Origin of the sequence: Neoaquamicrobium sediminum (assembly GCF_013240295.1) — a bacterium.
GTDB lineage: Bacteria > Pseudomonadota > Alphaproteobacteria > Rhizobiales > Rhizobiaceae > Aerobium > Aerobium sediminum.
The window spans coordinates 282,823-340,493 of the sequence record NZ_JABETK010000002.1; the positions used below are offsets into that span (position 1 = coordinate 282,823).

Annotated in this window: 47 protein-coding genes and 11 pseudogenes (2 of these 58 only partly in view); 26 read left to right on the forward strand and 32 right to left on the reverse strand. The window is 63.6% G+C overall.

Annotated elements, in window-relative coordinates:
• The 6 genes and pseudogenes from HK436_RS13145 to rarD form a co-directional block, all read left to right on the forward strand.
• A protein-coding gene (locus HK436_RS13145; protein ID WP_173190430.1) for a GFA family protein crosses the window boundary here: on the forward strand, positions 1–189 show its end. 303 nt of this gene lie to the left of the window's left edge; only the last 189 of its 492 coding nucleotides appear in the window; the start codon falls outside the window, past its left edge; the stop codon is at positions 187–189.
• Positions 186–650, forward strand: a pseudogene (locus tag HK436_RS13150) (GFA family protein); the annotation flags it as partial. The gene HK436_RS13145 and the pseudogene HK436_RS13150, both read left to right, overlap by 4 nt.
• Positions 651–711: 61 nt before the next feature.
• Positions 712–1,611 (forward strand): prolyl aminopeptidase, encoded by a 900-nt coding sequence (gene pip, locus HK436_RS13155; RefSeq protein WP_244648941.1) that lies wholly within the window; start codon positions 712–714, stop codon positions 1,609–1,611.
• A gap of 218 nt (positions 1,612–1,829) precedes the next feature.
• Entirely contained in the window at positions 1,830–3,443 is a 1,614-nt protein-coding gene (gene cimA, locus HK436_RS13160) for a citramalate synthase (RefSeq protein WP_173190434.1), read from the forward strand.
• 6 nt (positions 3,444–3,449) lie between these two features.
• A complete protein-coding gene (locus HK436_RS13165; protein ID WP_173190435.1) occupies positions 3,450–4,115 on the forward strand; it encodes a hypothetical protein in 666 nt (221 codons plus the stop codon).
• A gap of 105 nt (positions 4,116–4,220) precedes the next feature.
• A complete protein-coding gene (gene rarD / locus HK436_RS13170) occupies positions 4,221–5,159 on the forward strand; it encodes an EamA family transporter RarD (protein ID WP_173190437.1) in 939 nt (312 codons plus the stop codon).
• On the opposite strand, the gene HK436_RS13175 is transcribed toward rarD, so the two are convergent.
• The gene (locus HK436_RS13175) at positions 5,156–5,767 is read right to left on the reverse strand and encodes an LOG family protein (protein ID WP_173190439.1); all 612 of its coding nucleotides are present in this window, start codon (positions 5,765–5,767) and stop codon (positions 5,156–5,158) included. The two genes, rarD and HK436_RS13175, sit on opposite strands and share 4 nt — an antisense overlap.
• 114 nt (positions 5,768–5,881) lie before the next feature.
• Between HK436_RS13175 and HK436_RS13180 the strand changes: the two genes are divergently transcribed.
• The 5 genes and pseudogenes from HK436_RS13180 (at position 5,882) to HK436_RS13200 (ending at position 11,657) form a co-directional block, all read left to right on the forward strand.
• Entirely contained in the window at positions 5,882–7,663 is a 1,782-nt protein-coding gene (locus tag HK436_RS13180; protein ID WP_244648943.1) for a LysM peptidoglycan-binding domain-containing protein, read from the forward strand.
• A 70-nt stretch (positions 7,664–7,733) separates the two neighbouring features.
• Positions 7,734–8,084: an ArsR/SmtB family transcription factor gene (locus HK436_RS13185; RefSeq protein WP_173190441.1), complete on the forward strand. Its 351-nt coding sequence runs from the start codon at positions 7,734–7,736 to the stop codon at positions 8,082–8,084.
• A 24-nt stretch (positions 8,085–8,108) separates the two neighbouring features.
• Entirely contained in the window at positions 8,109–9,992 is a 1,884-nt protein-coding gene (locus HK436_RS13190) for an ABCB family ABC transporter ATP-binding protein/permease (protein ID WP_173190442.1), read from the forward strand.
• A 144-nt stretch (positions 9,993–10,136) separates the two neighbouring features.
• Entirely contained in the window at positions 10,137–10,835 is a 699-nt protein-coding gene (locus HK436_RS13195; RefSeq protein WP_173190444.1) for a phosphatidylserine decarboxylase, read from the forward strand.
• A gap of 7 nt (positions 10,836–10,842) precedes the next feature.
• Positions 10,843–11,657, forward strand: a pseudogene (locus HK436_RS13200) (CDP-alcohol phosphatidyltransferase family protein).
• Between the two features lie 7 nt (positions 11,658–11,664).
• On the opposite strand, the gene HK436_RS13205 reads toward HK436_RS13200, so the two are convergent.
• On the reverse strand, positions 11,665–12,333 hold the full coding sequence (locus HK436_RS13205; protein WP_244648946.1) for a 1-acyl-sn-glycerol-3-phosphate acyltransferase: 669 nt from the start codon (positions 12,331–12,333) through the stop codon (positions 11,665–11,667).
• Between the two features lie 223 nt (positions 12,334–12,556).
• On the opposite strand from HK436_RS13205, the gene HK436_RS13210 reads away from it, so the two are divergent.
• Complete coding sequence (locus HK436_RS13210; protein ID WP_173190446.1) at positions 12,557–13,078, forward strand: OsmC family protein; 522 nt, start codon at positions 12,557–12,559, stop codon at positions 13,076–13,078.
• Between the two features lie 81 nt (positions 13,079–13,159).
• On the opposite strand, the gene HK436_RS13215 is transcribed toward HK436_RS13210, so the two are convergent.
• From HK436_RS13215 to HK436_RS13280, 14 genes and pseudogenes are all read right to left on the reverse strand, one after another.
• Positions 13,160–13,381 (reverse strand): hypothetical protein, encoded by a 222-nt coding sequence (locus tag HK436_RS13215; RefSeq protein ID WP_173190448.1) that lies wholly within the window; start codon positions 13,379–13,381, stop codon positions 13,160–13,162.
• 226 nt (positions 13,382–13,607) lie between these two features.
• A pseudogene (locus tag HK436_RS13220) lies at positions 13,608–14,368 on the reverse strand (SDR family NAD(P)-dependent oxidoreductase).
• Between the two features lie 19 nt (positions 14,369–14,387).
• Positions 14,388–15,860, reverse strand: coding sequence for an amidophosphoribosyltransferase (gene purF, locus HK436_RS13225; protein ID WP_173190450.1), 1,473 nt, complete (start codon positions 15,858–15,860; stop codon positions 14,388–14,390).
• A 58-nt stretch (positions 15,861–15,918) separates the two neighbouring features.
• Positions 15,919–16,464 (reverse strand): CvpA family protein, encoded by a 546-nt coding sequence (locus HK436_RS13230; protein WP_173190452.1) that lies wholly within the window; start codon positions 16,462–16,464, stop codon positions 15,919–15,921.
• A 52-nt stretch (positions 16,465–16,516) separates the two neighbouring features.
• Positions 16,517–17,914 carry a DNA repair protein RadA gene (radA, locus tag HK436_RS13235; RefSeq protein ID WP_173190454.1) on the reverse strand — a complete coding sequence of 466 codons (1,398 nt, stop codon included), beginning with the start codon at positions 17,912–17,914 and terminating at the stop codon, positions 16,517–16,519.
• Positions 17,907–19,030, reverse strand: a pseudogene (gene alr, locus HK436_RS13240) (alanine racemase). Before alr ends, radA begins: the two are co-directional and overlap by 8 nt.
• Positions 19,031–19,090: 60 nt before the next feature.
• Positions 19,091–20,581 (reverse strand): replicative DNA helicase, encoded by a 1,491-nt coding sequence (locus HK436_RS13245; protein ID WP_173190456.1) that lies wholly within the window; start codon positions 20,579–20,581, stop codon positions 19,091–19,093.
• A gap of 232 nt (positions 20,582–20,813) precedes the next feature.
• Positions 20,814–21,781: pseudogene (locus HK436_RS13250) on the reverse strand (small ribosomal subunit Rsm22 family protein).
• Between the two features lie 4 nt (positions 21,782–21,785).
• On the reverse strand, positions 21,786–22,109 hold the full coding sequence (locus tag HK436_RS13255) for a YnfA family protein (RefSeq protein ID WP_173190458.1): 324 nt from the start codon (positions 22,107–22,109) through the stop codon (positions 21,786–21,788).
• Positions 22,110–22,191: 82 nt separating this feature from the next.
• Positions 22,192–23,484 (reverse strand): cyclopropane fatty acid synthase, encoded by a 1,293-nt coding sequence (locus HK436_RS13260; RefSeq protein WP_173190460.1) that lies wholly within the window; start codon positions 23,482–23,484, stop codon positions 22,192–22,194.
• A 158-nt stretch (positions 23,485–23,642) separates the two neighbouring features.
• Entirely contained in the window at positions 23,643–24,230 is a 588-nt protein-coding gene (gene rplI / locus HK436_RS13265) for a 50S ribosomal protein L9 (protein WP_173190462.1), read from the reverse strand.
• A gap of 197 nt (positions 24,231–24,427) precedes the next feature.
• Positions 24,428–24,676, reverse strand: coding sequence for a 30S ribosomal protein S18 (gene rpsR, locus HK436_RS13270; protein ID WP_173190471.1), 249 nt, complete (start codon positions 24,674–24,676; stop codon positions 24,428–24,430).
• Entirely contained in the window at positions 24,676–25,137 is a 462-nt protein-coding gene (gene rpsF / locus HK436_RS13275) for a 30S ribosomal protein S6 (protein ID WP_173190473.1), read from the reverse strand. The genes rpsR and rpsF overlap by 1 nt, the downstream gene beginning before the upstream one ends.
• Before the next feature lie 300 nt (positions 25,138–25,437).
• A complete protein-coding gene (locus HK436_RS13280; RefSeq protein ID WP_173190474.1) occupies positions 25,438–27,357 on the reverse strand; it encodes an LTA synthase family protein in 1,920 nt (639 codons plus the stop codon).
• Positions 27,358–27,529: 172 nt separating this feature from the next.
• On the opposite strand from HK436_RS13280, the gene fabD reads away from it, so the two are divergent.
• The 8 genes and pseudogenes from fabD to HK436_RS13320 all read left to right on the forward strand — a co-directional run bounded on the left by fabD (position 27,530) and on the right by HK436_RS13320 (position 34,500).
• Entirely contained in the window at positions 27,530–28,477 is a 948-nt protein-coding gene (gene fabD / locus HK436_RS13285) for an ACP S-malonyltransferase (protein WP_173190476.1), read from the forward strand.
• Between the two features lie 14 nt (positions 28,478–28,491).
• Positions 28,492–29,229 (forward strand): 3-oxoacyl-[acyl-carrier-protein] reductase, encoded by a 738-nt coding sequence (fabG, locus tag HK436_RS13290; protein ID WP_173190478.1) that lies wholly within the window; start codon positions 28,492–28,494, stop codon positions 29,227–29,229.
• A gap of 236 nt (positions 29,230–29,465) precedes the next feature.
• Positions 29,466–29,702, forward strand: coding sequence for an acyl carrier protein (locus HK436_RS13295; RefSeq protein ID WP_047143752.1), 237 nt, complete (start codon positions 29,466–29,468; stop codon positions 29,700–29,702).
• A gap of 45 nt (positions 29,703–29,747) precedes the next feature.
• Entirely contained in the window at positions 29,748–31,007 is a 1,260-nt protein-coding gene (gene fabF / locus HK436_RS13300; RefSeq protein ID WP_173190480.1) for a beta-ketoacyl-ACP synthase II, read from the forward strand.
• Between the two features lie 100 nt (positions 31,008–31,107).
• Positions 31,108–32,283, forward strand: coding sequence for an endolytic transglycosylase MltG (gene mltG / locus HK436_RS13305; protein WP_173190482.1), 1,176 nt, complete (start codon positions 31,108–31,110; stop codon positions 32,281–32,283).
• A gap of 27 nt (positions 32,284–32,310) precedes the next feature.
• Positions 32,311–33,197, forward strand: a pseudogene (locus HK436_RS13310) (YicC/YloC family endoribonuclease).
• Between the two features lie 3 nt (positions 33,198–33,200).
• Positions 33,201–33,857: a guanylate kinase gene (gene gmk / locus HK436_RS13315; RefSeq protein ID WP_244648948.1), complete on the forward strand. Its 657-nt coding sequence runs from the start codon at positions 33,201–33,203 to the stop codon at positions 33,855–33,857.
• A gap of 112 nt (positions 33,858–33,969) precedes the next feature.
• Complete coding sequence (locus HK436_RS13320) at positions 33,970–34,500, forward strand: hypothetical protein (RefSeq protein WP_173190484.1); 531 nt, start codon at positions 33,970–33,972, stop codon at positions 34,498–34,500.
• Positions 34,501–34,524: 24 nt separating this feature from the next.
• Here the strand turns inward: HK436_RS13320 and rsmA are convergent, their stop codons facing one another.
• The 6 genes and pseudogenes from rsmA to HK436_RS13350 all read right to left on the reverse strand — a co-directional run bounded on the left by rsmA (position 34,525) and on the right by HK436_RS13350 (position 42,134).
• Complete coding sequence (gene rsmA, locus HK436_RS13325) at positions 34,525–35,352, reverse strand: 16S rRNA (adenine(1518)-N(6)/adenine(1519)-N(6))-dimethyltransferase RsmA (RefSeq protein ID WP_173190486.1); 828 nt, start codon at positions 35,350–35,352, stop codon at positions 34,525–34,527.
• Entirely contained in the window at positions 35,349–36,359 is a 1,011-nt protein-coding gene (gene pdxA, locus HK436_RS13330) for a 4-hydroxythreonine-4-phosphate dehydrogenase PdxA (RefSeq protein ID WP_173190488.1), read from the reverse strand. Before pdxA ends, rsmA begins: the two co-directional genes overlap by 4 nt.
• A gap of 35 nt (positions 36,360–36,394) precedes the next feature.
• Entirely contained in the window at positions 36,395–37,327 is a 933-nt protein-coding gene (locus HK436_RS13335) for a SurA N-terminal domain-containing protein (RefSeq protein ID WP_173190490.1), read from the reverse strand.
• Positions 37,328–37,429: 102 nt separating this feature from the next.
• Entirely contained in the window at positions 37,430–39,847 is a 2,418-nt protein-coding gene (locus tag HK436_RS13340; protein WP_312860597.1) for an LPS-assembly protein LptD, read from the reverse strand.
• The gene (lptG, locus tag HK436_RS13345) at positions 39,848–40,936 is read right to left on the reverse strand and encodes an LPS export ABC transporter permease LptG (RefSeq protein ID WP_173190491.1); all 1,089 of its coding nucleotides are present in this window, start codon (positions 40,934–40,936) and stop codon (positions 39,848–39,850) included.
• Positions 40,933–42,134 (reverse strand): annotated as a pseudogene (locus HK436_RS13350) (LptF/LptG family permease). Before HK436_RS13350 ends, lptG begins: the two are co-directional and overlap by 4 nt.
• A gap of 317 nt (positions 42,135–42,451) precedes the next feature.
• On the opposite strand from HK436_RS13350, the gene HK436_RS13355 reads away from it, so the two are divergent.
• Positions 42,452–43,942: a leucyl aminopeptidase gene (locus tag HK436_RS13355; protein WP_173190493.1), complete on the forward strand. Its 1,491-nt coding sequence runs from the start codon at positions 42,452–42,454 to the stop codon at positions 43,940–43,942.
• Positions 43,943–43,950: 8 nt separating this feature from the next.
• Positions 43,951–44,399 (forward strand): annotated as a pseudogene (locus tag HK436_RS13360) (DNA polymerase III subunit chi).
• 669 nt (positions 44,400–45,068) lie between these two features.
• Here HK436_RS13360 and HK436_RS13365 read toward each other — a convergent pair.
• From HK436_RS13365 to HK436_RS13385, 4 genes are all read right to left on the reverse strand, one after another.
• Positions 45,069–45,875, reverse strand: coding sequence for a crotonase/enoyl-CoA hydratase family protein (locus HK436_RS13365; RefSeq protein WP_173190495.1), 807 nt, complete (start codon positions 45,873–45,875; stop codon positions 45,069–45,071).
• Positions 45,872–47,749, reverse strand: a complete 1,878-nt coding sequence (locus HK436_RS13370; protein WP_173190497.1) for an ABC-F family ATP-binding cassette domain-containing protein — start codon at positions 47,747–47,749, stop codon at positions 45,872–45,874. The genes HK436_RS13365 and HK436_RS13370 overlap by 4 nt, the downstream gene beginning before the upstream one ends.
• An 83-nt stretch (positions 47,750–47,832) precedes the next feature.
• The gene (locus tag HK436_RS30415; protein ID WP_194248533.1) at positions 47,833–48,540 is read right to left on the reverse strand and encodes a hypothetical protein; all 708 of its coding nucleotides are present in this window, start codon (positions 48,538–48,540) and stop codon (positions 47,833–47,835) included.
• A 158-nt stretch (positions 48,541–48,698) separates the two neighbouring features.
• On the reverse strand, positions 48,699–49,166 hold the full coding sequence (locus HK436_RS13385; protein ID WP_173190501.1) for a MarR family winged helix-turn-helix transcriptional regulator: 468 nt from the start codon (positions 49,164–49,166) through the stop codon (positions 48,699–48,701).
• Positions 49,167–49,243: 77 nt separating this feature from the next.
• On the opposite strand from HK436_RS13385, the pseudogene HK436_RS34100 reads away from it, so the two are divergent.
• Positions 49,244–50,325 (forward strand): annotated as a pseudogene (locus HK436_RS34100) (exo-alpha-sialidase).
• 6 nt (positions 50,326–50,331) lie between these two features.
• Positions 50,332–50,625 (forward strand): ubiquitin family protein, encoded by a 294-nt coding sequence (locus tag HK436_RS13395; RefSeq protein ID WP_173190503.1) that lies wholly within the window; start codon positions 50,332–50,334, stop codon positions 50,623–50,625.
• 26 nt (positions 50,626–50,651) lie between these two features.
• Here HK436_RS13395 and HK436_RS13400 read toward each other — a convergent pair whose 3' ends face one another.
• The gene (locus HK436_RS13400; RefSeq protein WP_173190505.1) at positions 50,652–51,164 is read right to left on the reverse strand and encodes a DinB family protein; all 513 of its coding nucleotides are present in this window, start codon (positions 51,162–51,164) and stop codon (positions 50,652–50,654) included.
• Between the two features lie 67 nt (positions 51,165–51,231).
• On the opposite strand from HK436_RS13400, the pseudogene HK436_RS13405 reads away from it, so the two are divergent.
• Together HK436_RS13405 and ndk are read left to right on the forward strand one after the other, a co-directional pair.
• Positions 51,232–51,923, forward strand: a pseudogene (locus HK436_RS13405) (glutathione S-transferase family protein).
• A gap of 87 nt (positions 51,924–52,010) precedes the next feature.
• A complete protein-coding gene (gene ndk / locus HK436_RS13410; RefSeq protein WP_173193435.1) occupies positions 52,011–52,433 on the forward strand; it encodes a nucleoside-diphosphate kinase in 423 nt (140 codons plus the stop codon).
• An 89-nt stretch (positions 52,434–52,522) separates the two neighbouring features.
• On the opposite strand, the gene HK436_RS13415 is transcribed toward ndk, so the two are convergent.
• The 5 genes and pseudogenes from HK436_RS13415 to uvrC form a co-directional block, all read right to left on the reverse strand.
• Positions 52,523–54,769: a putative bifunctional diguanylate cyclase/phosphodiesterase gene (locus HK436_RS13415; RefSeq protein WP_173190507.1), complete on the reverse strand. Its 2,247-nt coding sequence runs from the start codon at positions 54,767–54,769 to the stop codon at positions 52,523–52,525.
• A gap of 102 nt (positions 54,770–54,871) precedes the next feature.
• Positions 54,872–55,339 (reverse strand): molybdenum cofactor biosynthesis protein MoaE, encoded by a 468-nt coding sequence (locus HK436_RS13420; protein WP_173190509.1) that lies wholly within the window; start codon positions 55,337–55,339, stop codon positions 54,872–54,874.
• A gap of 4 nt (positions 55,340–55,343) precedes the next feature.
• Positions 55,344–55,595 (reverse strand): molybdopterin converting factor subunit 1, encoded by a 252-nt coding sequence (gene moaD, locus HK436_RS13425; RefSeq protein ID WP_173193437.1) that lies wholly within the window; start codon positions 55,593–55,595, stop codon positions 55,344–55,346.
• Between the two features lie 11 nt (positions 55,596–55,606).
• Entirely contained in the window at positions 55,607–56,191 is a 585-nt protein-coding gene (gene pgsA, locus HK436_RS13430; RefSeq protein WP_173190511.1) for a CDP-diacylglycerol--glycerol-3-phosphate 3-phosphatidyltransferase, read from the reverse strand.
• Between the two features lie 95 nt (positions 56,192–56,286).
• Positions 56,287–57,671, reverse strand: a pseudogene (gene uvrC, locus HK436_RS13435) (excinuclease ABC subunit UvrC) (it continues 683 nt past the right edge of the window).

Genomic DNA, 57,671 nt, shown 5'->3' on the forward strand with positions numbered 1-57,671 from the left:
CCCGAAGAGATCGCTCCGGTGATCCAGTGGGGCGTCGAGGCGAAGCTGCCTTATGTCGATGCTGTCCCCTCATTGCCGGGTGAGGCGACGGAAGCCGACATGGAATCCGCCCCGTATCTTGCGGAGCTCGACAGTTACCAGCATCCCGATCACGACACCGAAACCTGGCCGCCGGAGGAAAGACGATGAACGACACAGTGAGAACCGGCGGGTGCCAGTGCGGCGCGGTGCGCTTCCGCATCCACGGCGAGCTCGGCCGGCCTTCCATCTGCCACTGCCGCATGTGCCAGAAGCAGTTCGGCTCGTTCTTTTCCGCGCTGGTGACCGTGCCGAAGGACGGCGTCGAATGGACACGCGAGGAGCCCGGCTACTTCCAGTCTTCGGTCAACATTGACCGTGGCTTCTGCCCGCGCTGCGGCACGCCGCTGACCTATCGCCATCCGGGCGGGCTCGAGATCGCCATCGGAGCCTTCGACGATCGTTCCGATCTTGCGCCGCAGATACAGGTCAACCATGCCGCGCGCTTGCCTTGGGTAGAAAAGATCTTCGACGCGCCGGTTCATGAAGACCCTGGCTATTATTCGCGACAGGAGGCCGTCATTTCTTTCCAGCATCCAGACCACGAAACCGAAGCCTGGCCCGCACGGGGTTGCAGCTGTGAGCGACCTCCGCACGCTTTACCCCGAGATCGAACCGTTCGAGACCGGCTTCATGGACGTCGGCGACGGCCACACCATCTACTGGGAACGTGTCGGCACGCGCGGGGCGAAGCCGGCCGTATTCCTGCATGGCGGGCCGGGCGGCGGCTTCTCGCCGGCTCACCGCCGACAGTTCGACCCGGCGCTCTACGATGTGCTTTTGTTCGACCAGCGCGGCTGCGGGAAGTCGACACCCCATGCAGGGCTCGAGGCCAACACCACATGGCATCTCGTTGCCGACATCGAGCGGCTGCGCGAGATGGTGGGCGCTGAGAAGTGGCTGGTTTTCGGCGGCTCCTGGGGCTCGACGCTGGCGCTCGCTTATTCGCAAACGCATCCCGAGCGCGTCAGCGAGCTCGTCGTGCGCGGCGTCTATACGCTGACGAAGGCGGAACTCGACTGGTACTATCAGTTCGGCGTCTCCGAAATGTTCCCCGACAAATGGGAGCGCTTCATCGCGCCAATCCCGAAAGCCGAGCGCGGCGATCTGATGGCAGCCTATCGCAGACGGCTAACCGGTGACGACAAGGCTGCGCGCATCGAGGCGGCCAAGGCCTGGAGCCTGTGGGAGGGCGAAACGATCACGCTGCTGCCTCAGCCGGAAACGAGCGACAAGTTCGGCGAGGACGACTTCGCGCTCGCTTTCGCCCGCATCGAGAACCACTATTTCGTCCATGGCGGCTGGCTGGATGAAGGCCAGTTGCTGCGCGACGCGCACAAGCTGCGCGGCATTCCAGGCCTCATCGTGCATGGTCGCTACGACATGCCGTGTCCGGCCCGTTATGCGTGGCAGCTTCACAAGGGATGGCCCGACGCCGAGTTCTTTCTGATCGAGGGTGCCGGCCACGCCTATTCCGAGCCCGGCATACTCGACCGGCTCATCTACGCGACCGACAAGTTCGCGGGGAAATGATGATGGGTCCTTTCAGCTTGCACGGTGCTTTGTCACGCCCCCTCTGTCCTGCCGGACATCTCCCCCACGAGGGGGAGATCGGCAGCTTTGCGTTCAACGCTTCTTTTTCAACGCTGGCGATCGGCGAAAGCCGGACGGCCAGCTGATCTCCCCTCGTGGGGGAGATGTCCGGCAGGACAGAGGGGGCAACGTAGAGTGCGCACGAGGAAAGTGCTGGCATGACCAAGGAGCGCATCTACCTCTTCGACACCACGTTGCGCGACGGCCAGCAGACGCCCGGTATCGACTTCTCGGTCGAGGACAAGATCGTCATCGCAGGCATGCTGGATGCGTTCGGCTTCGACTATGTCGAGGGCGGCTATCCGGGCGCGAACCCTACGGACACTGCCTTCTTCAGCGAGAAGCGCACCAGGCGGTCGGCCTTCGTCGCCTTCGGCATGACCAAGCGTGCAGGCGTCTCGGCCTCGAACGATCCGGGCATCGCAGCACTCGTCCAGTCGAAGGCCGATGCCATCTGTTATGTCGCCAAGAGCTGGGACTATCATGTACGCGTCGCACTCGGCTGCTCGAACGAGGACAATCTCGAATCCATCGGGGCTTCCGTCGAAGCGGCCCGCGCGGCCGGCAAGGAGGCGCTGGTCGATTGCGAGCACTTCTTCGACGGCTTCAAGGCCAATCCCGACTACGCGCTGGTCTGCGCGCGCACTGCATATGACGCCGGTGCGCGCTGGGTCGTGCTGTGCGATACCAATGGCGGCACGCAGCCTGCGGAGGTGCGCGAGATCGTCGGCCGGGTGATCGACGCAGGCATTCCCGGCGCCAATCTCGGCATCCACGCGCACGATGACACGGGTCAGGCCGTCGCCAATTCGCTTGCCGCGGTAGAGGCGGGCGTGCGTCAGGTGCAGGGCACGCTCAACGGCATCGGCGAGCGCTGCGGCAATGCCAATCTGGTGACGATACTGCCGACGCTCATGCTCAAGCCGCGCTTTGCGGAGCGTTTCGAGACCGGCATCTCTGCCGAGGCGCTGACCGACATTTCGCGCCTGTCTCACGGCTTCGACGAACTGCTGAACCGCGCGCCCGATCCGCAGGCGCCCTATGTCGGCGGGTCCGCATTCGCCACCAAGGCGGGCATTCACGCCTCCGCGCTGCTCAAGGAGCCGCAGACATACGAACATGTCGCGCCAGAGTCGGTGGGCAACACCCGCCGCGTGATGGTTTCCGACCAGGGCGGCAAGTCCAACTTCATTACCGAGCTCAAGCGGCGCGGCATAGCGGTTGCCAAGGACGATCCGCGCCTCGATACGCTGATTGCGCTCGTCAAGGAACGCGAGGCGCAGGGTTATGCCTATGAGGGCGCGGATGCGAGCTTTGAACTGCTGGCGCGGCGCACGCTGGGCGGCGTGCCGGTTTTCTTCCACGTCGATTCCTTCCGCTGCATGGTCGAGCGGCGCTACGACGCCAATGGCAGCCTCAAGACAGTCTCCGAAGCGATCGTGAGAGTGACTGTCGACGGCGAGGAGAAGATGTCGGTGGCGGAGGGCGACGGCCCGGTGAACGCGCTCGACATCGCCCTGCGCAAGGACCTCGGCAAATACCAGGACGAGATTTCCGACCTGACCCTGACCGACTTCAAGGTGCGTATCCTCAACGGCGGCACAGAGGCGATCACCCGCGTGCTGATAGAATCGCACGATTCCACCGGCGCGCGCTGGTGGACGGTCGGCGTCTCCGAAAACATCATCGACGCTTCCTTCCAGGCCCTGATGGACTCAATCGTCTACAAGCTGGTCAAGAATCGCGAGAACGTGGCCCGGGCGGCGGAGTGAAGCCAGATGGAGTTCGTAGGCGTTTGGAAGCTAGTGCTTTTGTCTGGAATTCTTGTCGCGACAATTGCCTTTGCCGTTCCTCGCCTCATTCGGGAAACCGACTATTCGCGCTTTACTACTGCAGAGATCGGAATTGAGTTTCTAGCTCTCCCAACCGCTACGGTGTTGGGGTTCTATGTGGCCGATTGGCAAGGTGCCCTTATCGTCTTCATCCTGGGTCGGATTGTCTGGCGACGGCTGCAACGGAACACAATTAAGGCCCGTTTCACGGACGTTTCCGCAGCGCAAAACGCCAAAGGGCGCGTATTCATGCGTTATGTAGCTCTCGCCATGTGCGCGCTTCTCATCCTATCGGGGAACCCAGAATATTTGAGGATTTATCCAGTCGTTATGCTGATAGGAGTTGTGGCGACCGCCACGACCGGAATGATACCCGCGCGCTCCGGAAAAGCCGGAAGCGGCGTCAAAAGGATGGCGCTCCGGCTTGGCGCGCCGCTGCTGTGGGTGTGCTTTGTTCTGACAAGCGAGTTGGTCTGGAGGCACGGCACGCTGGAAATGTGGATGTGGATTTTTAGCTATCGGGCACTTATTTTGGCGTCTTTCTCGGTCGCAGTTGTCGGGCCGATGGTCTTGTGGGCGCGTGCGGGCGAACCTGGTTTGCGCGATCCCTGAGCTCCCAATCATCAACCGTTATCGATCGTTGGATCAGCATAATGCGTTGGTCTGGCGGTCGCCGACGCGTTAGGACGCCGGTCTGAAACGTTGAAGGCTCGATTTATGCAGGAAAGGGTACAGCCGGCCGCCGCGCAGGCGGAAGCGCCGGCGCAGTCCGAGGCGACGCGCGGTTTCGTGTTCGCGCTGTCGGCCTATCTGCTGTGGGGCTTCCTCCCGCTCTACATGAAGATGGTGGCGCATATCCCGCCGGTGGAGGTGGTGGCGCATCGCATCCTCTGGTCGGTCCCCGTCGCCGGCATCGTGCTGCTTGCGCTGGGCCGCACCGCCGACATCAAGACGGCCCTGCGCCAGCCACGTACGCTGCTGATGGCGGCGCTTACGGCCGCGATCATCACCGTCAACTGGGGCATCTATGTCTGGGCGATCGCGGTCGACCGCACGGTCGAGACCGCGCTCGGCTACTACATCAATCCGCTGGTGACGGTGCTGCTGGGTGCCGCGCTGCTGGGCGAGCGGCTCAACCGCTATCAGCTCGTGGCCGTGGCGCTGGCAATCGCAGCAGTCGGCGTCCTTACGGTGGATGCCGGCGGGCTGCCGTGGGTGTCGCTGGCCCTCGCGCTGTCGTTTGCCGCCTACGGCTATCTGCGCAAGACGCTGCCGATAGGCCCGAGCCAGGGCTTTTTCCTCGAAGTGCTGATCTTGTCGGTGCCGTGCCTGGCCTATGTGATCTGGATCGAGGCCACGGGGCAGGGGCACTTCACCGACAGCACGCAGAATATCGGCCTGCTGATGTTTGCCGGGCCGGTGACGGCGATCCCGCTGATCCTCTATGCGTTCGGCGCCAAGCTGCTGCGCATCTCGACCATCGGCATCATGCAGTACATTGCGCCGACGATGATTGCGGTCATTGCCGTCTTCGTGTTCGGGGAACCGTTCGGCACGGCGCGTATCGTGGCATTCGCGCTGATCTGGACCGCGCTTGCGCTCTACACCTGGTCGATGTTCTTCGGCGCCAGGCAGGCGAAGGCAACCAGACCCTAAAGCCGGTCGATCAGCTTCGGGTCGCCCTCGGCGGGAATGCCGGTAGCGGCGGCTTCCGACAGCACGGCCGGCACGATCGCTTTCGCGTCATCGACGACGATCGGCTGCACGAGGTGGCCGGTATGCACGAAGCCCTCGTTGCGCATGTGGTCGAGGAGGGTGAGCATCGGATCCCAGAAGCCGCCGATATTGGCGAAGACGATCGGCTTGCGGTGCCGCCCGAGTTGCGCCCAGGTCATGATCTCGACGATCTCTTCAAGCGTTCCGATGCCGCCCGGCAGCGCCACGAAGGCGTCCGATTTCTCGAACATCTTGTGCTTGCGGGTGTGCATGTCCTCGGTGACGATCAGGTCGTCGAGCTTGCCAAGCGCGGCTTCAGTCGCTTCCTTGTTCATCAGAAAACGCGGGATGATGCCGGTCACCTTGCCGCCGCCCTCGATTGTGCCTTTGGCGACTGCGCCCATGATGCCTTTGGTGCCGCCGCCATAAACCAGGCTCAGGCCGGCATCCGCGATGGAGCGGCCGAGCGCGTATCCGGTCTCCATGTAGATTTCGGAACGGCCCGTAGACGAGCCGCAATAAACGCAGATGGATCGAATCAGGTTCATGGCCGGAATTGGTGTATGCATCTCTGGGAGCGGTCAAGCCGCATGGGGCTTTTTGTTGTAGCTGTTCATAAAACACGCTAGACGCTGTTGGAAAGCCGTCAAAGGAACGGAATCATGGTTGTTTGGCTCAAGGCGCTTCTGTTCGTGGTCGGCGGGGTGACAGCCGCTGCGGGAACCGCCTATGTGACGGGAATGCTCGACCCATGGCTCGGTCGCGAGCCGGTGTCGATCGCAGCGCTTCCGGAGACGACAACCCCGCAGGAGCAAGATCAGGAACAGCCGCCGGCTGTCGATGGCGACGATGCCTTGCCGCTTCCCGATGAGGCGACATCGATGGACAAGGGCGACCGGCTCGTCGCCCCGACTTTCAGCCTGCTGCGCGTCGAGCCTGATGGCTCTGTTGTCGTGGCCGGCAATGCGGCCGGAGAATCCACCGTCGAAATTCTGAACGGCGACACCGTGATCGGCACTGCTGAGGCGGGCGCCAGCGGCGACTTCGTCATCGTGCTCGACGAGCCGCTTTCACCCGGCGACTATCAGCTTTCCCTTCGCTCGATGGCCGGAGACGTCGTTTCCCAGTCGCAGGAAACGGCTGTCGTTTCTGTGCCTGAAACACCCGATGGGCAGGTGCTGGCGCTTGTCGACAAGCCCGGCGCACCTGCCGAGCTGGTGACGGTGCCGGAGGCAGGCGATGAAGCCTCCTCTCAGCAGCCCGCCGGTGACGTGGTTGCGCAGGCACCCGAAGATGCGGCGGATGACGTGGCGGCCGGCGCTGACGCTTCGCAGCCCGACGACAATGTGCAGTCAGAAGCGCCGCAGGTTGCCGCAAGCGACGAAGATGCTCCGGCACCCGATGAAGCAGCCGCGCCCGCAGCGGACATGTCTGCTGGGCAACAGGACGAACAGGTCGCGGCAGACGCGAGCACGCCTGCTGCCGATGCGGCAACGCAGGGCGACGTGACCGAACCGACCGCAGCGGAAGCACCGGCCGATGCGGAGGAGCAAGTGGCTTCCGCCCCTGAAGCCCGCCAAAAGCCGGAACCGTCGACCGAACCCGCCCTCACGGCCGCGTCTCAGGTCGTTGTGGAAGCCGTCGAGATCGAGGGCGGCACGGTCTTCGTCGCGGGGTCGGCAAATCCGGGCAGCATCATCCGGGTTTATGCCAACGACATTCTTCTTGGCGATGCCCGCACGTCGGAGGCGGGGCGTTTCCTGGTCGAGGCAAATCGTGAATTGCCGGTCGGCAACTACCTGATCCGCGCCGATGTGCTCGACGCGAGCGGGGCGGTGCTCGCGCGGGCCGCTGTTCCGTTCGAACGCGAGCCGGGTGAGGCGATTGCTGCCGTGGCGCCGTCAGCAACCGCTCCGGCAACGCAGCAGGACAGTACACAGGACGAAGTGGCGGTTGCGGAAGCACCCGCGGCCATGCAGGAGCCTGAGACACAGCCAGCCGGGCAGGAGCCCGCCTCACAGCAGGCGCCATCCTCGGCGTCGAGCGAGCAGGCGGCAGCCAACAATGCCCTGACTACGGCAGACAACGCCCAGCCTGCGAACGAAACGGTTGCGGCAGCCGATAGCGGCGAAGCTTCCAGTGCCGGTGGCGCCGATACGAATGCGGGAGCCACAGCGCCGGCGCTTCAGAAGGCGGATGGCTCCGTCATCATCCGGCGGGGCGATTCCCTGTGGCGCATTTCCCGGCGCGTCTATGGTCGCGGCGTTCGCTACTCGACCATCTATCTCGCCAATCAGGAACAGATTCGCGATCCGGACATGATCTGGCCGGGACAGGTCTTCGCCGTTCCGCGGGAAACGCCCGAAGGCGACACGGCCGACATGGAGGCCATCGGCGACCAGGCTGTCGCGCCCGGTGCGGAAACACCGACCGCCGATCAGTAAGCCTTTATCGCCGTAATTTTCATCGACCGCTTGATCGTGGCGGGTATTCATCGTAAATCGCCGATCTACGATGAATATCGATCTTGCCTCACCTGATTCAGCCCCTCCCTGCGGCGACCGCGTTGCCGTGGCAGCCAAGCTCGCTGCGCTGTCGCATCCGGCGCGGATCGAAATCCTGTTGCATCTTGCGGGGTCGGAGGCCTGCTGCTGCAAGGACGTCGTTCAAAGGCTGGATCTCGCGCAGTCGACCGTGTCGCAGCATCTGAAGGTGCTGGTCGATGCAGGGCTGGTGCGTTTGACGCCGGAGCGTCCGCGCTCCCGTTACGAAGTTGATCGCGAAGCGCTGGCTGCACTTTCAGGTGCCGTCAGCGGACTTCTTCTTTCCTGCTGCGCCGGGCCGCATTCCGGTCCGGCGCGCTAACAGAATTTTTCAGGACCTTTTACCTTGGCAGACAAGACCGTTTCAGCCGAATCCGGCTCGACCCTGCGAACACTGGCCAATCTGTGGCCCTATATGTGGCCTGCCGACCGTGCCGACCTGAAGGTTCGTGTCGCCTGGGCGACCCTATTCCTTGTGCTTGCCAAGCTGATCCTCGTGCTCGTGCCCTATTTCTTCAAATGGGCAACCGATGCGCTCGTGGGCGAGCTCCAGCCGGCCGACTACATTCCGGCCGTTCTCGTGGCGCCCGTCATGCTGGTGCTCGCTTACAACGTCGTGCGAATTGTCCAGCTCGGTTTCAATCAGCTGCGCGATGCGCTGTTCGCCCGTGTGGGTCAGCACGCCGTACGCCAGCTCGGCTACCGGACCTTCGTGCACATGCACAAGCTGTCGCTGCGGTTCCATCTGGAGCGGCGCACGGGCGGCCTCTCGCGCATCATCGAACGCGGCGTGAAGGGCATCGAGACCATCGTACGCTTCACAATCCTCAACACCGCACCCACGGTACTCGAATTCGCGCTGACTGCGATCATATTCTGGGTAACCTATGGCTGGGTCTATGTCGCGATCATCGCCGCGACCGTCTGGCTCTACACCTGGTTCACCGTGCGCGCGAGCGACTGGCGCATCGCAATTCGTCGCGAAATGAACGACAGCGATACGGAAGCCAACACGAAGGCGATCGATTCGCTGCTCAACTACGAGACGGTGAAGTATTTCAACAACGAGAAGATGGAGGCCGAGCGCTTCGACCGCTCGATGGCGCGATACGAGGATGCAGCCACCCGCACATGGACATCGCTCGGTTGGCTGAATTTCGGCCAGGGCGTCATTTTCGGCGTCGGCATGGCGGCGGTGATGGGCCTTTCGGCATGGGAGGTGACGCGGGGCACGCACACCATCGGCGACTTCGTCTTCGTCAACGCGATGCTGATGCAGCTTTCGATCCCGCTCAATTTCATCGGCTTCATCTATCGCGAGATCAGGCAGGCGATGACCGACATCGAGCAGATGTTCGACCTGCTCGACGTCAAGGAAGAGGTGACCGACCGCGAGGGCGCGTCGGCGCTGGTCGTCAGTGACGGCAAGGTTACTTTCGACGACGTGCATTTTTCCTACGACGCCAACCGGCCGATCCTCAAGGGTATCTCCTTCGAGGTGCCGGCCGGCAAGACCGTCGCCATCGTCGGGCCGTCGGGTGCCGGCAAGTCGACCATCTCGCGGCTTCTCTTCCGCTTCTACGATGTCCAGCAAGGTTCGATCCGCATCGACGGGCAGGACATCCGCGACGTGACGCAGGAGAGCCTTCGTGCCGCGATCGGCATGGTCCCGCAGGATACGGTGCTGTTCAACGACACGATCGCCTACAATGTCCGCTACGGACGGCCCTCGGCCAGCGAGGATGAGGTGGCGCAGGCAGCCGACCTCGCCCAGATCGGTACATTCATCGCTGCGCTGCCGGATGGCTACAGGACCATGGTCGGCGAGCGCGGGCTAAAGCTCTCCGGTGGCGAAAAGCAGCGCGTCGCGATTGCCCGCACCATCCTGAAGGCACCGCCTGTGCTGATGCTGGACGAGGCGACCTCGGCGCTGGACACGCAGACCGAGCAGGAAATCCAGGCCGCGCTGGACCTTGTCAGTCGCGGGCGCACGACGCTTGTCATCGCACATCGGCTTTCGACGGTCATTTCGGCCGACGAGATCATCGTGCTGCAGGATGGCCGCATCGCCGAACGCGGCCGCCACGCCGAGTTGCTGGCAGCGCGGGGCCTCTACGCATCGATGTGGGATCGCCAGCGCGAGGCGACCGAGGCCGAGGAGAAGCTGCGCCGTGCCCGCGAGACCGACGAGATGGGTGTCGTCGTCCGCCGCCGCACATCCGAGGTCTAGCTGGCCCGGGGGGCATCCGTGCTTTGGTATGCGGCTCTGTAGCCACTTTGTACCGCTTGCCTTGTGAGGATGGAGACGCTGTGCATTGCGGCGGAGGGCGGATTTCTGTAATCAGACGCCTCACCACCGGGAGCCTTGGCCGCGATGAGCCTCGTCGACAGCATCAAAAACGCATTCGTGCCGATCAACCGCGAAGGCTATCCCTTCATCGCCGGTTTTGGCGCGGTTGCGGTTGTTCTGGGCTTCTTTTCCACCAGCCTCTTCTGGATTGGCGCGATCCTGACCGCCTGGTGTGCCTACTTCTTCCGCGATCCGGAGCGCGTGACGCCGGTCGATGACCGTCTTGTGGTCAGTCCGGCGGATGGCATCGTGTCCGCCGTAGGGCCGGCGATCCCGCCGCGGGAGCTCGGCCTTGATGGCGGCGAGATGACCCGCATCTCCGTATTCATGAACGTCTTTTCCTGCCACGTGAACCGGGCGCCGGCCCGTGGCCGCATCACTGCCGTCGAGCATCGTCCGGGCAAGTTCCTGAACGCGGAACTCGACAAGGCGAGCGCGGAGAACGAGCGCAACGGCATCGTCATCGACAGCCCTAACGGCCGCATCGCCGCCGTGCAGATTGCCGGGCTCGTCGCGCGCCGCATCGTCTGCTGGGTCGACAGCGGCAACGACATCGCCATCGGCGAGCGCATCGGTCTCATTCGTTTCGGCTCGCGGGTCGACGTCTACCTGCCTGCCGGCGCGGTCGCGAAGGTTGCCGTCGGCCAGACGGCGGTTGCGGGCGAGACCATCATTGCCGAGTTCGGCGCCCACGCGGCTTCACCGCTCGTGCGCGTTTCCTGAGCGGCCGATGGCGCCGTTTCCTCCCTTCGAACCTCATGGCGCCCGCCGCGCCAGCGCCTGCGCGAGATTCCGCTGCGGCTGGTGCTGCCGAACCTGATCACGGTGATGGCCGTCTGCGCCGGCCTGTCGGGGGTGCGGCTTGCTTTCGAGCAGCGGTATGAGCTCGCGGTTGCCATGGTGCTGATCGCCGCGCTGCTAGACGCGGTGGATGGGCGCATAGCCCGCATGCTCAAGGCGACCTCGAAATTCGGCGCACAGATGGATTCGCTCGCCGACATCGTCAATTTCGGCGTCGCACCCGCGTTGGTGCTCTACGTCTATCTGCTCGACCGAGCCGGCGCGTTTGGCTGGATCGCCGCGCTACTGTTCGCCATTGCGTGCTGCCTCAGACTGGCGCGGTTCAACGTCATGCTGGAAGATCCCAACCGCCCCGCCTGGCAGGGCGACTATTTCGTCGGCGTGCCGGCACCAGCCGGTGCGCTGCTTGTTCTGTTGCCTGTCTATATGGGCTTTCTCGGCATGCCGCTGGTCGTGTCCACCGCCTTCGGTGCAAGCGCCTTCGCGGTTGTGGTTGCGTTGCTGATGGTGAGCAGGCTGCCGGTCTACTCGGGCAAGACAAGCGGAACCCGCATCCGACGCGATGCCGTCATGCCGATGATGCTGGGCATGGTTTTGTATGTGGCGCTGTTGTTCAGCTACACTTGGCACACGATGGCGGCCACGGCGCTCGCTTATCTGGCCTTCCTGCCGTTCAGTTGGCGCGCCTATGCCCGCCGCGTGGCCAAAGAAGAAGTGGCTGCTTCCGACGAGGGCGAGCAATAATGCCGCTTCAGGCTGCTTCCCTGTCGATTTCCGTCGTCCGGCTGACTTCCGTCATGCGTCCGTACAGCGCTCCCGAAGAGGTGCCCGGCTGAGGATCGTTGCGCGCGACGAGCTCGGCAATGGTTGCAGGCGCCAGCGCCCGCACCGTCAGCGACGGTAGTAGCCGGCGCCGGGTGGCGTCGCGCGGGAGCAGCGAGAAGGGCAGGTCGCGGGCGCCGGCAACGTAGATGGGCACCACCTTGGCTTCCGCGCGCAATGCGATGCGCGCCACGGCGCGATAGAGGCGGAAGCCGCGGGTTTCCGGCGCGACATCGGCCGGCATATAGACGCACAGCTTGCCGCCGCCGCGCAGCACCCGGACGAGCCGCCTGCTGATGAACAAGTGCTCCGGATTGAAGGCGATCGTACGCGCCAGCGAGCGCCATGGATCGAGCCACGCGGCGTTTGCCGAGTATTCGTCGAGGATGTGCAGCGTGTCGTCCGGCAGCAGCCCCAGCATCAATGCCGGGTCGAGGCGCGACTGGTGCGAAACGACGTAGATCACCGACGACGGAGCCTTGATGTCGCGCAACGCATGAGCGTCGACGCGCCAGATCAGCGCCAGCGGTGCATGCAGCACCGCCTGCCGAAAGGTAATCTTCTGCTCGTAAACCAGCCAGGCGCGGCTGCGAGCCACAACGCTGCAATGCCGGCGATGATGATTCCGGCCAGTATCATGTGCCCCTCACAGCAAATGCCAAGCTTGCGGCTCCTGCCGGTCGCTGAGGCGCAAACGTAGCGGATTGCGTGGGCGCGTCAATCGCGACTAACCTGATGGCGGCGGAAGGCCGCCACGTGTTCTCACGCCTGTTCGCGTGGCGAGGGGCTTGGTATGATGGCAGCCAGCCAGGGAGGAACCCATGGACGCTGCCGCACTCAAGGCCATGCAGGCGCCGATCAAGGAAACCTATCGCGACGATGCCGGCAAGGCGCTGGTCACTTTGCGGGCCCGAGGTGCCATCGACGATCAGTCCATTGCATGCAAGGTCGAGACGGGCCGTGCGATCGCTATCGCAGGTCTCCACCCAGCGACGGGTGGATCGGGATTGGAACTCTGTTCGGGCGATATGCTTCTGGAGGCACTCGTTGCCTGTGCGGGCGTCACGTTGAAGGCGGTGGCGACGGCGCTCGAGTTCAACCTCCGCGATGCGACCGTAGTGGCCGAGGGCGACCTGGATTTCCGAGGCACGCTTGGGGTGGACCGCGATGCGCCGGTGGGTTTCCGGGCGATCAGGCTGGCTTTCGAGCTGGACACGGATGAGCCGCAGGACCGCATCGACGCGTTGCTGAAGCTCACCGAGCGCTATTGCGTCGTGTTTCAGACGATCAGCGTGAAGCCGGAGTTGACCGTCAACGCCACCCTCAGTGGCGCGGCAGCGTAGAACGCCGAGCAGCGTCCGGCGCGACGACCGATCGGTTATGGCTTTGTCGAATTGTCGTTGCCGTGAAGACGGCGGAGCCCCTTACGGACGCCAGCCCTCGGCCCAGGGCGGCGGGTTGCCACCGTAGGTCGTGTCATAGAGATGATTGCCGCCCGTGCCGGTGGTGGTCAGCGAGAAATTGCCGAACTTGCAGGTCGTGCCCTTGCGGCTCTCGAATGTGTCGCGCGGGGAATAGGCCGGCACTTCCACCTCTTCGCAATTGCCGACGCTGACACCGAAACCCGGCGCGGCATCAAGGTTCACGCCGGGCAGGTTGTTTGCGGTGGCGGTGTCGCCGCTGAAATCCTGCGAACTGAAGACGTCGGCTTGAGCGGCAGAAGCTGCGAACAGGGCGCCTGCGGCAAAAGCGGAAGGAGAAGGTTTCTCATAAGGCGAGCCTTGCGAATGCGATACGGTCCGTCGCGACCGGTTTCCACACATCTAGCATGCAACGCCGATCTGGTCGATAGTTTGACCGTCGCTGCGTTCCCTACTCGGGCAGACGATAGCGCAGGAAGCGCTCGGTCGGCGCATCGAAGATGAGACCTGTTTCGGTCAGTTCCGGACTTGCCAGCGGTACGATTTTCCGCGCGATCTCGGAGGGGTGCGGCAAAATCTTCGGGTCCTCGCCGGGCACCGCCTGCGCGCGCATGGCCGTGCGTGTCGCGCCGGGGTTCACGGCGTTGATGCGCAGTGGCAGGTTCTTGGTTTCGTCGGCCCACGACCGAACCATCGCTTCGACCGCTGCCTTGGACGCTGCGTATGGACCCCAGAAGGCCTTTGCCGAATGGGCCGCGCCGGAGGACATGACGATGGCGCGCCCGGCGTCGGAAAGCCGCAGCAGCGGGTCCACGGAGCGGATCAGCCGCCAGGTGGAGTTGACGTTCACCGCCATCACCTTCTCGAACACCTTTGCCTCGACGTGGCCGAGCGGCGAGATGACGCCCAGAACACCGGCATTGGCAACGAGGATGTCCAGCTTGCCCCAGCGCTCATGGATCGCGCCGCCGAGCCTGTCGACGCCCGCTCCGTCGGCAAGGTCGGCGGCACCAGCGTCGCTTCGCCCTTGCCGGAGATCGCCTTCTCCGCCTTGATCTCGTCGTCAAGCTCTTCCAGCCCACCAATGGTGCGGGCCACGGCAACGACGTGGGCACCGGCTGCTGCGAGCTCTTTCGCGATAAAATAGCCGATACCGCGCGACGCGCCGGTGACGACGGCCACCCGGCCGGAAAGGTTCAGGGAGGAGGTCATGCTGGTCCTTATGGCTTACCTATTGTCCGCCCGTCGCCAGCAGCGACAGCGTGCGTACGTTGTCCGTGCCCTCTAGGTCGAGCAGGCGGGTCGGATATTCGCCAGTGAAGCAGGCATCGCAGAATTGCGGCTGTTCGGTATCGCGATTTGCTTCGCCGACAGCCCGGTAGAGCCCGTCGATGGACAGGAAGCCCAGCGAATCGACGCGGATGAAATCTGCCATCTCCCGGATGGACATGCGCGAGGCGAGCAGCTTGGACTTTTCCGGCGTGTCGACGCCGTAGAAGCATGAGGCACGCGTCGGCGGGGAGGCGATGCGCATGTGCACTTCCTTCGCGCCGGCATCGCGCACCATCTGCACGATCTTCTGGCTCGTCGTGCCGCGCACGATCGAATCGTCGACCAGCACCACGCGCTTGCCCTCGATCATCTTGCGGTTGGCGTTGTGCTTCAGCTTCACGCCCATATGGCGAATCGAATCACCGGGCTGGATGAAGGTCCGCCCCACATAGTGGTTGCGGATGATGCCGAGCTCGAACGGCAGTGCCGCCTGCTGCGCGAAGCCGATGGCCGCCGGCGTGCCCGAATCCGGCACCGGCACGACGATGTCGGCCTCGACCGGGTTCTCGATCGCCAGTTCGCGCCCGATATGCTTGCGCACGTCGTAGACGTTCCTGCCTTCGACGGAGGAGTCTGGACGGGCGAAATAGACATATTCGAAGATGCAGAAACGCGATTTCTGCGCTTCGAACGGGAAGAAACTCTCTATGCCCTTGGTGGTGATCACCACCATCTCGCCGGGCTTCAGGTCGCGGACGAAACGGGCGCCGATGATATCCAGGGCGCAGGTTTCGGACGCGAGGATCCACGCGCCGTCGAGATCGCCGAGCACGAGCGGGCGTATTCCCATAGGATCACGGCAGCCGATCATCTTCTTGGCCGTCAGCCCGACGAGCGAAAACGCACCCTCTAGCTGCCGCACGGCCTCGATGAAGCGGGAATTGATGTCTTTCTCGCGGCTGGTCGCAACGAGATGGAGGATCGTTTCCGTGTCCGAGGTGGACGTGAAGATCGAGCCCTGCTTCTGCAGCGCGCGCTGCACGGTCATCGCGTTGGTCAGGTTGCCGTTGTGAGCGACCGCGATGCCGCCTTCGGCAAGCTCCGCGAACAGCGGCTGCACGTTGCGCAGGCCAGCGCCGCCCGTAGTGGCGTAGCGCGTGTGGCCGATGGCCCGGGTGCCGGAAAGCCGGTCGATCACGGACTGCTTGGTGAAGGTGTCGCCGATCAGGCCCACATGGCGCTCGACGTGGAACTGCGACCCGTCATAGGAGACGATGCCGGCCGCTTCCTGCCCGCGATGCTGCAAGGCGTGCAGCCCGAGCGTGACGATCGCGGCGGCATCCTGCCTGCCAAAAATGCCGAAGACGCCGCATTCGTCATGAAAGCGGTCGTCGGCACCTGATGAAAACGGAGTATCGTCTGCGTCTGCCATAAGGCACCGCCTCTCGATTGTTTTCTGTTTGCGTATCCCGCGCCAGTATGGCGCAGCCTCAGTTTTCCGGCTGTTCGGTGCCGGGCGTATCCTCGCCGGGCGATATGCGGTTCAGTATCGAGTTTTCCGGATCGTCCGGCAGGATACCTTCCAGCCAGTTTCCGATACTTTCCAGCAGTGGCAGCGACTTGGCTTCCGAAATCCATGCGGGCGGGTTGGTTCCCACCAGCCACGAGAAGAACAGAAGGCCGACGGCCACGACGAGTATGCCGCGCGCGGCTCCATAGAGGAAGCCCAGCGTCCGGTCCAGCGCGCCGATGCGGCTGTCGATGATGAAGTCGGCGATCTTCATGGTGATGACCGTCACGACGATCAGCGCGATAAAGAACACGATGGCTGCGGCCACCGCTATGCGGAGCTGCGGGTGATCCACATAGGATTCGATATAGGGGACGATCGCTGGGTAGAAGAAATATGCCGCAACCGCTGCAGCGCCCCACGATGCGATCGACAGGATCTCGCGCGAAAAGCCGCGCACCATGGCCAGCATTGCGGAAACGAGGGTGAAGCCGACGAGGATTCCGTCCAGCAGGGTAATGGGCATTCAGGCTCCACTCCAGTCGCGCAAGCGAAGACCGCTCGCCACTTGCATCCCTTCAGTCATCCGCGTCGCGTCGCTTCGAACCGGCGATGCGCACGACCAGATCGGAAAGCGTAGCCGGCTGAAACGCCCGCTGGCCGCTCCCGCCATTCTGCTCGTCACCCGCACTAGGCATGACCGCCTGGGCGAAACCCAGCTTTTCCGCCTCTTTCAGGCGTTGCTGGGCGTGTGCGACGGGCCGTATAGCCCCCGAAAGACTGATTTCGCCGAAATAGACGCAATCGGCCGGAAGGGCAAGACCGGTAAGCGAGGAAACCAGCGCGGCTGCAACCGCGAGGTCGGCCGCAGGCTCCGTGATGCGATAGCCGCCGGCAACGTTCAGATAGACGTCGTGCTGCGCGAAGCGGACGCCACAATGGGCTTCCAGCACCGCGAGCACCATCGACAGCCGCGCTGAATCCCATCCCACCACCGCCCGGCGCGGCGTGCCGAGCGGGGAGGGGGCGACCAGCGCCTGGATTTCGACGAGCACCGGCCGCGTGCCTTCCATGCCGGCGAACACCGCAGCGCCCGGCGCCTTGGCGCTGCGCTCGCCGAGGAAGAGTTCGGACGGGTTGGCCACCTCGCGCAGCCCCTTGTCCGACATCTCGAACACACCGATCTCGTCCGTCGGCCCGAAGCGGTTCTTGACTGTGCGCAGGATGCGGTAATGGTGCCCGCCTTCGCCTTCGAAATAGAGCACGCCGTCGACCATGTGCTCGACCACGCGCGGCCCGGCGATCTGGCCTTCCTTGGTCACGTGGCCGACAAGCACGACCGCCGCGCCAGTCGACTTCGCATAGCGGATCATCGCCTGCGCGGCCGCGCGCACCTGCGTCACCGTGCCCGGTGCGCTGTCTGCCATGTCTGTCCACAGCGTCTGGATCGAATCGAGGATGACGAGGTCGGGCCGCTTGCCTTCCGCGATGGTGGCGAGGATATCCTCGACATTGGTCTCGGCAGCCAGTTCGACAGGCGTGTCGGCGGCACCCAGGCGCTGTGCGCGCAGGCGTATCTGCGCCACCGCCTCCTCGCCAGACACATAGACGATGCGATGACCGCGCGAGGCGAGTGCGGCAGCCGCCTGGGTCAGGAGGGTCGACTTGCCGATGCCCGGATCGCCGCCGACCAGCAGCGCCGACCCACGCACGAACCCGCCGCCGGTCGCCCGGTCGAGTTCGCCGATACCGGAGATGATGCGCGGTGCTTCCTCGATCTCGCCGGAGAGCGTGGTGAGCGTGACCGGCCGCCCCTTGCGGCTGCTTCGCAGGCCGGCCGGCCCACTGCCGATGCCGCCGGACGTGCCTTCCTCGACCAGCGTGTTCCACTCCCCGCAAGCGTCGCACTTGCCGGCCCAGCGCGCATGCGCCGTACCGCAGTTCTGGCAGATGAACTGAACGCGGGGCTTAGCCATGTGGGCTCACATAATGCCGGTGGTATCGCTTCCCCAGCGAGGTCAGCAGTTCGTAGGAAATCGTGCCCGCGGCCGCTGCCGCGTCGTCCACGGCGATGTTGGGACCGAACAGTTCCACCCAGTCGCCGACGCTCACCGTGTCCGCGCCGAGATCGGTGACGTCGAACATGGTCAGGTCCATCGTCACGCGCCCCAGCACCGGCACTTTCCTGCCATGCACGAAACCGTGGCCCCCGCCTGCGACCTGTCGCAAAGGCACGCCGCTGCCCGAACTCGCCCGATGGTAGCCGTCCGCGTATCCCGCCGAGACCACCGCGATGGTCGTGTCCCGCGCAAGCGTGTGCGTCGCGCCGTAACTCACCGTTCCCCCGCTTTCGCCTGCCGGACCTGCATGACGCGCGCTTCCGCCGTGACGACGGTCTTCATCGGGTTCGCGGCACCGTTGACCGGCCGGCCGCCGTAGAGCGCGATGCCCGGACGGACGAGGTCGAAGGCGAAATCGGCGCACAGAAACGTTCCCGACGAATTCGCCAGGCTTGAATCGATCCCCGAGAAAGCCTGCCTAACCGCCTGAAACGATTCGAGTTGCCGCCTGCTGAGCGGATGATCGGGATCGCCGGCGCAGGCGAGATGGCTCATCAGCAGGCGCGGCGTGATCGCACCCGTCAGCGCGTTTTCCTCGGCAAAGGCGACCGCCTCTTCGGGCGTGAGCCCCAGCCGGTTCATGCCGGTGTCGACATGGATCGCGCAGGGGCGTGGCGCGTCGTCGTCCCAGCCGAAGGCCTCCCAGCAGGAAAGATCGGTTGGCGAGCCGAGAACCGGCAGCAGGCGATATTCGCCGTAGGCGGGGGCGGCTTCGGGGCCGAAGAGCCCGTTCAGCACGAAGATGTCCGCCTCCGGCAGTATCGCACGCAAGGCGATGCCTTCTTCCGGCAGCGCGACGAAGAATGTGCGGCAGCCAGCGTCCCACAGCACCGGCGCGACATGGCCGGCACCCAGGCCGTAGGCATCCGCCTTGACCACGCCGGCTACCGCCGCGGGTGCCGCCTGACGGGCAAGCAGGCGATAGTTCGCGGCCAGCGCCGCGAGATCGATCGTCAGCCGGCCGCCGGCCAGCCGAGGGTCGGCGCCCTCGTGGAGCGCGTCGGGTTCGAAGGGAAGCCAGCCGGACAATGTCTATTCGAACCGCTCTGGCAGGCGGTCTTCCTCGGCAAGGTCCGAGAAGCGCGTGAACTGGCCCTCGAAAGCGAGCTCCACCGTGCCGGTAGGGCCGTGGCGCTGCTTGGCGATGATCAGTTCGGCCTTGCCTTTCACGCGCTCGAATTTCAGCCGCCAGTCTTCATATTCCGGCGTGCCTTCCTCCGGCTGCTTGTTCTGCATGTAGTATTCGTCGCGATAGACGAACAGCACCACGTCCGCGTCCTGCTCGATCGAGCCCGATTCGCGCAGATCGGCGAGTTGCGGCCGCTTGTCGTCGCGGCTCTCGACCTGGCGCGAGAGCTGGGAAAGCGCGATGATCGGCACGTTCAGCTCCTTGGCAAGCGCCTTCAGGCCGGTCGTGATCTCGGTGATTTCCTGAACGCGGTTCTGGCTGGATTTGGCCGATGAGCCCTGCATGAGCTGAACGTAGTCGATCACGATCACGTCGAGCCCGCGCTGCCGCTTGAGGCGTCGCGCGCGGGCAGCGAGCTGCGCGATGGAGATGCCGCCGGTCTGGTCGATGAACAGCGGCGTCTTCTGCATCATCTGCGAGCACGCAACCAGCTTCTCGAAATCGGCTTCGGTGATCTCGCCGCGCCTGATCTTCGAGGACGAGATTTCCGTCTGCTCGGAGATGATACGTGTTGCGAGCTGTTCCGACGACATTTCGAGCGAGAAGAAGCCGACCACCCCGCCATTCGCAGCCTTGAAGGAGCCGTCGGCCTGCTGCGCCGGCGTATAGGCGCTGGCGATATTGAAGGCGATATTGGTGGCAAGCGAGGTCTTGCCCATGGCGGGACGCCCGGCAAGGATTATGAGATCGGAAGACTGGAGCCCGCCGAGCTTGCGGTCGACGTCGCGCAAGCCGGTCGAGATGCCGGAAAGGTGACCATCACGCATATAGGCGGCATTGGCCATGTCGACGGCGGTCTTGACCGCGTCGTTGAAGCTCTCGAAGCCGCCGTCATAGCGGCCGGTCTCTGCCAGCTCGAACAGCCGGCGCTCGGCATCCTCGATCTGCTCGCCGGGCGACATGTCCACCGGCGCGTCATAGGCGATGTTGACCATGTCCTCGCCGACGGTGATGAGCGCGCGGCGGGTGGCGAGGTCGTAGATGGCGCGACCGTAGTCGGCCGCGTTGATGACCGTCACGGCTTCGGCGGCAAGACGCGCAAGATAATGCGCGACCGTCATGTCGCCGACCTTCTCGTCGGCCGGAAGAAATGTCTTGATCGTCACCGGATTGGCCATCTTGCCCATCCGGATCAGTTCGGCCAGCACCTCGTAGATCTTGCGGTGCAGCGGCTCGTAGAAATGGCTCGCCTTGAGGAAGTCGGAGACGCGATAGAACGCGTCATTGTTGACCAGAATGGCTCCGAGCAGCGCCTGTTCGGCCTCGATGTTGTTGGGTGCTTCGCGATAGAGCGGTGTCTCCGCCGCCGCGAGCTTGCGGACTGCTTCAGCCATGCCGGCTCCGTTTGATTTGCCTTGCCGGACTCGGAAAACAACAACGCCCCGCAGCCGATACCGGGTACCGTCCTATCCCCGCAGTGTGCTGGTTCAAAGCTTCTTCTGTTTCAACCTTCATGATTCACAGCGATCCACAGCCTGTGCGGACAAATACGTGTTTGGCAGTTGACGCGAATCGGGTGGATAGCATAGCGCCCATCCAATGAGAACAAAAGGGGAATATCTGGAATCAGCCCGCAAACGTGTCACCCCAGTCTGCGCGCCTAGCCTCCTTGAAGCTCGCGCCATCGCGCTTAGTCAACAGGCGCTCGACGGCGTTTCCATCGGGCTGGCAGATTTTGAGCTGAACTTTACCGGAACCGTGCCTGGGCGGCGCAAGCACGCGCGCTTCGCGATCAGCGGGCGCGTTCCGGCTCGCCGCCAGATAGATGAACTTCTCGTCCTCCCAGGGAACATCGGCGCCCTTGGCGACCCGGTGGATGCGCGAGCGCGCGACGCGCCGGGCAAAGTGGCACCAGTCCGGAGCGGCAAGCGGGCAGGGCACTTGATGCGGGCAGGGGGCGGCGACATGGGCGCCGATGCCGATAAGGCGCGCCCGGGCATCCAGAACGCGCCGCCAGCCGGCCGGCGTACCGGGCTCCACGATGACCAGCATCTCTCCTGTCAGCGCCCAGAGGCTGTCGACAAGCCCCCAAGTGAAGCTGGGGCGACCTCATCCAGGACATACGCGCATGTCACCAGCTCGTGCGGCGCCTGCCCGCGCAGATCGAGCGTTGCGTCGCCTGCCACCCAGGTCGTGGTTACTTGCCGGAGATTATCCGAAAGCGCGCGGCCCGCGCGGCGCGCCGGTTCGCTGGCGTCCAGCAACGTTGCGGTTTCAAGCTCGGGCCAGACGGAGGCAGCAGCCCAAAGCACGGTTCCCGGTCCGCACCCGACATCGAGCATGGTTCTGGGCGCGAAATCCGGCATTGCCGCCGCCGCCGCATCGAGACTTGCATGAACCGCGGCAAACGTGGCCGGCATGCGCGTTGCGAGATAGGCCTTCACCGCCAGATCGGCATTCATATGCAGGCGGCCGTCGCGCACCTCCGCACGGTAGCGCTCCGAAAGCACGGTTGCCGCCCGCGCGATCTCGGAGACTGGAATGCCGTGAAGCATTTCATCGATCGCCTGGCGAAGGGGAGCGGGTAGTTCCATCGCGTCAGGCTTCGCGTGGCGCCAGCAGGATGACGGATGCGCCGACGAGGCAGATACCCGCACCCACCAGATCGAAACGGTCGGGCTTGACGCCTTCGGCCGCCCACAGCCACAACAGCGACGCGCAGATATAGATGCCGCCATAGGCGGCATAGGCGCGTCCTGCCGCGCTTGTATCGGCGAGGGTCAGCAGCCAGGCGAACATCACGAGACTGAGCGTACCCGGAATCAGCCACAGCGCCGACTTGTCCAAGCGCCACCAGGCCCAGAACGCGAAGCAGCCTGCGATCTCGAAAAGTGCGGTGGCAATGAATACGGGCAAGGTCATCCGGGTCTCGATCGTCGAAGCCCGATCTTCTTTCCCGTCCATCGCCGAAACGCAAGCCCGGGCGGTGGCTCGGGGCTTGATCTTAATCGCGGTCGGCCACTCTGCGGCCGGTCTTGCGCGGACGCCGTGCTGGGCGCGCCTGCGCGTGGCCCATCTCGTGCATAGCCAGCGCCTTCTCGCACTTACCGATATAGTCGCGGGTGATGGGCACGGCATCGTTCTTCAACGAAATCTGCAGCTGGAACACCATCAGGTCCTGCCAGCGGAACGCGGCTTCCGACCCGGCGAGATAGAAATCCCACATCCGCGCGAACCGCTCGTCGTAGATCTCGACCACGCGTTCGCGTTGCGCCAGGAAGCGCTCGCGCCAGTGCTTCAGCGTTTCCGCGTAGTGCAGCCGCAATATCTCGACGTCTGTGACCATCAGGCCCGCCTTCTCGATATGCGGGAACACTTCCGAGAGAGCCGGAATGTAGCCGCCCGGAAAGATATGCTTGCGAATGAAGGCATTGGTCGCGGTCGGTGGCCCCGCCCTGCCGATCGAATGCAGCACCATCACGCCATCCGGCTTCAGGAGCGCAGCGCAGCGGTCGAAGAAGGCGCGGTAGTGGTTGACGCCGACATGCTCGAACATGCCGACCGAAATGATGCGGTCGAATCGCTCCCGCAGGTCCCGGTAATCTTTCAGTTCGAAGTGAACCCGGCTTTCCAGCCCCGCATCGTGTGCGCGGTCGGTGGCGAGCGTATGCTGTTCGGAGGAAAGCGTAATGCCCAGCACATTCACGTCGAAGGTGCCGGCGAGATAGAGCCCCAGCCCGCCCCAGCCCGACCCGATATCGAGCACCTGTTGGCCCGGCTGGAGCCGCATCTTTGCGGCCAGATGTCGCTTCTTTGCCAGTTGCGCCTCTTCAAGCGTCATGTCCGGCCGCTCGAAATACGCGCAGGAATACTGCATGTCTTCGTCGAGGAAGAGCCGGTAGAATTCACGCGAGAGGTCGTAGTGGTGCTGGACGTTTCGTCTTGAGCGCGTCGCCGTGTTGAGCTGCTGCAGCCGTCGGAACACGACGCGAATGCCTTCGATCGCCTTCGTCCAGGCTGCATCGATCCCGTCCGGCCCCATATTCTGGTAAACGATCCGCAGGAACTCGAGCACATCGCCTTCGACGAAGTCGATCTCGCCATTCATGTAGGCTTCGGGAAATGCCAGCGTCGGGTCGAGAAGGATTGCGCGCTGCGCCTGATGGCTCTTGACGACGACGTGGACCGAAGCACCGCTTCCGTCGCCGAAGGTCTCGACCGTCCCATCCGGCGCGGTCACCTTGAGGTTGCCGGTCCGAACCAGCCGTTCGACAACACCTTGCAGCAATGTGTTCATGTCACTCGCTCACGTACGTTGCCACCCGTCGCAAGAAAGCCAGATTACGAAACCCCGCAGAGTGAAAAAGTTCCTCTTTTGCGTCAGCGAATGGTCCAGTGAAAAAAATGCCCGGCCGTTTCCGGCCGGGCATCGCAATCAGTTCGATTAAAGCCGGATCAGGCTTCTTCTTCGTCCCCTTCGAAACCGTCTTCGTTCGGGTCGAAGAAGGCGTCGGGACGGGCGTTCTCGTTGATGTCGTCGCCGTAGATGGCTTCGGCCGAATCCAGCTTCTCGCCGGCGGCCTGACGCTCGGCTTCGTCCGCCGAGCGGGCGATGTTGAGCGTGATCGTCACTTCCACTTCCGGATGCAGCGCCAGCGCGACATTGGAAAGGCCGATGGTCTTGATCGGCTGGTTCAGCTCGACCTGGTTGCGGCCGACCGAGAAACCTTCGGCGGTCAGGATGTCGGAGATGTCGCGCGTCGACACCGAACCGTAGAGCTGGCCGGTCTCGCCGGCCGAACGAACGACCACGAAGGTCTTGCCGTCGAGCTTGTCGGCAACCTCCTGGGCCTCGGACTTGCGCTCGAGGTTGCGGGCTTCGAGCTGGGCGCGCTGGCCTTCGAACTTCTTGTTGTTGGCTTCGTTGGCGCGAAGGGCCTTGCCCTTGGGCAGAAGGTAGTTACGGGCAAAGCCGTCCTTGACCTTGACGGTGTCGCCCATCTGGCCGAGGCGGGCAATGCGCTCGAGAAGAATGACTTCCATGGTTGTCTCCTGTTCGCGCCCTGGCGGCGCTGATCTGTGGAAACAGGCAGGGAAGCTGTTGGGGGCACTGTTGCCGCCGGGTCGCTGTCCTGCCTGTCCTGGCAGTTAGGGCCGTCAGGCCCAACTCGGATTTATGGTTCCGGTCCCTGCGCCGTTCGCAGAGGCGGGCGAGGGGCGGCGGACCGCCCCTCGGATAATCACTTCACGACGTAGGGCAGCAGACCCAGGAAACGCGCGCGCTTGATCGCCTTGGCGAGCTCGCGCTGCTTCTTCTGGCTGACGGCCGTGATGCGCGACGGCACGATCTTGCCGCGCTCGGAAATGTAGCGCTGCAGCAGCCGCACGTCCTTGTAGTCGATCCGCGGCGCATTGGCGCCGGAGAACGGGCAGGTCTTGCGGCGGCGATGGAAGGGGCGCCGGGTCGGGATCTGGTTGATGTCGACCATTATTCTGCAGCTCCTTCAGACTGTGCCTGCTCGCGCGGACGGCGCGGACCACGGTCGCGGTCGCCACCACGGTCGCCGCCGCGATCGCGATCGCCGAAGCGCGGGCGGTCGCCGAAGCGGCCTTCGCGCTCGCGGTCGTCGCGCTTCTGCATCATTGCCGACGGGCCTTCCTCGTGGGCTTCGACGCGAATGGTCATGAAGCGCAGCACGTCTTCGGACAGACCCATCTGGCGCTCCATCTCCTGGATGGCAGCGGCCGGAGCCGTGATGTCCATGAGCGTGTAGTGCGCCTTGCGGTTCTTCTTGATGCGGTAGGTGAGGGACTTGAGTCCCCAGTTCTCGACCCGGCCGAGGGAGCCGCCATTCGCTTCGATCACGCCCTTGTACTGTTCCACAAGAGCCTCGACCTGCTGCGAGGACAAATCCTGGCGGGCAAGAAACACATGTTCGTAAAGAGCCATATTGTCTTGCCTTTCTTCGTTTCTCTGTCCGGTTCCCGGCGGCTAAAGCCTCTGCAACTTCTCTTGTCCCGCATTTGGCGGGCGAAGAAAGGAGCACGACGAGACGGTCGAGAGCGGAGACACGGGAGGCGGAAGAGCTTTTGCCTTCACGCGCGCCATCAGAAGAATGACACGGCCCTCCGTTCAGCCCCAGCTGGGACCGGCAGATTGGCGGGGTCTATATGGGTATTCCGCTGCTTTTGCAAGCCGGCACTGCCGTCAGGCTTTTGGTCCCACAAAGAATGCCGGCAAAATGTGGCGTCACCACGCGGTTCGGCCCTGCTGTTGCGCGATAAGCGGGGCTTCAAGCTGCGGGAAGAAACGGCTGGCGCCGTGGCGCGCACCGAACATTACGTCGTACTGGATAAGGCGATAGTCGCGTAGCAGCGGGTCGACCACGCTTTGGCTCCAGCCCTCGGTGGGGCTGCCGTTCTTGTCGACGAGCAGATGCCGGTCGATCACATGCCAGCGGTCGTAGGCGGTGCTCAGGAACCCGGTATAGTAGGGGTGCTCCATCCCTGCGGCCTGCAGCAGATGCAGCGGCAGGAAAGCCGGACTCAGTGTCCCGGCCTGCTTCACCGATCCGGTGCGGTTGGACCAGATGACCAGCGGCGTCTCGCGCTCGCGCGTCAGCTTCGCCGCGTCGCCAAAGCGGTTACTGACCGTGCGCTCCATGAAGCCGGTGGCGACATAGGTCTGACCGAGCGGCGGCAGATGGTCGCCGAAAAAGACGACAATGGTTTCCCGGTCGCGGTTTTCGGCCCATTCGAGAAGCCGGGCGAGCGAACGGTCCGAGTCCATTATGCCTTCGGCGAAGCTGCCGATCGCGCCGCGTGCTGCCTCGCCTGCACCGGTTTTCACCGTGACCCGGTCGTCCGGATAGCGGTTCGGCTCATAGGGGCCGTGGTTCTGCAGGGTCACCGCGAATGCGAATATCGGGTCAGCGGAGGCGTCGACTTCCTTGATGATCAAGTCGGTCAGCGCTGCATCGGAGGCCAGCCGGCCACGCTTCTCGAGCGGCTCTATGTTGTCTTCGGACAGGAAACGGTCGAAGCCGAAGGCTTCATAGACATTGCCGCGGTTCCAGAACCAGCTCTGGAAAGGATGCATGGCGAGCGTGGCGTAGCCCTTCTGCGAGAGAAAGCTTGCCAGCGACGGCATCTCGCCACGCACATATTGCTGATAGGGGATGCTGCCATAAGGCAGGAAGGCGTTGGAAAAGCCTGTCAGCGCCTCAAACTCCGCATTGGCGGTCATGCCGCCGAACTCCGGCGAGAAGATGTGGCCCGACTGCATGGAGCGTGTGAAGGCAATCGGGTCGGGCGTGATGGTCACACCTGGAAGCCGCGTCGGGTCCCAGAACGACTCGCTCATCACCATGACGATGTCAGGCCTGCGCGTGGACGCGTAAGCGACGGGCGCCGGCGCCGGGATCGCATTCATCGATGCGGGGCTGTAGCCGGGCGGCGGGCTCACATTGGCCATCGGCACGTTCAGGGCGAACGCCATGACGAGGCCGTTGTGACGGTAATTCGCGGCCTGGTCCCACATCATGGGTTCGATATTGAGGGCCGAGCGCAGCGGCGAATGGCGCGCATAGTCCATCTGCATTGCAAACAGGACCAGAAGCGGCACGGCCAATGCCAGCCGCACGATTCTTCCCACGGGGCCCGTTACAGGGAAAACCCGCGACCGGAACCACATCGCCGCCAGCGCAGCCCCGGCGGCTATCGTACTTGCGACGATCAGCAGGCCGGCGATGGGGCGCTCTGCGACCATCAGGGGCAGTAGTTCCACGATCTGGCGCGCGTAGAGGAAATCGGTCGGATAGGGCGGGTCGCCAAGATAGAACCGCTTCTGGGAGCCCACCCAGGCCAGCAGCAGAAGCAGGGGAGCCAGCAACAGCACCGACTGGCCACTCCGACGGGTGAAAGCGTCGAGCCCCAGAAGAACGAGAGCGATGGCCGCGATCGTTGCCAGTGCGGGCCTTGTGGGATCCGTGATGAAACCGACGGCGTCGCCTGCGGATCCGCGCAGGATCGTTTCCATAAGGAAGGTCAGCGTCACGGCCGCCAGCATGATCGCCGCCACATAGGCGAAACCATGCGCCAGCCTGTTCAGGCTGTTGAAAGACGAAGTATCGGTTAGGCCCGGAGCGACCGGGTCGACGATGCGGCTCAATCCACGGTTCCTTGTCGCGGGCGCGTGTCATCTAGTTGTCATAAAACTGTCATCCAGGCCAGAGGTTGCCTTGGCCGGCAAAGAAGTTTCGGATCGCAGGCAAAAGCACGACACTTGACCTGTAGCCGCGCTTGCGCCACACGCTGGCGCAAAGAACGCAGGGAGAAACGCCATGTCGATCGCCTTTACCTTTCCCGGTCAGGGCAGCCAGGCCGTGGGAATGGGCAAGGATCTCGCAGACGCCTTTCCCGAGGCGCGGGCGGTCTTCGATGAGGTCGATGACGCACTCGCGCAGAAGCTCTCGACGCTGATGTGGGAAGGGCCGGAAGACGAACTCACGCTGACGGCCAACGCCCAGCCGGCCCTCATGGCGGTGTCGCTTGCGGCAATCAGGGTACTCGAGGCGCGGGGCCTGTCTCTCAAGGACAAAGTAGCCTATGTGGCTGGCCACTCGCTGGGCGAATATTCGGCGCTGGCGGCGGCCGGAACGTTCTCCATCGCCGATACGGCGCGGCTGCTTCGCATTCGCGGCAACGCCATGCAGGCTGCGGTTCCCGTCGGCGAAGGTGCGATGGCGGCAATCATCGGTCTCGAGCAGGCCGACGTCGAGGCCGCCTGCGAGGAAGCCGGCAAGGGTTCGGTCTGCCAGATCGCCAACGACAATGGCGGCGGCCAGCTCGTCATTTCCGGCGCCAAGCCGGCGGTTGAGCACGCGGCGCGCATTTGCACCGAGAAAGGCGCCAAGCGTGCGCTCATGCTCCCGGTTTCCGCGCCTTTCCACTCGGCTCTTATGCAGCCGGCAGCGGACGCCATGCGCGAAGCGCTGGCGGGTGTGGTCAAGAATGCCCCCGTCGTGCCGCTCGTTGCCAACGTTGTCGTGCGCCCTCTGAGCGACCCGGACGAGATTGCTGCCCGGCTGGTGGAACAGGTGACCGGTCGCGTGCGTTGGCGCGAAACCGTGGAATGGTTCGGGCAGAACGGCGTGACCACGCTTTACGAGGTTGGGGCCGGAAAAGTGCTTTCCGGCTTGGCGCGCCGCATCGACCGCAACATCGCTACGGCCAATATTGGCACGTCTGCCGACATCGACGCGGCATTGGCCGAACTTGGCCAGGCTTGAGAGAAGGATTTCCCATGTTTGATCTTGGCGGCCGCAAGGCGCTTGTAACCGGCGCAACCGGAGGCATCGGCGAAAGCGTTGCCCGCACGCTTCACGCGGCTGGCGCGACCGTGGGGCTGCACGGAACCCGGATCGAGAAGCTGGAGGCTCTTGGCGCCGAGTTGGGCGATCGCGTGAAGCTGTTTCCCGCCAACCTCTCCGACCGCGACGAGGTCAAGGCGCTGGGCCAGAAGGCTGAGGCAGAGCTGGAAGGCGTCGACATTCTGGTCAACAACGCCGGTATCACCCGTGATGGCCTGTTCGTGCGCATGTCCGACGAGGACTGGGACGCGGTGCTCGAGGTGAACCTGACGGCGGTCTTCCGTCTGACCCGCGAATTAACGCATCCGATGATGCGCCGCCGCTTTGGCCGCATCGTCAACATCACCTCCATCGTCGGCGTCACGGGAAATCCGGGGCAGGCCAACTATTGTGCCTCCAAGGCCGGCCTCATCGGCTTCTCGAAGTCGCTTGCCCAGGAGATCGCCACCCGCAACATCACCGTCAATTGCGTTGCGCCCGGCTTCATCGAATCGGCAATGACCGAGAAGCTGAACGACAAGCAGAAAGACGCGATCATGGGGGCCATCCCGATGAAGAAGATGGGGACGGGCGAGGACATTGCCGCATCCGTCCTCTACCTCGCATCCAACGAGGCCGGCTATGTCACGGGGCAGACACTTCACGTCAATGGCGGCATGGCGATGATCTGATAACGGCCATGCGGCGGCGAATTTGGTCTTTGACCGTGAAGTGTTTTCGTGTAATGCCGCCGCTCCATGGCGAATGAACGCCGCCTTCGGGAGCTTCAGGACTGATCAATACGGGCAGGAAATAACCGGTTGAAACCGGGATTATCCCCACCCTATGCTCCCATCTTTCAGCTTGATTACCGGCAATCGTGCCGCTAACGAAGTCCCACCAACTTTTTGAAGTCGAGGGTTTGCAAATGAGCGATACCGCAGAACGCGTCAAGAAAATCGTTGTCGAGCATCTGGGCGTCGATGCCGACAAGGTCACCGAGGGCGCGAGCTTCATCGACGACCTCGGCGCAGACAGCCTCGACACCGTCGAGCTGGTCATGGCTTTTGAGGAAGAATTCGGCGTCGAGATTCCCGACGACGCTGCCGAGACGATCCTGACCGTCGGCGACGCGGTCAAGTACATCGACAAGGCGTCGGCCTGACGCCTTCGCCGCGCGACTTGACCAAAGCCAGATCAGAGTGAAGCGATGAGACGCGTCGTCGTCACCGGTATGGGACTGCTTTCGCCGTTTGGCGTCGGCGTGGAACATGCCTGGAAAGAGATTCTGGCCGGGAAGAGCGCCGCGCGGCGTGTGGACACTTTCGAGGTGGACGATCTTGCCTGCAAGATCGCCCACGTCATCCCCCGCGATGGCGGGGACAATGCGTTCGATCCCGATCGGTTCATGGAGCCGAAGGAGCAGCGCAAGGTCGGCGACTACATCATCTATGGCGTTGCCGCGGCCGATATGGCTCTCAAGGATGCCGGTTGGCATCCGACAAGCGCCGACGACCAGAACGCCACCGGCGTGATGATCGGCTCTGGCATCGGCGGTATCGAAGGCATTGCCGAGAACGCGCTGATCCTGCAGGAAAAGGGGCCGCGTCGCATCAGCCCCTTCTTCATCCCCGGCAACATCATCAATCTCGTATCCGGGCAGGTTTCGATCCGCCACGGCCTCAAGGGGCCGAACCACGCGGTCGTCACGGCCTGCTCAACGGGTGCGCATGCGATCGGCGATGCCGCGCGCCTCATCATGTTCGGCGATGCCGACGTGATGGTGGCAGGTGGCGCAGAATCCCCGGTTACACGGCTTTCGTTGGCTGGCTTCGCAGCCTGCAAGGCGCTCTCCACCGCCCGTAACGACGATCCGCAGAAGGCATCCCGCCCCTATGACAGGGATCGCGATGGCTTCGTGATGGGCGAGGGCGCCGGCGTGGTGGTGCTGGAAGAACTCGAGCATGCCAAGGCGCGCGGCGCGAAGATTTATGCCGAAGTCGTGGGCTACGGTCTGACGGGCGACGCCTACCACATTACGGCCCCGGCTGAAGATGGTGATGGCGCGTTCCGCTGCATGACCGCAGCGTTGAAGCGTGCCGGGCTATCCCCGGCGGATGTCGACTACATCAACGCCCACGGCACATCCACGATGGCCGACACGATCGAGCTTGGCGCCGTCGAACGGCTGGTTGGCGATTCTGCCTCCAAGGTGTCGATGTCATCCACGAAATCTGCGATCGGTCATCTGCTCGGCGCTGCCGGTGCGGCCGAGGCGATCTTCTCGGTACTTGCCATTCGTGACAATGTCGCTCCGCCGACCATCAATCTCGACAATCCCGAGAGAGAGACGGCGATCGATCTGGTTCCCAACGCGCCCCGGCAGCGTCAGATCGATGTTGCGCTCTCCAATTCCTTCGGCTTCGGCGGCACCAATGCGTCGCTGGTGTTCCGCAGGTATGAAGGCTGAGCGGCCACTTCTTCGGCCGCATCGCCAATTTCGCCATATTCCGGCTTAGCTTCGGTTCGCTGAATCGGACAGTGTCGGCTTGAAGGAGTGCCGGGAGGCCATGACGAGCAATCCTGCGGACGATGGCGCTATAGCCAGCCAGCATCAATCCGGGCCCAAGCCCATCGTGCCGAAAAGCGCCAGCGAGGCGCTTCGCCCCCAGGCGGGGACACCTCCGCCGCGTCGCTCGCGCCGTTCCCGCAGCCAGGTCGTCGTTTTTCTGAACTTCCTGATGTCGTCGATCGTGCTGCTGGTCATCGCGGCCTTTGTCGCGGTCTGGTTCGGCAAGACCACCTTCGAAGGCCCAGGGCCGCTGGCCACGCCTGACACGTTCCTGATCAAGCCCAATACCGGCGTCACCGAAATCGCGGACCAGCTTCAGCGCCGCGACATGATCAGCGACGCGCGCATCTTCCGCCTCGGGCTTCGCGCATATCGCAACGACGGCCGCCTGCAGGCTGGCGAATACGCTATTCCCGCCCGCGCTTCGATGCACGACATCATGGAACTGCTGGTCAGTGGCAAGTCGATCCTTCATTCGGTCACCATCCCCGAGGGGCTGACCGTGGCTCAGGCCTTCGCGCGCATTGCCGCGGCAGAGGAACTCGAAGGCGAGATGCCTGCCGAGATGCCGGCTGAGGGATCGCTGGCAGCCGATACGGTCCGATTCACCCGTGGCTTGAAGCGCCAGGATGTCATCGACCGCCTCTCCGCGGACCAGAAGAAGCTGGTGGAAAGCATCTGGGAACGCCGGTCGCAGGACCTTCCCATCTCCGACATCAATGAGTTTGTCACGCTCGCGTCGATTGTCGAGAAGGAGACCGCCAAGGCGGACGAACGGTCGCGCGTCGCCTCCGTGTTCATCAACCGGCTGGAGCGCGGCATGCGCCTGCAGTCCGACCCGACGATCATCTACGGCATCTTCGGCGGCGAGGGGAAGCCGGCGGACCGTCCCATCTATCGCTCGGATATCGACAAGCCCACGCCCTACAACACCTATACGATCGACGGGCTTCCGCCCGGGCCGATCGCCATCCCGGGCCGTGCATCGCTTGAAGCGGTCGCCAACCCGTCTAGGACCGAGGATCTCTACTTCGTGGCGGACGGCAGTGGCGGGCATGCCTTCGCGACCACGCTGGAGGAGCATAACGAGAATGTCGCGCGCTGGCGGCGGATCGAAAGGCAGCGCGCGGAGGCAGCAGGCGAAGCGGAGGAGAGTGACGCCGCAAACGAGTGACGACGCGAAATGGGGGCAGGGGACGCCATGGGTTTGCAGAGCATGACCGGCTTCGGCCGGGCGGTCGCCGACAACGCCGGCGCGGCGATTGTCTGGGAGTTGAAATCCGTCAACGGCAAGGGCCTTGAGGCGCGGTTGCGGCTGCCGCCGGGTTGCGAGCGGCTGGAGCAGCCTGTCCGTCAGGCCATCCAGAAGCGCTTCTCGCGCGGCAATGTGCAGGCGAGCCTCACGCTCACGCGCACCGGCGCGCAAGCCCAGCCGGTTGTCAACGATGAGTTCCTGAGGGATCTCGCCGGCCTTGCTAGGCGATTGAGGAACAGTTTGGCGTCGCGCCGGCAACGGCCGATGGCCTGTTGGCCCTGCGGGGCGTGCTCGATGCGCCGGAAGCAGCCGAGAGCGAAGAGGCGCGTGCGGAACTGGATGCCGCCATTCTCGCCACGCTCGATGCGGCACTGGCAAGCCTTGAGACCGCACGCCGAGACGAGGGGGCAGCGCTTGGCGAACTGCTTCTCGGGCATCTGGGGGCCATCCAGTCTTTGACGGAGCGCGCCGAGGCTGACCCGTCGCGTGAGCCGACCGCCATCCGTGCCCGCCTTGCGGAGCAGGTGAAGGCGCTTCTCGAGACCGGTGCGCCGCTCGACGAGGCGCGTCTTCACATGGAAGCCGCCTTTCTTGCCACCAAGGCGGATATCCGCGAAGAGATCGACAGGCTGAAGACGCATGTCGCCTCCGGCCGGGCGCTGATCGCCCAGGGTGGACCGATTGGCCGCAAGCTCGATTTCCTTTCACAAGAATTCAACCGGGAATCGAATACGCTCTGTTCCAAGTCCAATGCGGCCGCAGTGACGGCCATCGGGCTGGAGCTGAAATCCGTCGTCGATCAGTTCCGCGAGCAGGTTCAGAATCTGGAGTAGCCCATGGCGGATACGCCCCTTATCGCTTCGATCCGCCGTCGCGGGCTCATGCTGGTGCTGTCGTCGCCTTCCGGTGCTGGCAAGTCGACGATCGCGCGCAATCTGCTCGAAAGCGATCCCGCCTTCGAATTGTCGATCAGCGTAACGACGCGCGCGCGGCGCGGCAGCGAAATCGACGGCCGGCACTACCATTTTCGCTCCAGGCGCGATTTCGAGTTCATGCGTGATAACGACGAATTGCTCGAATGGGCCGAAGTCCATGGCAACTTCTACGCCACGCCCCGCGCGCCAGCCGAGAAGGCGCTCGCCGAAGGGCGGGACATGCTGTTCGACATCGACTGGCAGGGCGCGGAACAGTTGCGCGATCAGATGCGCGCCGACATCGTTTCGATCTTCATCCTGCCGCCCTCGATGCGAGAGCTCAAGGAGCGGCTGCGCCGCCGCGCAGAGGATCGTGACGAGGTCATCGCGGCACGGCTTGCCAACGCGCGCGCCGAGATCGAGCACTGGCGCGACTACGATTACATCGTCATCAACGAGGATCTGGACACGGCGTTCGCCGAGGTGGAGGCGATCGTCGCGGCGGAACGCCTGCGTCGGGACCGCCGCCCGGGCCTGTTCGATTTCATCTCTGGCCTGCTGGACGAGAAGCTGGAGTAAATTCTTAAGACACGGTGTGCATTCTGCGGGCGGCTTTGTTCGCCGGGCATGACGCACGGCCTGTTTGACGATGTACCGCGCATGATGTGCCGGGCGCATTGCCGGAGTGAACATGTCCGTCTTGCCGCCCGCAAACCTCGCGGCCCTGCAGCTTCTCCAGCAATCCAACCTCTCGTCTTTTTCCGCCGTGGGACGGGAGCGTGATCCCGCGAACGTCGGCATCCCCGCGATCGCTGCATCGCCCGCGCAGCCGCAACAGCCGGACCCCATGTTCAGCGCGAATTCCATCGACGTGAACCAGTTGAAGGTTCACTTCATGGAGCAGGTCGGCAAGGGTCTTGGGCTGGACGTCGATGATTTCGAGTCAGCCTCCGCCTTTGGACAGGCCATCAAGGAAAAGGTGCTCACGATAACGCGGTCACCGGGCGGCGAAATGGTCCTGCGGAAGATCGCGGAGGATACGGGCCTCGACAAGCTTGGCATCTCTCTGATGGACTTCGCCAACGCCCTTATCGACCCGAATGGCAGCGCTGCCGAAAGACTCGATGATGCGCTGAGAGAATACGCAACTGCGGAAGCTGGAGACACCTTGGCGGACGGCCCGGTCAGGTTCGACGAGATCGGCATCTACAGCTTCATCTGATAGCGGGGTCGTCGCCGCCATAGATCAGATCGCGTTGGCGAGCGTCACGAACTCTGCAACCGACAGCGTCTCTGCACGGCGCGTGCCGTCGATCCCGGTGGCCGCCAGCAGGCTCTCTCCGCCGATCCCCTTCAGGCTTTGCCGCAGCATCTTGCGCCGCTGGCCGAAAGCAGCCTCCGTCACGCGCGCGAGCTTCCTGCCATCGGCGGGCAACGGCTGTGTACGCGGCACGATGTGAACCACCGCGGACGTAACCTTGGGCGGCGGCGTGAACGCCTGCGGCGGCAGGTCGAAGATGATCCTTGCCTCCGTGCGCCATCCCGCGAGCACGCCCAGCCTGCCATAGGCGTTGTCGCCAGCCGCCGCCACGATACGTTGCGCCACTTCCTTCTGGAACATCAGCGTCATCGACGAATAGAAGGGAGGCCAGTCGGCGACGGTCAGCCAGCGGATCAGCAACTCGGTGCCGATGTTATAGGGAAGGTTGGCGACGATCCTGACGTCCTGCGCGCCTTCGGCGAGCGCCGGGAAGTCGGTTTTCATCGCGTCGCCCGCAATCACGTCGAGCCGACCGGGATAGTGCGCCGCGACCTCGGCAAGTGCGGAAAGGCAGCGCTCGTCGCGCTCGATAGCGATGACCCGCGCCGCGTCGTGAGCCAGCAGCGCGCGCGTCAGGCCGCCCGGGCCGGGGCCGACCTCGATCACGGTGGTCGATGACAGATCGCCAGCCGCCCGCGCGATCTTGCCGGTCAGGTTGAGGTCCAGCAGAAAATTCTGTCCGAGCGATTTTTTCGCGCGCAGTTCGTATCGGTCGATCACCTCGCGAAGCGGCGGCAGCCCGTCTATGGTCATCGACGCGCGGCCTTTGCATCGGCCATCTGCCGGGCCAGCCCCAGCGCCGCGATCAGGCTGTCGGGCCGCGCGGTGCCCTTGCCCGCTATGTCGAACGCGGTGCCATGGTCCGGCGAGGTGCGGATGAAGGGCAGGCCGAGCGTGACGTTCACGGTCTCGTCGAAAGCGAGCGCCTTTGCGGGGATGAGAGCCTGATCGTGATACATGCAGATCGCCACGTCATAGGCTGCGCGGGCACGGGCATGGAACATCGTATCCGCGGGCAGGGGCCCCCGGGCATCGATGCCTAGCCTGCGAAGCTGCTCCACGGCAGGGCGTACGACGTCCTCGTCTTCCCTGCCCATGGCGCCGTCTTCGCCTGCATGGGGGTTCAGCCCCGCGATCGCAAGCCGCGGATTGTCTATCCCGAACTTGTCGCGCAGATCGGCCGCCGTGATCGAAGCCGTCTCGACGATGAGCGCCGTCGTCAATGTCGGAGCAACCTTGGCCAGCGGAATATGGATGGTGACCGGCACGGCCCGCAGTTCGGGACCTGCAAGCATCATGACGGGTGTCGCCGACGATCCTGCGATCGTCTCCGCAAGATGACCGAGGAATTCGGTATGTCCGGGATAACCGAACCCCGCATCGTAGAGCGGCTTCTTGGCGATCGGGCAGGTGACCAGCGCATCCGCTCGGCCCGAGACGACGAGCCTGACCGCAGTCTCGATGGCTTCTACGGTGCCGGCTGCGTTGACCGCGTTGGGATTGCCTGGTGAATCCAGAAACGATGCATCGAGCGGAACGATTGGCAACGCATCCGCAAATGCGGCGCCTGCTTCCTCGGGCGTTACCGTCGCGATCTTGACCGGCAGGCCCATGCGACTGGCCCGCGCCTCGACGAGTGCGGGGTCGCTGAGCAACAGAAACGGAGGCGTTTCGTCCTGCTTGCGCCGGCGCCATGCTTCGATGGCGATCTCCGGGCCGATGCCCGAAGGATCGCCCGATGTCAGAGCAAGTATGCCCACGCCCGCCGGTCCTGCCTGCTGGTTTCGATCGAACGTCAGCGCCTGATAATCTGGGCCTTGGCGCGAAGTTCCTCGGTCAGCTTCTTAGACGTGTCGTTATTGTCTTCGCTGCTGCCGCTGCCTTCGGCCTGAAACACCATCTGCGCGACCCGATCGTCGGAGACCTCACGCGCGCTGCAGATGCCGATAAATTCCGCGCCGCGCTCGGTTTCGCGCACGACCGTCGCGGAACCGGCCTTTGCCGCCTTCACCTCTTTTGCCCAGTCCGACGGCAGTTCCGGCTCCAGGACGCGACCCAGATCGCGCACGGTGACATCCAGCAGGCCCTTGGCGAATTCGCGGGTCGTCTCGCAGTTCTGGAAACGCTGGCGCATCGCTTCAGCCTCGCGTTTGCGCGCGCCAAGCTTGGCGCGGCGTTCGGATGCCGGCACCACAAAGATAACCTGCTGCAGCATGTATTCGGTCGCGGACGGCTTGTCGCCGCCCTGCTGAAGCATGCGCTGAACGGCGTCCTGCTCGCTCATCTGGCTGGAGCGCGACTGCTGGCTCAGCACCTGCGACCAACCCATCTGGGAGCGGATGAACTCCCGGAAGTGCGCCTTGGTGACGCCGGACTGGTTCAGCACCTGATCCATCTGCGAGGGCGACATGTTGTTCGACTTGGCGAAGCGCTCGTAGGCACCTGCCACCTGGTCGTCGCTGATGCGGATATTCATCCGCTGGATTTCGGAAGCACGTACCGCCTGGTTGATCATCTCGTCGGCGGCAAGCTGCTGCAGGTTGCCGCGCCGGTTCTGAATGCGCAGGAACGCTGCGCGCCGCTGGATATCGTAGCTCGTCACCGGAACGTTGTTCACGATGTACTTGATTTCGGAAGCTTGCGACGCCGTAGCAGCCAGAGGCGCTGAAAGCCCCGCAAGCATCAGGGCCAGTGCGCAGGTGCGCAGGGTGGATGCAAGCTTTGCCATACTGTGTCTCCCTAGATTGCCAGACACCGCGATTTAGATCATTCCCTGATGGGATTATAGGGCAAAAGCGTGACGCAGGGCGGCTCGAAGTCTTCGCGGCGCTTAAAAAGAGTCCAGAGCAGCCGTCGACGCACCGATATCGCCGATCGTGCGAAGAGCGATCTTGAAGCCGAACGTCTTTTCCTTCTCGACCTCACGGGTTCTGGAATTTCTGGACGCCGTTTCACCGCCAAAGAACGTGAACGAGAAGCATTCGTCGTCGTAGCTGAAGCCGATCGTCTTGCGGGTCATCAAATCGTCTTCGATATCGTAGGTCCCGCTGCCGAACACGCGCCAGTATTCATGCAGTTTGACAGAGCCGCCGCCGCGAACCTCATGCCGGTCTTCCGCATAGCCGTAGTCGGGTTGGGCCTCGATAAAGGAATAGACGCCGGAGATACCGAAATTGGGCGTTGCATACCCAGCGCTGACATCTGTGCGACGCAGCTCGAACGTGTCTTCGTCGAACCGTGCGCCTGCACCCAGCCTCAGGCCGACGGGGCTCGTCAGGTTAACTGCCGTCACGTAGTCCGAGCGATCGGTTTCAAGCCCCGAGGCCGCGCCGACATTGACCAGATCAGGAGACGCATAGGGGTTTGTACCTGCAATGTGGATTGACTGGCCGGCGATGGCAGTTGTGGTCCAGCCATTGGCGAATGCGCCTGAATATCGAATGCCCAAATTGGCGCGAATGCCGCCTTCGATCCGGTCGTAGCCGGCGAACTTGTCGCGCTCGAAGAGGTTCGATGCATCGAAGACGAGGTTCTGCGCGTCCTCGTTGGGAATGCCCAGCACATCGCCGTAAGGCGCGTCAGGCCGCACGAAAACCTGTGCCATGGGCTCCAGCACGTGCGTCGAGCTGGTGGTGGAGAACAGGACCGGCCAGCGCGCTTCAAGGCCTGCCGTCGCCATTGCGCGGTAATACGAGGATCGAATGTCCGCCGTCACGCCGTTGTTGGCGGCGGCGCGCCGTATCGCGTCTTCGGTCAGTCCATCGTAGCTAACGCCGATGGCGTCGCCCCTGGCATGCAGGATCGACGTCAGCATAAGGCCGCCCGGCGCCACATAAGACCGTTTCCACTCGGCCTGCGCGGTGACGCGACCGGATGTGCCGTCGATGCCTGTCAGCCGTGTCCGGTTGTTGCCCGCAACTGAGAAATCGCGCACGTCGAGTTCGCTGCGGTGCACGCCCTGCACGTTGACGTCGATGTTCAGCTCGCCGCCGGCGATCGATTGATCTGGAGTGTAGGAATAATCGAAGGAAGGCAGAACCCACGGCTGGCGCGGATCACGCGATGTTGGCAGCACACGCGCTTCCTGCACGTTGAAGCGATAGCCGCGCAGGTCGAAATAGTTCCGATCGTTCAAACCGGTCAGATAGACTTCATTCGTACGGTTGAGTTCACTGAAACCGGCGATCCCATACCGATGGGAGAAGTTCTTGTCGCTCTGGGCCATGACGTCCCAGCCGAAAGTCCAGCGCGGATTGATCTGAAACTCGCCCTTGGAGCCGACCATGCCCCTGAAGGTTTCGTTGTCGGTAAACGACAGCGGGTCGGGATTTCCCGCTATATCGTTGTAGAACTCTTCGGGGTTGCGCTGGCGAATGCCGGCAACCGTGATCGAATAGGAGCCGTTGTCAAAGCGCTGGCGCCATTCGGCCTCGGCAAGGAAGCCCTGTTTCGAATAGACGGTCGGCTTGAACGTGATGTCGTAGGTTGGCGAGATTCCCCAATAGAAGGGAACAACCACGCCATGCCCGAGGTCCTCATCGGACTTGTAGCTCGGAATCAGGAAACCCGTACGCTGCTTTACCGTCGGGTCGGCGATCTCGAAGGCGGGCAGGAACGCCAGAGGCATGCCGAACATCTCGAAGCGCGCGCGCTCGAAACGAACGGTCTTCGTCTGTCCGTTCCAGATGATCTTCTGCGCCTTCACGCGCCAGACCGGCGCCTTGTCCGGCTTTTCCTCGCAGGGCTTACAGGCCGTGTAGACGCCGTAATTGAAGGTGGTGATGCTGCCGTCGCGGCGGTCGGCGCTTTCCGCGGCGAAATAGGTCTCGTCGGCCGTTTCCACCCGAAGGGTACGCACGAAGGCGTCGCGGAAATCGTCGGTGACATCTATTTCGTCGGAGAAAATCCGCGTGCCCTGCCTGTCGACGATCTCGACATTGCCGGTGGCGATCAGGCGCGAGGTAGCGCGATCGTAGGTAACGCGCTGTGCGACGAGCCGGCTGCCGTCATAGTCGATCTGTACGCCGCCGACTGCGGTGATGGTGTTGCGGTCGTTGTCGTAGACGATAGTATCTGCCTCGAGCAGCATGTCGGCGTCTGGCGACGAGGTCATGCCTTCAAGGTCGATCTGCTGTGCAGTCGCTAAGCCGGGTGCAACGCTGACCGCCATGATGCAGGCGAGCGCCGTCGCACCGATGAGGCGCAAAGTCCGGGCGGACTTGCGATATGTCGCGAGTTCGCCCCTCAACTAACCGTCCTCCTTGTACAAGAGAAAAGTCACCCCGAAAAAACTGGCGATCAGAACCGGAAACCATGCCGCCGCCACAGGCGGCACGAATCCGGCGCTTCCAAACGCCTTGACCAGAACCGAAACGACATAAAGCAGAAAGCCGGCGAGGACGCCACCCAGAATAATCGTTGCCGACTGCCCCATACGGGCGAAGCGCATCGATACCGTCGCGGCAATCAAAGTCATCGCAACGAGCAGGGCCGGCAGCGCCACCAGCGAGTGAAAATGCATCGCGAAGGCGTTCGCGCCGAGGCCGAACGAGCGGGCTGCGGCAATTTTGCGCGGCAACTCGTAGATCGGAATCGTCTCCGGTGCGGCCAGGCGCTCGAGCACGAACTCAGGAGTGAGATTGGTATTGATTCTCACTGTCCCGGCCGCTTCCGGCGTTTCGCCGGTACGGGTCCGCGTCGCTGCGCGCAACTCCCAGCGCCCGTCTCTGAGGTAGGCACGCCGCGCATCGATGCGTTCGTAAAGATCGCCACGTCGGTCGATGCGAAGGAAGGTGGCATCCACGAGCTCGAGCCCGCGGTTGAGAATCCGGCGTGCGCCGATGATCGTTTCGCCTTCGTTCGTTCGCTGCTTGATCCAGGGGGACGCCGGCTGTCCCAAGGCGGTGTCGCTGTCGGTACGAACCTCCACTTCGAGCACCTGGCTGCGCTCGAAACCATTGGCGGCGATCGGGTTGAGAAGCAGAATAGTCACCAAGCCATAGGCGAGGGCACCCAGGCAGATCGGCAACAGAAATTGCCAGGCCGATATGCCCGCCGCACGTGCAACGACGAGCTCGTATTTGCGGTTCAGCGAGACCAGCGTCGTCATGGCGGAAATCAGCGCCACGAATGGCACCGCCTGCATCATGATCATCGGCGTCTGCAGCGTGGCGATGCCGAGCGTCAATCCGACCGAATAGTTAGGCAGCCCGCCCAGTCGCCCGGACAACTCGGTGAAGTTGATGATGAAGATGATCGCCGCGATTCCGGTGAGGAACCAGAAGGTGATCGAGACATAGCGCGTGAACAGATAGCGCCCGAGCGTGAGACCGATCATACGGGGTCTCCCGGAAGCGCGCGCTTGTAGCCGGACAGTCTCACCTTGATTGCGACAAGCTGCTGCTGGAGGCGGGTCCAGATCGTCTGGCCGCGCTCCACCACCGACAGCGGCAGTTCCATCACACGATTGGTCGCGATGAAGAATGCCGCCACACCGCATGCCGCGATGGGCACGCCGTACATCATCGGCGTGAAGGCGGGCACGTTCCACACCTTGTCCGCGGCGAAGAAGCCCGCCCAGCGCACGATCAGCGCGATGGTCATCGTCGTCAGAAGCGGATGAACCCGCGCCTCGCGAAATGAGCGCGAGTCACCCGCTACCGCCAGCGCAATCAGCGCGAACACCATGGGGTAAAGCCATTCGGTGAAGCGCTTGTGCAGTTCCGCCCGGAAGCCCTGGGGCGACTTCTTGAACACCGGATCGTTGGGATCGGGATTCATCAGGTAAGCCAGCGTGCGGTCCTTCGGCAGGAGAGTCGGGCCGGAATTGCTGGCAGTGAATTGCGAGAGATCGAGCGCGTAGGATTTATACTGCACGACGGAAACGCCGTCTGCGGTCTTCCGGTGCACCACCCCATCCTGCATGACCAGAAGATTCGTTCCGTTCAGGTCCACCGTCGCGCCGCTCTTGGCGTAATAGATAAGCTCGATGCCCTCTTCGCGGGTATCCGACACGAATATGCCGCCGAGCCTCCCATCGGGCAGTCGCTCGCCGATCTGCATATTGAGACCCTGCTCGACCTGTTGGAAGGTCCCTTCCTGCACGATGCTGGTGATGAGGTCGGCGCGGGCATCGGAGATCAGCACCCGCAGGCGCTCGCGCGAATAAGGCTCGACGAAATTGTTGACTGCGAACGATACGATGCAGGCTCCGACGGCCAGCAGCAGGATTGGCCGCATCACGGTCATGCGCGGGCTTCCTGCGGCGCTGATGACGATGAGTTCGAATCGGTGTTCATCGTGGTCAGGGTCTGCGCGACCGCGATGCCCACCGCAAAGGGAATCACCACGGGAATGACCGCCGGCAACACCAGCCACGCGATCTCGAAAAAGGTCGCAGCCGACTGGCCGTTGCCGGTCACCACATTGATGCGGGTCAGGATCTGGGTGGTCCATACGATCGCCAGCACCCAGAACAGGGTTGCTACGAAAATGCCCAGCGTACGTCGCAATATGTACTGTTCAACGACCTTCATGCGGCGCGACGTTCCGGTTTCAATTTGACGAGCGTGCGGCGCAAACAAGACCTTTTCCGGCTGCGCGCTACCAGCAAGGCGGCGCGCATCGAAAGCGTGTCCCGTTCGTCGCCCCGTCGGTCCGAGGACTGTCCCCCGTGGCAATTCTGCGGAATTTAGGCGAACAAACTACAAAGAAACAAGGTTAACGATCCCCGATCACGCATAGTGTGATGTGAAGCTTGAGCCGGACTTGTCAAACCGTCCGAAAACGCCACTATCAAAGCAGGCCACTCGGCTTACGGAATTTGCAGAATCAGAAGGCAGTCAGAAAGCTTATGTCCCAACGTCCCTCCATCGCATTCGCCAAGATAGCCACGCCGAAAAAGGGAAGCGTCGTCGTACTGGCGACAGACGGGGGCGGGCTTTCCGAGGCTGCGTCCGCGTGCGACCCGCAAGGCGCTCTCAAGAAGGCGTTTGGCGTAGCGGACTTTTCCGGCAAGCTTGCCACGAGCCTCGAAGTGCTCGCCCCTCAGGGAAGCGATTATGACAGGCTCGTCGCCATCGGCGTCGGCAAGGCGGACGCGCTTGACGAGCGCGCCTGGAACCGCATCGGCGGTGCCGCCTTTGCCGCGGCGAAGAAGACCGGCGAAATCTCGATCCTGGCCGATATCGACGGCGCCGAGGCCTCTGCTGAAGATGTCGCCTCGCTCGCATTCGGCGCGATGCTCGGCGCCTACGCCTTCGACAAATACAAGACGAAAAAGGACAACGGCAAAGCAGATGCCGCCAAGCCGGCGAAGGTCACGATCCTCTGCGCCAACCCTTCCGCGGCCAAGAAGGCATTCGCCACGGCTGAGGCGGTAGCCGACGGTGTGCTGCTCGCCCGCGACCTCGTCAACGAACCTGCCAACGTGCTCGGCACGCTGGAGTTCGCCGACAAGGCGAAGGAGCTCGAGAAGCTCGACGTCAAGGTCGAGATCCTGACCGAGAAGGAAATGAAGAAGCTCGGCATGGCCGCGCTTCTCGGCGTTGCCCAGGGCTCCGCGCGCCCGGCGCGCCTTGCGGTCATGCGCTGGGACGGCGGCAAGGCAAAGGACCAGCCGGTCGCCTTCATCGGCAAGGGCGTGGTGTTCGATTCGGGCGGCATTTCGATCAAGCCCGCCGGCGGCATGGAGGACATGAAGGGCGACATGGGCGGTGCCGCCGCCGTGACCGGCCTGATGCACGCGCTCGCCGCCCGTAAGGCAAAAGTCAACGCCGTCGGCATCATCGGGCTGGTCGAGAACATGCCGGATGCCAATGCCCAGCGCCCCGGCGACATCGTGACTTCCATGTCCGGTCAGACCATTGAGGTCATCAACACCGATGCGGAAGGCCGGCTCGTTCTTGCCGACGCGCTCTGGTACTGCAACGAGCGTTTCAAGCCCCGCTTCATGATCAATCTCGCGACGCTGACCGGCGCCGTGATCGTCGCGCTCGGCAACGAGCATGCCGGCCTTTTCTCCAACAATGACGAGCTTGCAGACCGGCTGCTGGGCTCGGGCAAGGATACGGGCGAGAAGGTCTGGCGCCTGCCGCTCGCGCCCGAATACGACAAGCTCATCGATTCCAAGAACGCCGACATGAAGAACACGGGCGGGCGCAATGCCGGTTCCATCACCGCGGCGCAGTTCCTCCAGCGCTTCGTCGGTGACACGCCCTGGGCGCATCTCGACATTGCCGGCACCGCGATGGGCTCGCCCTCCAGCGAGATCAATCACTCGTGGGCGTCCGGCTTCGGCGTGCGGCTGCTCGACCGTCTGGTTCGCGACCACTACGAGGGCTGACCGCACCGATGACCGAGGTGCTGTTCTACCACCTGACCGAGTCGGCACTGGAAGACGCCTTGCCGCCGCTCCTGGAAAAAGCCTGGAGCGCGGCTGGCGTGCGGTGGTGCAAACCGGCAGCGACGAACGGCGCGACGCGCTCGACACGCACCTGTGGACCTACCGCGACGATTCCTTCCTCGCGCATGGCACGGAGCATGATCAGCATGCGCAGCATCAGCCAGTGCTTCTGACCACCAGCACGGGCAACGCGAACGCAGCGCGTATCCGGTTCATGGTCGATGGGGCAGAACCGCCTGAACTGTCGGGTTACGACCGGGCGGTCTTCATGTTCGATGGGCACGATATGAGCCAGGTGGAGCAGGCGCGTGGCCACTGGAAAGCCATGAAGACTGCGGGCCACGCGGCGACCTACTGGCAGCAGACGCCGGAACGCCGCTGGGAGCGCAAGGCTTGACCTGCATGCCTTCCCTGCCGACGGTTAGTGATCACGAAACCTGGAAGTTACCGCGATGAGATGGGTACTCCGTCTCTTGTTCATGCTGATGCTTGTGGCCGGAGTGGTGCTCGGCATCGTCTATCCGCGCGTCGTCGCCGGCTCCGGCGGCGACGAAATCGGCAGGTGGCGCATTTACGAGCGGGAAACTGGGGAACGCACGGTCGAGACCGTCCTTGACATTAGCAGGCAGGTCGCCGTCGGCGCCGAGTTGCGAACGGAAGACGCTCTGCCCGATGACCTTCGGCTTGCGGCGCTGACGGCAGTCGTTCGCGATGCCGATGAAAATGTCGTATTACGCGAAGGGCTCGCACTGTCCGGTGCTGCGGTTCTGGAAAGCCCACAGACGCGCGTCCAGCTCTATCGCGCGGCAGCCGGCATCCTGAACGGCGCCGAGGGAGACTACCGCTTCGACATCGAGATCGGTGATGACGTCAGGCCGTTATTGCTGAGCGTCGATCTCGTGCTGGCCACGGTTGCGGCATTACCCGACCCGCGCATGCAGCCCGCGGGCTTCGTCCTGATGGCGGTGGGCGTCGTCGGCTTTTTGCTGACCTTTCGCCGCCGCCGCGAAAATCCCAATTCCAAGCCGCCAAAGTGGGGCAGAGTCAGGCCGAAGACCTCGGGAATTCAGATTTCGTCGAAACCGCCCGCGCGCCCTTTGCCGGAGGCGAAGCGGCCCGCGCCGGCCATGCCTTCCTGGCGGAAGGTCTCGACGCTACGCCATTCGGCCGCCAGCGCTTGCTCCGGCGCCAGGGACCACTGTCGTATGGCCGACATACGGTCGGCGCGCATGCAGGCCTGCGGGAAGCGGGTAAGATCCCGCGCGATGCCGAGCGCAGTCTGCAAGGCCTCGCCGTCGTCGCAAAGATAGTTGGCGAGCCCGATCGCGTGGCACTCGTCGGCATCGACCTGCCGGCCGGTGAGGATCAGGTCCATCGCGCGGCCATGGCCGACGATGCGCGGCAGGCGTACCGTCCCGCCGTCGATCAGCGGAACGCCCCAGCGACGGCAGTAGACGCCCATATAGGCCGATTTTTCCATCACGCGCAGATCGCACCATAAGGCGAGTTCCATGCCGCCTGCGACCGCTGGCCCGGAAATCGCGGCGATCACCGGCTTCGAGAGCGTCAGGCGCGTCGGTCCCATCGGCCCCTTGCGCGGCCTGTCGTCGCTGCCGTCGAAGGAGCTGTCCAGATCGTGATCGGCGAACCAGGTGTCCTTTACGTTGGTCGCGGCCCATTTCAGGTCGAACCCGGACGAAAACGCCCCCGGCACGCCGGTCAGGATCGCGACCTTTTGCGTATCGTCGCGCTCGAAATCGACGAAAGCGCGGAACATCGCATCCGCCATCTCCGGGTTGACCGCGTTGCGGGCTTCAGCCCGGTCTATCGTGACGATGGTGATGTCGCCGTCGCGCTCGCTGCGAATCGTCATTCCGCGATTCCTTCCTCATACTCCGCCGACAGGGTCAGCCATCTGTCCTCGTGGCGGGCGAGCGTATTGGAAAGGTCGGAACGTTCCTTGGCAAGCTGCGTGGCGGTCGACGGGTCCTTTTCGTAGAGCGCGGGATCGGCAAGCTGGTCCTCGATCGCGTCGATCCGCTTGCGCGTCCGGTCGATCAGGCCCTCGGTGGCGCGGATTTCCTTGGCGACAGGCTCCATCGCCTGACGGCGGGCGGCGGCCTCGCGCCGTTTGTCGGCCTTTGACGCCTTGTCGGCCTCGCGTCTCTCGCGCCGGTCGGAGGCTCCGCCGGTCACGAGCTGGCGATAGTCGGTGAGATCGCCATCGTAACTGACAACCGTGCCGTCCTTGACGAGCCAAAGCCTGTCGACCGTCGCTTCGATCAGATGCCGGTCATGGCTGATGAGGATCACGGCGCCTGGAAACTCGTTGAGCGCCACCATCAGCGCCTCGCGGCTGTCGATGTCGAGATGGTTGGTCGGCTCGTCGAGGATCAGCAGGTTCGGTCCCTCGAACGCCGCCAGTCCCATCAACAGGCGCGCCTTCTCGCCGCCCGAAAGATCCTTCGCCTTTGTCGACATCTTCTCGGTCGTCAGGCCCATCTGCGCCACGCGGGCGCGAACCTTGGCTTCCGGGGCATCGGGCATGAGGCGACGCACGTGCTCGACGGCGCTCTCCTCCGGCCGCAGGTCGTCGAGCTGGTGCTGGGCGAACATGGCGACCTTCAGCCCCGGCGCGATGGTCATGCCGCCGCTGTCCAGCGAAAGCCGCCCGGCGAGCAGCTTGGCGAAGGTCGACTTGCCGTTGCCGTTGGAACCCAGCAGCGCAATGCGGTCGTCCTCGTCGATCCGCAGCGTCAGCCCCTTGAGCACGGGTTTGCCCGGCTGATAGCCGACTGCGCCTGCCTGCGTGGTCACGATCGGCGAGGCGACCGTCTTGACGGGTTCGGGAAACGAGAACGGCCGAACGCTGTCCTCGATGACCGCCGAGATCGGCTTCATCTTCTCCAGCGCTTTCAGGCGCGACTGCGCCTGTCGTGCCTTGGAGGCCTTGTAGCGGAAGCGCTCGACGAAGCTTTCCATATGCTGGCGCTGCGCTTCCTGCTTGATGCGGCTCTTTTCCTGCAGTTCGAGCTGCTCGCTGCGCAGGCGCTCGAACTGGTCGTAGCCGCCGCGCCAGAAGGTCAGCTTCTTCTGGTCGAGATGCACGATCGAATTGACCGCGCGGTTGAGCAGATCGCGATCGTGGCTGATGAGCAGCACGGTGTGCGGATATTTTGCGACGTAACTTTCCAGCCACATCGTGCCTTCGAGGTCGAGATAGTTGGTCGGCTCGTCCAGCAGCAGCAGGTCAGGCTCGGCGAAGAGAACGGACGCCAGCGCCACGCGCATGCGCCATCCGCCGGAAAACGAGGATGCCGGCCGCTTCTGCGCCTCGGTGTCGAAACCGAGCCCGGCAAGGATCGTCGCCGCGCGCGCTTCCGCCGAGTGGGCGTCGATGTCGGCGAGCCGCATCTGGATTTCGGCGATGCGGTTGGCGTCGGTGGCCGTCTCGGCCTCGGCCAAAAGGGCCAGCCGCTCGGTATCGGCCTTGAGTACGATCTCGATCAGCGGCTCCTCGGTGCCGGGCGCTTCCTGCGCCACCTGTCCGATCCGCGTGTTCTTCGGAAAGCTGATCGAGCCGGTTTCGGTTGGCATCTCGCCGGTGATCGCCTTGAACAGCGTGGTCTTGCCGGTGCCGTTGCGGCCGACGAACCCCGCCTTCGATCCCGCTGGAAGCGTGAGCGAGGCGTGGTCGAGCAGCAGGCGGCCGGCAATGCGGAGCGATATGTCGTTGATGATAAGCATGGCGCCGCTCTATTGGCCGAGCGGCGCCGGGAAGGCAAGGGCGGGCGCGGCGGCTTTTGGTTGCCGCCGCGCTCACATGCCGGTTAGCGGGACGCCTGGAGCGTCATGCGGCACAGCGACACGAGGTCCCGATCGTAGAAGGACGGATTGGAAACGATCTCGGGGCAACGCCTCTGGGCCACCTCGGGCTTGCCGTTGCCGAGGCCGGCAATGCCGGGTGCAGGCACGCCGCCTCCACCGCCTCCACCGCCGCCGCCATTGTTGCCGCCACCGCCGGCGCTGCCACCGCCGTTGTTACCGCCGCCGCCGGTACCACCGCCGCCTCCACCACCGCCATTGTCATCGCCGCCGTCGCCACCGATACCGATGCCGATACCGACATCGACGCCGCCGCCGCCAATGGAGGCAGATGCTCCCGCATTCACGCCATTGCTGCCGCCGACAGATGCACCAACGCCCGCGTTGATGCCCTCGCTGCCGCCAACGCTGGCGCCGACGCCGGCATTCACGCCGTTGCTGCCGCCGACCGAGGCGCCTGCACCTGCGTCGATGCCACTGTTGCCGCCGACGCTTGCACCTGCGCCGGCGTTGACGCCGCCGCTGCCTCCGATCGAAGCGCCCAGCCCGGCGCCGATGCCTTCATCGCCGGAAACTCCCAAGCCTACGCCGGCGTCGATACCGCCGGCATCGACCCCAATGCCGATGCTCTGTCCCTGGGCCGGGCCGCTCAGAACAAAGGCAACCGCCCCGCCGGCCAGCGTCTTGCTTATGATGGACATGATATTAGCCATGATAACGCTCTCCTTCAGGTTTGATGCCGGCAGGGGTTGCCGGCTACATGAAGGGGTACGAATGCCCGCCCGTGAAAGTTGCGGATCACCGCCCGCCAGGGTTGTGCATAGGTTTAAAGTGGCGGAGGCCTTTGATTCAAACTCGAGCTGGTTTTCCGCTACCGGCCCAGCATGACCAGATCCTGACGCAGCCTTTCAGGATCGGAACCGATCAGGAGAGCTTCTATCTGCTCTTCCTTGCGGGCCCACACTGGTACGGCTCGTGCCAGCAGGGCGTGTCCCTCTGGCAAAAGCACGAGCCGTTTGCCGCGGCGATCCGCTTCATCGGTCCTGGCTTCGAGCAGGCCGCGCCGTTGGAGCGGTTTGAGCATCGCGGTAAGCGTCGTGCGGTCCATGGCGAGAAAGGCCGCGATCTCGCCCATCAGCGGCGGGGCAGGGCGGTTGAGCGACATCAACAGTGAGAACTGGCCGCTGGTAATGCCGATCGGCCGTAGGGCTTCGTCGAACATGCGCGCCGTGGCGCGCGCAGCCCGCTGCAGGTGCAGGCAAAGGCATTTGTCCCGCACATGCAGGGTTGTTGCGAACGGAAGCGTATCGTGGTTCGGCGAATCGGCAGGCTTTGACATGCCATAATTATGTTGATATCAACTTTATTGTCCAGAGAGGTGCGGCGGACGGCGGAATAGGCGAGGGAGGAACAACCATGCCGGAACAGGTGCTGGTCCTGATCGGTACCAAGAAAGGCGTATTCATCGCGCAAAGCGATGCGGCCCGCAGTTCCTGGGAATTGCGCGGACCGTTCTGCGAAACCTGGCCCATGCAGCATGTGATCGGCGACCCAGCCACGGGCACGATCTATGGCGCGGCCGGCAATGAATGGTTCGGCCCGGCGGTATGGAAATCCACCGATCTCGGCGAAAGCTGGTCGCATTCGAGTGAGGGGCTCGCCTACGAGGCGGGGCAAGAGCCCATCAAGGCGGTCTGGAGCCTCGCGGCCCGTAACGGCCGCCTCTATGCCGGCGTGCAGCCGGCAGGCCTCTTCTTCAGCGACGATGCAGGCCAGAGCTGGACCCACATGGAAGGCCTGCAGAAGCATCCGACGCGGCCCGACTGGGAACCCGGCGGAGCGGGGCTCATCCTGCATTCGCTGGTGCCCGACCATGCCGACCCGGATCGCATCTGGATCGGCATTTCGTCGGCCGGCGTGTTCTTCACGGGTGATGGCGGCGAGACGTGGGAACCGCGCAACAAGGGCACACGCGCGGACTTCATGCCCGAGGGGCAGAACTACCCCGAATTCGGCCAGTGCGTGCATTGCCTCGTTCAGGCGCCCGGCGAGCCGGACCTGCTCTACCAGCAGAACCATTGCGGCATGTATCGCAGCACCGATGCCGGCAGAACGTGGGAGAGCATAGAGGCGGGCCTGCCCTCCAGCTTCGGGTTTCCGCGGCGGTTCACCCACGCGACCCGTCGACGCTCTATCTGCTGCCGCTCAACGGCGACATCCACGGCCGGTTCGTGCCCGACGCCAAGGCGGCCGTCTGGCGCACGCGCGACGGCGGCAAGAGCTGGCAGGACATGCGCAGAGGCCTCCCGCAGAAGAACGCGTTCTTCGGCGTCCTGCGCCAGGCCATGGCGGCCGACCGCATGGAGCCCGCCGGGGTCTATTTCGGCACGTCCGGCGGCGCACTCTTTGCGTCCAGCGACGAGGGCGATAGCTGGTCCTGCATCGCGGAGCACCTGCCGTCGATCTCGTCGGTGGAGACCATGGTCGTCGTGCGCTGACCAGTTATGTCTTCCGACGCTCCGCAGAATACGACCCCGGTTGTAGTCAAGCTCTCGCCGCTGCTGGTCGATCTGTTTCCGGGCTCGACGCGCCACGTGGAGATGCACGCCGACAGCGTTTCGGCAATGGTACGCGAACTCGACCGCCGCTGGCCCGGCATGGGCGACCGCATCTGCGATTCTCGCCCCGCCATCCGCAAGCACATGAACATATTCGTGGGCGGTGAGCGTGCCTCGCTCGGCACCGCCCTCGCGCCAGGCTCGGAAGTCTTCGTGCTGACCGCGATCAGCGGTGGCTGACCCGTCCGGTACCGTGGCCCCGCGCCTCAGGCGAAGGCGCGGCCTTCCTCCATGCGCTGGAAATAGACGAGGTCGAGCCGCAGGCTCGGCTGACCCAACGCCGTCAGCATCGCGTGCGCCTGCCCCCGGTGGTGGGTCTGGTGGTTGAAGAAATGCGCCAGTGCCGGGGCGAGCCGCTGCGAAATGGTGCGCATGTCGGTGGCCGTCACATAGGTGAAGCGGCCTGCCAGGTCTTCCTTGCTCAGTGAACCTATCCAGTCGACGATACGCGCATCTTCCGCCTCGCGAGCGCCGCGCAGGCCGACGAAGTCCGGATACAGGATCGTGTCGAGCGCCGCCGGTGCCGCACCTTCTCCGGTGAAGCGCTTGAGCCATATCCGGTCGGTCACCAGCAGATGGTTGAGCGTGCCCATCAGCGAGCCGAAAAACGCGCCCATGTCGCGGTTCTGGTCCTCCTCCGAAAGGGCGGCGGTCGCCTCGTAGACAAGCGCATTGGCCCAACGATTATAGGCTGCAAACATCTGAAAATGCTGACGCATGGGCTTTCCTTTCAACCTCGGACGGTCGATGTTGCGGCACACCTACACAAGCAAGAGGCCCGCGCCAATGACCATTCTGCTTTATGACCTCGTCGGCACCGACCGCAGCCGGCCGTTCAGCCCGCATTGCTGGAAAGTGGCTTTTGCTCTTGCGCATAAGGGGCTCGCCTACGAAAGCGTGCCCACGCCCTTCACCGCCGTTAAGGGCGTGGAACAGGGCGTCTGCGGCACCGTGCCGGTTATCCGCGATGGCGAGCGGGTTGTCGGCGACAGCTTCGCGATCGCGCTCTATCTCGAGGAAACCTATCCCGACCGGCCGTCGCTGTTCGGCGGCGAAGGCGGCAAGGCTGCCGCCCGTTTCATCGAGCGCTGGTCGCAACTCACCGTTCACCCGTTCCTGGGCGCGGCCGTGCTCATGGACATCCACGACAGGCTCGATCCGGCGGATCAGGCGCATTTCAGGACGACCCGCGAGGCGCGGTTCGGCAAACCCATTGAGGAAGTGCCGGCGGGCCGCGATGCCGGGCTCGACGCGTTCCGCGCAAAGCTAGAACCGCTGCGGTCAATGCTTTCCGTACAGCCATTCATCGGCGGAGAGACGGCACTCTTTTCCGACTACATCGTTGCCAGCGCGTTCCAGTGGGCGCGAGTGATTTCCCCTATCCGGTGCTTGCGGCCGACGATCCGGTGGCAATGTGGTTCGAGCGATGCCTCGATCTTCATAGCGGGCTCGGCCGAAGCGTTTCTGCTGCGGCCTGACGGCCCCGCTCGCCCCTTCACATCGGCACGGCGGGCCTGTATAGACCCGCCACCTCTCCGATTTTTCTCATGACTGAAGGACCGACCATGGCGATCGAACGCACCTTTTCGATGATCAAACCCGACGCAACGCGCCGCAACCTCACCGGCGCGATCACCAAGATGCTGGAGGACGCAGGTCTGCGCGTCGTCGCATCCCGTCGCGTGTGGATGAGCCGCCGCGATGCGGAAGGCTTCTACGCCGTTCACAAGGAGCGCCCGTTCTTCGACGAACTGTGCGAATTCATGTCCTCCGGCCCGACTGTCGTTCAGGTGCTGGAAGGCGAGAACGCCATCGCCAAGAACCGTGAAGTCATGGGCGCCACCAACCCGGCCAACGCCGATGAAGGCACAATCCGCAAGGTGCATGCCCTGTCGATCGGCGAGAACTCCGTTCACGGCTCGGATGCACCTGAAACGGCAGCCCAGGAGATTCGCTACTGGTTCTCCGACACCGAGATCGTCGGCTGAATCGGATTATCGGCCTTTGCCGATAATGCTATGAACTGATTGAGCAAAAGGCGCGGCGATGCCGCGGCCTTTTCGCTTTTCGCGGCGTCTCAGGCCGACTGGCGCAACCTCGGAGCGGCCGTCAGCGCCGCTGGTTGGCGACGATTCTGAACGAAAGCAGCGAAAGCGTCCTCGGGCAGGGCTGGGCTGTAGTGGTAGCCTTGGAAGAAATCGCAGCCGAAGGCCCGCAGAAACGCTTCCTGCCGCGCATTTTCGACATGCTCGGCCACGGCTGTCAGCCTCAGTGTCCGCGCGGTCCCGAGAATGGACTTGACCAGCGCTCGGTCGCTCTCGCCGCTCTCGATATCTGCGACGAAGCTGCCGTCGATCTTCAGTTCATCGAACGGCAGCCGCTTGAGGTGGGCGAGCGAGGAGTAGCCGGACCCGAAATCGTCGAGCGAAAGCCGTACGCCGAGCGCCTTCAGCGCATGCATCCGATTGCCGATATGTCTGCGATCCCTCGTCATGATGCTTTCCGTCAACTCCAGCGTTAGAAGGCCGGGCTCGACGCCGTGGGCTTCAAGCAGTGCGGAAAGGTTGGAGACGAAGTCGTCGCTGGAAAGCGCCTGTGCGTTGACGTTGATTGCAAGGCGTAGCCCAGCGGTCGTCGCGTCCCGCTGCCAGCGTGCGAGTTGCGCGACACCCGTGGCCAGAACGAAATTGCCGAACTCGCGGATCAGGCCGAACTGCTCGGTCAACGGCACGAACCGCTCCGGCAGCAGCGTGCCGAATTCGGGGTGTTGCCAGCGGCAGAGCGCCTCGGCGCCGATTACGTGGCCGCTGTCGTCCATCTGCGGCTGATAATGGAGTTCCAGCGCATCCGTGCCCAGCGCTGCCTTAAATTCATTGAGCAGCCGGTAACGGTCCGATTCCGGGCTCATCGACAGATGATCGTAGACTGCCATGCCGTTCCGTCCGGCAGCCTTGGCCTGGTACATCGCGATGTCGGCCTGTTTCAGCACGTCTTCCGGCTGGCAATCCCTGCCGTTGAAGACGACGACGCCGAGGCTTGCGGACGATGCGTGGTTGAATTGACCAATCTCGAAGGCGCCACGCATTGCCGCCAGAACCTTGTTGGCGGTCATGATGGCCGCGCGATACGTATGCGCATAGTCATGGCCTGCACTGTCGAGGATAACGACGAATTCGTCACCGCCGATTCGCGCCACCGTGTCTCCCTCGCGTACGCAAGCTTGCAGCCGCCGGGCGACCTGCACCAGATATTCGTCGCCGACGTCATGGCCGCGCGTATCGTTCAGTGTTTTGAAGTTGTCGAGGTCGATGAAGATCAGGGCGCCGCAGCCGGCCCTGTCATGGCAGCGACCAACTGCCCTGGCCATGCGATCCATGAACATGCGACGATTGGGCAGGCCGGTAAGCGGGTCGAAGAAGGCAAGCTTCTGGATCTCCATCTCGTTGCGCTTGCGCGCGGAGATGTCGTTGACGTAGCCGTGCCACATGACGCCGCCGCGGACACGTTCGGGTTTGGCGCTCGCGCGCAGCCATTTGTTCGTTCCGTCTGCCGCGATTGCCCGGAATTCCATATCAAACGGTTCGAGGGCATCGCGGGAGGCCCGCAGGGCGCGTACGAAGTCTCTCCGGTCGGCTTTCTCGATCATCCGCAGGAAGCGGCTTGGACCGCTGAAAGACTCGTGAGGCTCGAGACCAAAAATGGTGCGGAAACCGGCGCTCGCGTATGAGAGCTCGTAGGTGCCCTTTGCATTCCTCTCGAGCTGCACAAGTCCGCCGGGCACCTGAGATGACAGCTTGCGAAGCAACTCTTCGGCTTTCAGCCGGTTGACCGTCTCGGTTATCTCGCGAACAGAGCCTTCGTAGAAGAGCGTCCTGCCGTTGCTGTCGCGCACGAGGCGGGCCGACTCCGTGATCCAGATGCGCTCGCGGGTCTTGTGTCGATAGATCTCGGAGACGAAGTCCTTGACGAAGCCGTCGCGCGCCAGGATGGCGCGGAACTGGTCCCGGCGACGTGGTTCTACATACCACTCCTTGCCGATATTCTTGGCCGCCGCCAGAAGCTCGGCCTCTGTTTCGTAGCCATTGAGCTTTACCAGCGCCTTGTTGGCGCTGAGCTGCCGCCCTGCCGGTGAGGAACGATATATGCCTTCCGAAAGGTTCTCGATCAGATCGCGCTGGTTTGCCTGCTCGGCGCGGCTTCGCCGGTAGAGGCGGCGGTTGCGAAAGATCCAGATGACCAGCAGGCAGGCGAGCACGACATTTGTCGTGGCAAGCCATTCCCGGCTGATCACCAGATCAATCATCGTGGCAAAGAAGAATTCCATGCACCGCCGCCCGATTACCCAGCGGCAACGCTAAGTCGACGAAGTTGCAAATATTATAATTGCGACAGCGAGGTCATGGCATGTTTAACGCCAGGTAAAGCTTCACCAGCGCCTCGTGGATGTTTCATCCGCTTCGGTGGCGTCCACCCATGGACCTGGTGTGCCGTCGATGAGATGTTCCCGTTTCCAGAATGGGGCGCGCGTCTTCAGAAAGTCCATCATGAACGCGGCGGCCTCGAATGCGGCCTGGCGATGCGATGACGCTGCAATCACCACCACGATGTTTTCGCCCGGCACGATAAGGCCATGGCGGTGGATGGCCGTAAGGCCCGTCAACGGCCAGCGGCGGATCGCTTCCTCGGCGATACGGCCGATCTCGGCTTCCGCCATTCCCGGATAATGTTCCAGTTCCAGCGCTGAAAGGCGACCATCCTCATCCCGGCAAAGTCCGGAAAAGGTGACGACGGCGCCGATATTGGAGCCGCCGGCCGAAAGCCGCGCGACTTCCTCGGCGAGATCGAAATCCTCCTGCTGGATGCGCACTGTCGGAACAACGGTGCTGCCGCCCATCGGATTATCCGCCGGTCATGGGCGGGAACAGCGCGATCTCGCGCGCGCCTTCCAGCCGTTCCTTGTGGTCGACATGTTCCTGGTTGATCGCCACGCGGATCACCTCGGGATGGCGCAGCGCCTCGGCGTAGCCATCATCACGCGCCTGCAGCCACAAAAGCAGGTCTCGTACCGTGTTGAGATTGGCGGGAAGCTCGATATCTTCCTCGGCCGTGCCTATCCGTTCACGTACCCAGGCGAAATATCTCAGCTTCACGGCCGTCACCGCTATTCCTCGATCACGTGCTTCAGCCCGGCGCGGAAATAATCGTATCCCGTGTAAAGGGTGACGATCGCCGAGACCCACAACAGGACGATGCCGATTTCGGTGGTGTAGGGCAGGATCTTGTCGCCTGCCGGTCCGGCCAGCAGGAAACCGATCGCGACAAGCTGGATGGTCGTCTTCCATTTCGCGAGCTGCGTGACCGGCACCGAGACTTTCAGCGCCGCCAGATATTCGCGCAATCCGGAAACGAGGATTTCACGGCACAGGATGATGATCGCCGCCCACAGCGACCATTTGTCGATGGTGCGGTCGAAAGCCAGCAGCAGCAGGACGGCCGAGACGAGCAGCTTGTCGGCGATCGGGTCGAGCATCTTGCCGATATTCGACGTCTGCTCCCAGATGCGCGCGATATAGCCGTCGAAATAGTCGGTCACGCTGGCGGCGACAAAGATCCAGAATGCCGCCCAGCGCCACCAGTCGGTGGGCCGTATCCGTCCCTCGAGATAGAAGCAAAGAACGATGACCGGTACGGCAAGTATGCGCCCATAGGTCAGCATGTTTGGCAGGTTGAAGGCGCGTCTGGACATGGCTTCCCGAAACGATTCTCGCTCCTACTAATCAGTACGTGCCGTGGGCGGTCAACCTCGCACCCTGCGGCATCTGGCCCGAACCGGCATCTGGCTCATCCATTCTCGTGAAAATGGCCATATATTTGACGGGCGACCCGCTCCGAAATCCCGTCCACCGCCATCAGGTCGTCCACCCCGGCACGACTGACGGCCTTGGCGGTGCCGAAATGATGCAGCAGCGCTCGCTTTCTGCCGGGGCCGATGCCTGCGATCTCGTCGAGCGGGTTTCTCACCATTTCCTTCTTGCGGCGGGCACGATGCGACCCGATGGCGAAACGGTGTGCCTCATCGCGCAGCCGCTGGACAAAGTACAGCACGGGGTCGCGCACCGGCAGCATGAAAGGCTCGCGGCCCGTCACGAAGAAACGTTCGCGACCGGCATCGCGGTCCACGCCCTTTGCGACGCCGATAGCCGTCACCCGCTCGGCGATCCCCAGGTCCGCCAGGATCTTGCGCACGGCGGACATCTGTCCTTGGCCACCGTCGATCAGGATCAGGTCCGGCCATGCCGGCAGCGTGTCGGCCACTAGGTCGTCATCGGCTTCGGTCCCGGCATCGGCCTCCTCCTTCGCGCCGTGTTCCTTCAGCAGCCGCGAGAAACGCCGCTCCATCACCTCCCGCATCATGCCGAAATCATCGCCGGGCGTGATGTCAGTCGAGCGGATGTTGAACTTGCGATACTGGTTCTTCACGAAACCTTCCGGTCCCGCCACGATCATCGCGCCGACCGCGTTGGTGCCCATGATGTGCGAGTTGTCGTAAACCTCGATGCGGCGCGGCGTTCTTTCCAGCCCGAACGTCTCGGCAAGGCCCGCCAGCAGCCGCGCCTGCGACGAGGTCTCCGCCAGCCTGCGCCCCAGCGCTTCGCGCGCATTCTGCAAGGCGTGGTCGGTCAGGTCCTTCTTCTCGCCGCGTCGCGGAACCGAAACGGTAACCTTGTGTCCGGCACGGGTCGCCAGCGCCTCGGCAAGCAGGGCGTGCTCCTCAACCTCGTGCGAAAGGAGTACGGTGCGCGGGCAGGGCTTGTCGTCGTAGAACTGCGCCAGGAAGGCCCCCAGCACCTCGCCTGCCTCCAGCGACGGATCGGCCTTGGGGAAATAGGCGCGGTTGCCCCAGTTCTGGCCGGTGCGGAAGAAAAACACCTCGATGCAGTTCTGCCCGCCTTCCTGATGGATTGCGAACACGTCCGCTTCCTCGACAGATTGCGGGTTGATTCCCTGGTGGCTCTGAATGTGCGAAAGTGCTGCAAGCCGGTCGCGGTAGATCGCTGCCCGCTCGAAGTCTAGCGCTTCCGAGGCCTCCTGCATGGCGCCCGAAATCTCGGCCTTCACCTTGCTGGAGCGTCCGGTGAGGAACGCCTTCGCCTCGCGCACAAGCTCCGCATACCCCTCGCTGTCGATCTCGCCCGTGCAGGGCGCGGAGCAGCGCTTGATCTGGA

Excerpts from the sequence above, each read along its gene's own strand:
- pip (WP_244648941.1), top strand. The coding sequence starts at position 712 with ATGGACGTCGGCGACGGCCACACCATCTACTGGGAACGTGTCGGCACG.
- cimA (WP_173190434.1), top strand. The coding sequence starts at position 1,830 with ATGACCAAGGAGCGCATCTACCTCTTCGACACCACGTTGCGCGACGGC.
- HK436_RS13165 (WP_173190435.1), top strand. The coding sequence starts at position 3,450 with ATGGAGTTCGTAGGCGTTTGGAAGCTAGTGCTTTTGTCTGGAATTCTT.
- rarD (WP_173190437.1), top strand. The coding sequence starts at position 4,221 with ATGCAGGAAAGGGTACAGCCGGCCGCCGCGCAGGCGGAAGCGCCGGCG.
- HK436_RS13175 (WP_173190439.1), bottom strand. The coding sequence starts at position 5,767 with ATGAACCTGATTCGATCCATCTGCGTTTATTGCGGCTCGTCTACGGGC.
- HK436_RS13180 (WP_244648943.1), top strand. The coding sequence starts at position 5,882 with ATGGTTGTTTGGCTCAAGGCGCTTCTGTTCGTGGTCGGCGGGGTGACA.
- HK436_RS13185 (WP_173190441.1), top strand. The coding sequence starts at position 7,734 with ATGAATATCGATCTTGCCTCACCTGATTCAGCCCCTCCCTGCGGCGAC.
- HK436_RS13195 (WP_173190444.1), top strand. The coding sequence starts at position 10,137 with ATGAGCCTCGTCGACAGCATCAAAAACGCATTCGTGCCGATCAACCGC.
- HK436_RS13210 (WP_173190446.1), top strand. The coding sequence starts at position 12,557 with ATGGACGCTGCCGCACTCAAGGCCATGCAGGCGCCGATCAAGGAAACC.
- purF (WP_173190450.1), bottom strand. The coding sequence starts at position 15,860 with ATGGCAGACGCAGACGATACTCCGTTTTCATCAGGTGCCGACGACCGC.
- HK436_RS13230 (WP_173190452.1), bottom strand. The coding sequence starts at position 16,464 with ATGCCCATTACCCTGCTGGACGGAATCCTCGTCGGCTTCACCCTCGTT.
- radA (WP_173190454.1), bottom strand. The coding sequence starts at position 17,914 with ATGGCTAAGCCCCGCGTTCAGTTCATCTGCCAGAACTGCGGTACGGCG.
- HK436_RS13245 (WP_173190456.1), bottom strand. The coding sequence starts at position 20,581 with ATGGCTGAAGCAGTCCGCAAGCTCGCGGCGGCGGAGACACCGCTCTAT.
- HK436_RS13255 (WP_173190458.1), bottom strand. The coding sequence starts at position 22,109 with ATGACCTTGCCCGTATTCATTGCCACCGCACTTTTCGAGATCGCAGGC.
- HK436_RS13260 (WP_173190460.1), bottom strand. The coding sequence starts at position 23,484 with ATGAACACATTGCTGCAAGGTGTTGTCGAACGGCTGGTTCGGACCGGC.
- rplI (WP_173190462.1), bottom strand. The coding sequence starts at position 24,230 with ATGGAAGTCATTCTTCTCGAGCGCATTGCCCGCCTCGGCCAGATGGGC.
- rpsR (WP_173190471.1), bottom strand. The coding sequence starts at position 24,676 with ATGGTCGACATCAACCAGATCCCGACCCGGCGCCCCTTCCATCGCCGC.
- rpsF (WP_173190473.1), bottom strand. The coding sequence starts at position 25,137 with ATGGCTCTTTACGAACATGTGTTTCTTGCCCGCCAGGATTTGTCCTCG.
- fabD (WP_173190476.1), top strand. The coding sequence starts at position 27,530 with ATGTCGATCGCCTTTACCTTTCCCGGTCAGGGCAGCCAGGCCGTGGGA.
- fabG (WP_173190478.1), top strand. The coding sequence starts at position 28,492 with ATGTTTGATCTTGGCGGCCGCAAGGCGCTTGTAACCGGCGCAACCGGA.
- HK436_RS13295 (WP_047143752.1), top strand. The coding sequence starts at position 29,466 with ATGAGCGATACCGCAGAACGCGTCAAGAAAATCGTTGTCGAGCATCTG.
- fabF (WP_173190480.1), top strand. The coding sequence starts at position 29,748 with ATGAGACGCGTCGTCGTCACCGGTATGGGACTGCTTTCGCCGTTTGGC.
- mltG (WP_173190482.1), top strand. The coding sequence starts at position 31,108 with ATGACGAGCAATCCTGCGGACGATGGCGCTATAGCCAGCCAGCATCAA.
- gmk (WP_244648948.1), top strand. The coding sequence starts at position 33,201 with ATGGCGGATACGCCCCTTATCGCTTCGATCCGCCGTCGCGGGCTCATG.
- HK436_RS13320 (WP_173190484.1), top strand. The coding sequence starts at position 33,970 with ATGTCCGTCTTGCCGCCCGCAAACCTCGCGGCCCTGCAGCTTCTCCAG.
- rsmA (WP_173190486.1), bottom strand. The coding sequence starts at position 35,352 with ATGACCATAGACGGGCTGCCGCCGCTTCGCGAGGTGATCGACCGATAC.
- HK436_RS13335 (WP_173190490.1), bottom strand. The coding sequence starts at position 37,327 with ATGGCAAAGCTTGCATCCACCCTGCGCACCTGCGCACTGGCCCTGATG.
- lptG (WP_173190491.1), bottom strand. The coding sequence starts at position 40,936 with ATGATCGGTCTCACGCTCGGGCGCTATCTGTTCACGCGCTATGTCTCG.
- HK436_RS13355 (WP_173190493.1), top strand. The coding sequence starts at position 42,452 with ATGTCCCAACGTCCCTCCATCGCATTCGCCAAGATAGCCACGCCGAAA.
- HK436_RS13365 (WP_173190495.1), bottom strand. The coding sequence starts at position 45,875 with ATGACGATTCGCAGCGAGCGCGACGGCGACATCACCATCGTCACGATA.
- HK436_RS13370 (WP_173190497.1), bottom strand. The coding sequence starts at position 47,749 with ATGCTTATCATCAACGACATATCGCTCCGCATTGCCGGCCGCCTGCTG.
- HK436_RS30415 (WP_194248533.1), bottom strand. The coding sequence starts at position 48,540 with ATGGCTAATATCATGTCCATCATAAGCAAGACGCTGGCCGGCGGGGCG.
- HK436_RS13385 (WP_173190501.1), bottom strand. The coding sequence starts at position 49,166 with ATGTCAAAGCCTGCCGATTCGCCGAACCACGATACGCTTCCGTTCGCA.
- HK436_RS13395 (WP_173190503.1), top strand. The coding sequence starts at position 50,332 with ATGTCTTCCGACGCTCCGCAGAATACGACCCCGGTTGTAGTCAAGCTC.
- HK436_RS13400 (WP_173190505.1), bottom strand. The coding sequence starts at position 51,164 with ATGCGTCAGCATTTTCAGATGTTTGCAGCCTATAATCGTTGGGCCAAT.
- ndk (WP_173193435.1), top strand. The coding sequence starts at position 52,011 with ATGGCGATCGAACGCACCTTTTCGATGATCAAACCCGACGCAACGCGC.
- HK436_RS13415 (WP_173190507.1), bottom strand. The coding sequence starts at position 54,769 with ATGGAATTCTTCTTTGCCACGATGATTGATCTGGTGATCAGCCGGGAA.
- HK436_RS13420 (WP_173190509.1), bottom strand. The coding sequence starts at position 55,339 with ATGGGCGGCAGCACCGTTGTTCCGACAGTGCGCATCCAGCAGGAGGAT.
- pgsA (WP_173190511.1), bottom strand. The coding sequence starts at position 56,191 with ATGTCCAGACGCGCCTTCAACCTGCCAAACATGCTGACCTATGGGCGC.